The sequence below is a fragment of the Streptomyces sp. CA-288835 genome, assembly GCF_050936385.1.
Lineage (GTDB): Bacteria > Actinomycetota > Actinomycetes > Streptomycetales > Streptomycetaceae > Streptomyces.
The window spans coordinates 5,062,312-5,118,602 of the sequence record NZ_JBNJMW010000001.1 but is presented as its reverse complement, the minus strand read 5'-3'; the positions used below and the strand labels follow the sequence as shown (position 1 = coordinate 5,118,602).

The following is a 56,291-nucleotide window of genomic DNA, read 5'->3' as shown; positions in this document are numbered from 1 at the left end:
TGTCTGGTCGAACGTCTTCATGATCGCTCACCTCCGCCCCGGCGAGACCCTCCTCGTGCACGGCGGCGCGAGCGGCATCGGCACCATGGCTATCCAGCTGGCCAAGGCCGTCGGCGCGAAGGTCGCCGTCACGGCGGGCAGCAAGGAGAAGCTGGATCACTGCGCCGAACTGGGCGCGGACGTGCTGATCAACTACCGCGAGCAGGACTTCGTCGAGGAGATCAGGACCGCCACGGACGGTGCGGGCGCGGACGTCATCCTCGACATCATGGGCGCCAAGTACCTGGACCGGAACGTCAAGGCGCTCGCCACCAACGGCCGTCTCGCGATCATCGGCCTGCAGGGCGGCGTCAAGGGCGAACTGAACCTCGCCGCGCTCCTGGGCAAGCGGGCCGCCATCACCGCCACCTCGTTGCGCGGCCGGCCCGTCGCGGAGAAGGCGGCGATCGTCGCGGCCGTACGCGAGCACGTCTGGCCGCTGATCTCCGGCGGCCGTGTACGCCCGGTCGTCGACCGTGAGCTGCCGATGAGCGAGGCGGCCGCGGCGCACCGCGTGCTGGAGGAGAGCGGGCACATCGGAAAGGTGCTGCTGACGCTCCCGTAAGACGACTTCAGCGCCCTCCCGTACGGCGTCTCAGCCGCGCCGTACGCGCAGGCCGAGGAACGCGAGCCCCAGGCCGAGCCCCATAATCACCAGGCCGCTGCCCAGGGAGAAGACGCGCCACACGGGTTCCGTGGAGGAGGACGGCGGCGCGGCGTGCCGTGACGGCTCGGGGTTCACGTCGGGGCGTAGATCGGTGTCGGCGCCGGTCTCCGGGGCGACCGGGATGTCCGGCACGTCGGGGACGCCAGGGTCGAGTTCCGCGCGTATGGCCGGGGCTTCCTCCCCCGGCCTCGGCCGCCCGACGCCCGCACTGCTGCCGGCGCGCGACTCGGCGGGGCGGGGCTCGACGGCATACGAAGCGGTCGGCGGGGCGACGTGCAATGCGAGCGAGGCGGACGCGGCAGACGAGTGGGGCGGCGCCGGCGACGCGTACGAGAGAGGTGCGGGTGCCGTCGTCAGGACCAGCAGCAAGCCCGCTGTACTCAGGGTGCGAAGCCTCGGAGTCATGTCGGTGACCCCCTCCCGATGCTCGGGCGCCCAGACGCATCAAGCGTCACACGCGCCCCGCAATCCGGCATCTGGTCGCATTCGGTGATGGATCTCTTTCGCGAGGGGGCACCAGGGTGGTGAGGTGTACGCGTGCGAGAGAATGGCGGCATGGAGATGCCGAGGAACGAAAGGTCGCCGGAGAACCCACAGATCCTGGTCGTAGGCCAGGACGGCATGGCTCTCGGCGGCGGAGGAGACGACGACTCCCGCGAGGTCCCGGTGACGGAGATGGTGGAGCAGCCCGCCAAGGTCATGCGCATCGGGAGCATGATCAAGCAGTTGCTGGAGGAGGTGCGGGCGGCACCTCTGGACGAGGCGAGCCGGGTCCGCCTCAAAGAGATCCACGCCAGCTCGGTGAAGGAGCTGGAGGACGGTCTCGCTCCCGACCTCGTCGAGGAGCTGGAGCGGCTGTCCCTGCCGTTCACGGAACAGGCGGTCCCCTCCGACGCGGAGCTGCGTATCGCGCAGGCCCAGTTGGTGGGCTGGCTGGAGGGCCTGTTCCACGGAATCCAGACGACGCTGTTCGCCCAGCAGATGGCGGCCCGTGCCCAGCTGGAGCAGATGCGCCGCGCCCTGCCGCCGGGAGTCGTCGGCGAGGGCGACGAGGAGCCGCCCAAGGGAGGCCGCTCGGGCGGGCCGTACCTGTGAGCGCGGTACCTGTAAAGGCGTACTTCTAGATCCGTACGCGTAAAGCGCCAGCGCGCAGACGAAAGGGGCCCGGCACGGACGCCGGGCCCCTTCGCGTGGCCGTTCGCGAGTCAAGCCGACTGCGTGTCCGTCCGGCCTGGCCGTCCGGAGGATCAGGCTGTCCGGAGGATCAGGCGGGATTGCCCGTCGAGACCCCGAGTTCGATCTTGGGCATGTTGTTGGGGTCGACGTCCGTGTCCTTGGCAGGGAACTGGTTCATGATCGTGCCGTCGCCGTAGGTGTTCTCTTCGACCGGCTTCTCCGAGTACTGCCAGCCCGCCTGCTGCATGCACTTCTTCACCGAGTCGATGTTCTTGAAGGTGAAGTCGGGCAGCTTGATCTTGTTGGGGTCGTTGTACGACTCGTCCGGCTCCGTGCACTCCTCCGGATCGATCGTCTTCGACGGGTCCGGCCCCTTGTACCCGGCCTCCTGCTGCTGCGTCGGCGACGCGCTGGCGTCGCCGCCACCGCCGCCCTCCTCATCGCTGCCCATGTTCAACGCCACGATCAGGCTGACCACGGCGGCGAGCGCGACGACGGCCGAGCCGATGATCACCGGCAGGTTGCTCTTGCGGCCGCCGCCCGGGGAGGGGGCCGAGGGCTGCTGCGGGGAGATCGTGTACGGCGGCGGGGTCGACACGCCCTGCTGCGGGGAGTACGCCGCGGTCTGCGCAGGCGTCGGGTAGCCGCCCTGCTGCGGATAGCCGTACGCCGGGGACTGCGGCGCGGGCGAGGGGGTCGGCGGGCCGTACGGACCGGGCGTGTACGGCGTCTGGACGTTCCCCGATGCGCTCGGGCCCGTCTGCCCGACCGGCGGGAAGACCGCGGAGCCGACGCCGGCGCCGCTCGACGTCTGCGCGCCCGGGACGATGCTCGGCGCGGCCGCGTGCAGCGACTGGGCCACGCGATGGCACTCGTCGCGCATCGCCTCGGCGCTCGGAAAGCGCTCGTTCGGGTTCTTTTTCAGCGCGCGGGCGATCAGCGCGTCCACGGCCGGCGGCAGCGAGCGGTTGATCGAGGAGGGCGCGACGGGCTCCTCCTGGACGTGTGCGTACGCGATCGCCAGCGGCGAGTCCGCGTCGAACGGGAGCCGCCCGGTGACCAGTTGGAAGAGCATGATGCCGACGGAGTACAGGTCCGAGCGGGCGTCCACGCCCCGGCCGAGCGCCTGCTCAGGCGAGAGGTACTGCGGGGTGCCGACCACCATGCCGGTCTGGGTCATGGAGGTGACGCCGGACTGCATGGCGCGGGCGATGCCGAAGTCCATCACCTTGACGACGTTCCGCTTCGTCATCATCACGTTGCCCGGCTTGATGTCGCGGTGGACCAGGCCCATCTCGTGGCTGATCTCCAGCGCCGCCAGCACATCCGCGGTGATTTTCAGGGCCTTGTCGGAGGGCATCGCGCCGTACTGCGCGATGTCCGCCTCGAGGACGGAGCCGAGCGGCTTGCCCTCGATGTACTCCATGACGATGTACGGAGTGGTGGCACCGTCAAGATCGTCCTCGCCGGTGTCGAAGACCGAGACGATGTTCGTGTGAGTGAGTTTCGCCACTGCCTGGGCCTCGCGACGGAAGCGCTCACGGAAGGCTTGTTCGCGTCCCAGCTCTGTGTGAAGTGTCTTGATCGCTACTTGTCTGTCGAGCACCGCGTCGTATGCGAGATGGACCGAGGCCATGCCGCCCTCGCCGAGCAGATCACGCAGTTGATAGCGGCCGCCGGCGACCGCACGCCCCGCGTACCGGCCCTGTGCGCCGTCCTGGCTCATGTTCTGCGTCCCCCATTGGCGTGCGCCGTCGCGCGGGCGAAAGCTGCTGATGTGCTCCCGCGGTCGGTGATCCTTTGACTCATTCCCGGCCAAGTCTGCCGGAGGGCACTGACACGTCAAGCGCGGTGCCCGATCCGTGACCGTACGCGAAAGAAGCGTCGCGGAAGCGTTACAGGTGGCGTGCGGCCGGTACACAGAATTTGCACCCGGAGACCAGCTACGGGTTTCATGACCCGTCCATCTCGGACCGGCGCCTCGTGTGGAGGCTGTAGCGTGGCCCGTTGGAGACGGTAGCAACCACCGCGCGGACGCGGGTGAAACGACGGCGAGGACTGATGGCACAGCAGCAGCGCGCTCAGGGCCCGTCCGACCCCGAGGCGACTGGCGGCGGTATGTCAGATGCGCCGGACATGTGGGGTAACGGCGGGCTTGTCGGGGATGGCCGGTATCGGCTGACCCGCAGACTCGGCCGGGGTGGCATGGCCGAGGTGTTCGCGGCCGAGGACGTACGCCTGGGGCGGACGGTCGCGGTCAAGCTGCTCCGTTCCGACCTGGCCGAGGACCCGGTGTCCAAGGCCCGCTTCACGCGCGAGGCGCAGTCGGTGGCGGGCCTCAACCACCATGCGGTGGTGGCGGTCTACGACTCCGGCGAGGACACGTTCGCCGGCAACACCGTGCCGTACATCGTCATGGAGCTCGTCGAGGGCCGTACGATCCGCGATCTGCTGATCAACGCCGAGGCCCCAGGGCCCGAGCAGGCGCTGATCATCGTCTCCGGTGTCCTCGAGGCGCTGGCGTACTCGCACCAGCACGGCATCGTGCACCGCGACATCAAGCCCGCGAACGTGATCATCACCAACACCGGTGCGGTGAAGGTGATGGACTTCGGCATCGCGCGCGCCCTGCACGGCGCGCAGTCGACGATGACCCAGACCGGCATGGTCATGGGCACGCCCCAGTACCTCTCGCCCGAGCAGGCGCTCGGCAAGGCGGTCGACCACCGCAGCGACCTGTACGCGACGGGCTGTCTGCTGTACGAACTTCTCGCGCTGCGGCCGCCGTTCACGGGTGAGACCCCGTTGTCGGTGGTCTACCAGCACGTTCAGGACATTCCGGTGCCCCCGTCCGAGGCCTCGGACGCGGCGCCGCCGGAGCTGGACGGCCTGGTCATGCGCTCCCTCGCGAAGGAGCCGGACGACCGGTTCCAGACCGCCGAGGAGATGCGCGGCCTCGTCCAGTACGCGCTGCAGATGCTGTACGACCAGGGCGGCCACACCGGCACCTGGAACACCGGCCCCGTGATGCTGCACGAGACCGGCGGCACCCCGTCGATGGGCATGGCGGGCACGAACGTCATGCCGCACCAGAGCGACTCGGGCACCTCGCAGATCCCGGCACCGATTCTGCCGAACCGCGGGGGCGACGACGGGGGCTTCGACGGCAACGGCCACGGAAACCGGGGCGGCGGGCGCGGCAAGCTGTGGATCGTCGCCGTGCTCGCGGTGATCGCCATCATGGCGGGCGTCGCGTGGGCCCTCCAGAACCAAGGGGACGAAAGCGGTGGCGGGGGCGACGGCACCACGCAGTCGCCGACGACCTCGCAGACCGAGAAGGACCCGACGCCGAGCGAGACCCCCTCGTCCGAGGACGCGGAAACGCCTTCACAGGACGACGGCGCCGGCACGGGTGGTGACTCGGACTACACGCCGTCCAAGGACCCGGAGCCGACGGACGAGCCGACGGACGAGCCGACGGCGACGCCGAGCGAGCCCACGGCCGACCCCTCGACTCCGCAGCCCTCGGCGTCGGACCCGTCGGACGAGCCGTCGCCGGATCCGTCGGACGTGGATCCCTCGGTGCCGTCGCCGGATCCGTCGGACGAAGCCGTCGGCGGTGGTACCGGCGGCTAGGCGCTAGGTCCTGTCTCGCCGATCTTCGCGGATCAGCGCGCGGCGTCTGGTGCGGTGCATCGGCGTGCGGCCGCATCGCCCTCGTACTGGACGTACTTGGGTGATGCGGCCGTGCGGCGAGGTGCCGTGCCAGGCGTCGTGCGCCCGCGAAGATCGGGGAGACAGGGCCTAGGCCTGAGACCGGCCTCGAAGCACCCTCCACGCGCGCGTGGGGCCCGAAAACGGGCTCCACGCGCGCGTGCCGTTTCGGGAGGCTCCCCGGCACCCAGGTGGGGTGCGAGGGAGGGTGCGCGGCCAAACGTGCTCACTGCTCCACCAAGGCGAACTCTTCCCGTCCCCAGGGTGACCGGGATAACGTGCCGGTGTTCCGGCCCCCTGCAAGGCTGTGACCAGCGGCTGCTCCCGACCTGAGTGATCTGTTAGGAAATCCGACTAAAAACTACTTGGATATCCAAGCAAAAACGCAGGTCAGGAGGGGTTTCCCACGGGTGTGGGGCACTGGGTAACGTGCTAGTTGCAGGGCGCTCGCCGGGGCACCTGTCACGCCTGTTCCCGGCCGAGGGCACCTACCCGTGCACGGGTACCGGAACAGGCGAGCCGCACTGGTCACCCGGCAATCCCGGGGGGCCGGACCGACGGAGGAGCACACGTGACCGTGGAGAGCACTGCCGCGCGCAAGCCGCGACGCAGCGCCGGTACGAAACGGACCAGCGCCAAGAAGCCGGCGAGCAAAGGCACCGAACTGGTGCAGTTGCTGACGCCGGAGGGCAAGCGCGTCAAGCACGCCGAGTACGACCCGTACGTCGCCGACATCACCCCCGAAGAGCTTCGCGGTCTGTACCGCGACATGGTGCTCACCCGCCGCTTCGACGCCGAGGCGACCTCGCTGCAGCGCCAGGGCGAACTGGGTCTGTGGGCCTCGCTGCTCGGCCAGGAGGCCGCCCAGATCGGCTCCGGGCGGGCCCTGCGCGACGACGACTACGTCTTCCCGACCTACCGCGAGCACGGCGTCGCCTGGTGCCGCGGCGTCGACCCGACCAATCTGCTCGGCATGTTCCGCGGCGTGAACAACGGCGGCTGGGACCCGAACGGCAACAACTTCCACCTCTACACGATCGTCATCGGCTCGCAGACCCTGCACGCCACCGGCTACGCGATGGGCGTGGCCAAGGACGGCGCGGACTCGGCCGTGATCGCGTACTTCGGGGACGGCGCCTCCAGCCAGGGCGATGTTGCCGAATCGTTCACCTTCTCCGCGGTCTACAACGCCCCCGTGGTGTTCTTCTGCCAGAACAACCAGTGGGCGATCTCCGAGCCCACCGAGAAGCAGACCCGCGTCCCGCTCTACCAGCGCGCGCAGGGCTACGGCTTCCCGGGTGTGCGGGTCGACGGCAATGACGTACTGGCCTGCCTGGCCGTCACCAAGTGGGCCCTGGAGCGGGCCCGCCGGGGCGAGGGACCCACGCTCGTCGAGGCGTTCACGTACCGCATGGGCGCGCACACCACCTCCGACGACCCCAGCCGCTACCGGCACGACGACGAGCGGATTTCGTGGGAGGCGAAGGACCCGATCCAGCGCCTGCGCAGCTATCTCGCGTCCGAAACTGACACGAATGAGGGATTTTTCGGGGAACTCGAAGCCGAGAGCGAGGCGTTGGGCAGGCGAGTGCGCGAAGTGGTCCGTGCCATGCCGGACCCGGACCACTTCGCCATCTTCGAGAACGTGTACGCGGACGGGCACGCGCTCGTCGACGAGGAGCGGGCCCAGTTCGCCGCCTACCAGGCGTCGTTCGTAGCGGAAGGGGAGGGCGAGTAGCGATGGCGGCAGAAAAGATGGCGCTGGCCAAGGCGATCAACGAATCGCTGCGTACGGCCCTCGACGCCGACCCCAAGGTCCTGATCATGGGCGAGGACGTCGGCAAGCTCGGCGGTGTCTTCCGGGTCACCGACGGGCTGCAGAAGGACTTCGGCGAGGACCGGGTCATCGACACCCCGCTCGCCGAGTCGGGCATCGTCGGCACGGCGATCGGCCTCGCACTGCGCGGCTACCGCCCGGTGGTGGAGATCCAGTTCGACGGTTTCGTGTTCCCCGCGTACGACCAGATCGTCACGCAGCTCGCGAAGATGCACGCGCGGGCGCTCGGCAAGATCAAGCTGCCGGTCGTCATCCGCATTCCGTACGGCGGCGGAATCGGCGCCGTCGAGCACCACTCGGAGTCCCCGGAGGCGCTGTTCGCGCATGTGGCGGGCCTGAAGGTGGTCTCGCCGTCGAACGCGAGCGACGCCTACTGGATGATGCAGCAGGCCATCCACAGCGACGACCCGGTGATCTTCTTCGAGCCCAAGCGGCGCTACTGGGACAAGTCCGAGGTCGACCCCGAGGCGATCCCCGGGCCGCTGCACAGGGCCCGTGTCGTACGCGAGGGCGGCGACCTGACGCTGGCCGCGTACGGCCCGATGGTGAAGGTCTGCCAGGAGGTCGCGAACGCCGCCCAGGAGGAGGGAAAGTCGCTGGAGGTCCTGGACCTGCGCTCGGTCTCGCCGATCGACTTCGACACCGTCCAGGCCTCGGTCCAGAAGACCGGCCGGCTGGTCGTGGTCCACGAGGCGCCGGTGTTCTTCGGCTCCGGAGCGGAGATCGCCGCTCGCATCACGGAGCGGTGCTTCTACCACCTGGAGGCACCCGTTCTGCGGGTCGGCGGCTACCACGCCCCGTATCCGCCGGCACGCCTGGAGGACGAGTACCTGCCGGGCCTGGACCGGGTGCTCGATGCCGTCGACCGCTCGCTGGCGTACTGAGGAGAGGGTCGTGACGACGATGACGGAGGCGTCCGTGCGGGAGTTCAAGATGCCCGACGTGGGCGAGGGACTCACCGAGGCCGAGATCCTCAAGTGGTACGTGCAGCCCGGTGACACCGTCACAGACGGGCAGGTCGTCTGCGAGGTCGAGACGGCGAAGGCGGCCGTCGAGCTGCCGATTCCGTACAACGGGGTGGTGCGGGAGCTTCGCTTCCCCGAGGGGACGACGGTCGACGTGGGCACGGCGATCATCACGGTCGACGAGGGGGGTGGGGCTGCCGGGGCCGGTGGGGCTGCTCCGGCGGCCGAGTCCGAGACGCCTGCGGAGACTCCGGCTGCGACCCCGCCCGCTCAGGAGACGCCGAAGCCCGAGGGGCGCAAACCGGTCCTGGTCGGATACGGCGTGGCCGAGGCGTCGACGAAGCGGCGTCCCCGTAAGGGGGTTCCGGTTCAGCAGGCTCAGGTTCAGACCCGGGCAGGGGCTCAGCAGCCCGAGGCGGCGGCTGCGGCCGCGATCCAGGGCGAACTGAACGGCCACACGAGTCCTGCCGGGCGCCCGTCTCCGGTGGGCACTCCGCCCTCGGCCGGCAGTGCGACTCCGGCAGCGGGCCGCCCGCTGGCGAAGCCGCCCGTGCGCAAGCTGGCCAAGGACCTGGGCGTGGACCTGGCAACGGTCACCCCGTCCGGACCGGACGGGATCATCACGCGCGAGGACGTGTACGCGGCGTCGGCGCCTCCGGCTCCCGAGCCGGTGCAGACACCTGTCGCCGCTCCCGCACAGGCAGCGGCGGGGGTGTCGCACGAGGGCGCCCGGGAGACCCGTATCCCGATCAAGGGTGTACGCAAGGCCACGGCGACCGCTATGATCGACTCGGCGTTCACGGCGCCGCATGTCACGGAGTTCGTGACGGTCGACGTGACCCGCACGATGAAGCTCGTCGAGGAGCTCAAGCAGGACAAGGATCTCGCGGGCCTACGCGTGAACCCCCTCCTGCTCATCGCCAAGGCGCTCCTGGTGGCCATCAGGCGGCACCCCGAGGTGAACGCGTCCTGGGACGAGGAAAACCAGGAGATCGTGCTCAAGCACTACGTGAACCTGGGCATCGCGGCGGCCACCCCCCGCGGCCTGATCGTCCCGAACATCAAGGACGCCCACACCAAGACGCTGCCCGAACTGGCGCAGTCCCTGGGCGAGTTGGTGTCGACAGCCAGGGAGGGCAAGACGTCCCCGGCGGCGATGCAGGGCGGCACGGTCACGATCACAAACGTCGGCGTCTTCGGCGTCGACACAGGCACACCCCTGCTCAACCCGGGCGAGTCCGCGATCCTCGCCGTAGGCGCCATCAAGCTCCAGCCGTGGGTCCACAAGGGCAAGGTCAAGCCCCGCCAGGTCACCACACTGGCCCTCAGCTTCGACCACCGCCTGGTGGACGGGGAACTCGGCTCCAAGGTGCTGGCGGATGTGGCGGCGATCCTGGAGCAGCCGAAGCGGCTGATTACCTGGGCGTGAGGCCTTCGGCCGGACGGGTTCAACGATGAGAGGGGCGCCGCAATCTCGGATTGCGGCGCCCCTCTTTTTCTTCCGCTGAGCCGGGCGATGAGTTCCCGCACCCGATCGGGTCAGTAAAAGCGAGCGGTTCAGTGAGGGAATGGGAGGACCGGCGTGCAGTACATGGTGCAGATGTTGTCCAAGCGCGATGACTGGGACGCGATCATGGGGGCGCTGGCCGAGGAGGACGTGCAGCGGCTGGTGCGGTACAACGTTGAGCTTGACGAGGAGTTGCGCAAGCGGGGTGAGCTGCTGGAGGACCGTGGTCTTGCCGGTCCTCAGGCCGTCACGACGGTGCAGGCCGTTCCCGGCGGTGAGCCTCGGGTGACGCAGGGGCCGTACCGGCCGGACGAGCAGTTCCTGGTCGGCTACTGGGTGATCGAGGTGGACAGCATGGAGCGGGGCGGTGGAGATCGCTGCTCGGATCTCCGTGTCCCCTGGCCCGGGTGGCGAGCCCGTGAATATCCCGGTGGAGCTGCACGCCGTGCCGCCGCGTCCTGCGTGAGTGCCTGCGTTCAGGAACGGGTGGCCCCCGGCGCCGCCGGCCGGCGCCCGGGGTACGGAAAGGGCCCGCCGCATGCCGTGTAGGCGCTGGCGGGCCCTCTCCGTCGTACCTCTGGAGCCGACGCCCTGACGTCGACCTCCAGGAGCGCTCTACCTCCTGAACGCGTAATCCATCATCTTCTTCGCGTCCGATGCGCGGCTCGTCGACGAAGTCGACGCCAGGACCGTGCCGATGACCGTTTTGCCATTCCGCGTCGCGGCGAAGACCAGGCAGTACTTGGCCTCCGGGCCCGAGCCGGTCTTGACGCCGATGGCGCCGGTGTAGCTGCCGAGGAGGGGGTTCGTGTTCGTCCACGGCGCCATTGTGCGGGTGCCGCCGGACCTGGTGGTCGTCTTCGCCGTGTAACTCTTCGTCTTGACGATCGAGCGGAACGTGGGGCTCTTCATCGCGCTGCTGGCGAGCTTCGTCAGGTCGCGCGGCGTGGAGTAGTTCGCGCCCCTGCCGATGCCGTCGAACGAGTCGAAGTGGGTGTTCGTCAGGCCGAGGTCCCTGGCCTGCTTGTTCATCTTGCCGATGAACGACTTCACGCGGGCGGCCCGCGTCGAGCCGGAGCCGAACTTGTCGGCCAGCGCGTACGCGGCGTCGCAGCCGGACGGCAGCATCAGCCCGTACAGCAGCTGACGGACCGTGACCTTGTCGCCGACGATCAGCTTGGCGTTCGAGGCCCAGTTGTTCTGGACGATGTAGTCGCTGTACGCCTTCTGGACCGTGACCTTGGCGTCCAGGTTGAGGTTCGGCTGCGACAGCACGACCTTCGCGGTCATGATCTTCGTGGTGGAGCCGGTGGAGCGGCGGGTGTCCGCGGCCTTCGTGTAGAGCGTCCTGGCCGTGCCGTTGTTCATCACGTAGCCGCCCTTGGCGGCGATCGTGGGCGCGGCGGCGGCCGTCGCGGGCGCCGCGGTGAGGGCTCCGGTCGCGAACATGGCCCCGGTGGTGATGACCACGGCGGCAGTTCTGCGGGCCCGTGCGCTCCAAATGCCGGTTTTCAAGTTAAGTACCCCGATTACGTCGTATGCCCCAAATGCCCCTAGGGGGCCGTCACTTGGCGGCGCCTTGAGCGGATCGCCTGCCCCTGCGACACGTATGACACGTAAGTAGCACAGGTGGTTGCACTGTCCGTGAGGCGGGGTGCCCTTAGCGTCGTACGTCCCGAATCTTGGACAGCCCGCGACGATGCGTACGTGTTGTATCTATGCTGTGCGCATGTCTGCAGCACCCTCCCCGACCTCGACCGGGACCGCCTCGTCCGCGGCCCGCCCCGCCAAGCAGCCGCCCGCAAAGCAACCCCCCGCCGCCGAACGTGTCTACGCGCACGTCAAGCAGGGCGTCCTGGAGCGCCGTTACGAGGGCGGGACGCTGCTCACCGAGGGCGAGCTGGCCGAGGCGGTCGGGGTCTCGCGCACCCCCGTTCGCGAGGCGCTGCTGAAGCTCGAGGTCGAGGGGCTGATCAAGCTCTACCCGAAGAAGGGCGCGCTGGTCCTGCCTGTCTCCGCGCAGGAGATCGCCGACGTCGTGGAGACCCGGCAGCTCGTCGAGGAGCACGCGATCCGTAAGGCGGTGCCGGCCTCGCCCGCGCTCATCGAGCGCCTCACGCAACTCCTGGAGAAGCAGCGGCAGCAGGCTGAGGCAGGCGACCTGGCAGCGGCCGCCGTCACCGACCGCTGCTTCCACGCCGAGATCGTCCGCAGCGGCGGGAACGAGATCCTCTCGCGGCTCTACGACCAGCTCCGCGACCGGCAGTTGCGCATGGGCGTCGCCGTGATGCACGCCCACCCCGACCGCGTCACCAAAGCGCTCACCGAGCACCGCGAGATCCTCGAAGTGCTGCGTTCCGGTGACGCGGAGGCGGCCGTCGCCCTGGTCCACCGGCACGTCAGCTGGTTCTCCAGCCTGGCGCGCGGGGACATCCGATGACGGCCGGGGGACGCTCGAAGGCCCCGACCCTCCCCGGCGACCCGCCCGGCGGCCGTCGCGCCGTCCTCGTCTGGTCCGTCGGCGTCTCCGTCTACTTCGTCGCGGTCATCTTCCGTACGTCCCTGGGGGTGGCCGGACTTGACGCCGCCGACCGCTTCGACGTGGGCGCCTCCGCGCTGTCCACCTTCTCGATCCTCCAGCTCCTCGTGTACGCGGGCATGCAGATTCCTGTCGGCCTGCTGGTGGACCGGCTCGGCACCAAGAAGGTGCTGACCATCGGCGTACTGCTGTTCACGGCAGGTCAGCTGGGCTTCGCCTTCTCACCCTCGTACGGGATGGCGCTGGCCGCCCGCGCACTGCTCGGCCTCGGTGACGCGATGACGTTCATCAGCGTGCTGCGGCTCGGGGCGCGCTGGTTCCCGGCCCGGCGCGGCCCGATGGTCGCGCAGATGGCGGGCCTGGTGGGCATGGCGGGCAACCTCGTCTCGACGCTCGTCCTGGCCCGGCTGCTGCACGGCGTCGGCTGGACCGCGGCCTTCGCGGGCAGCTCGCTCGCGGGCGTCGTCGTCCTCGTACTGATGCTGCTGTTCCTCAAGGATCACCCCGAGGGGCATGAGCCGGAGCCGTTCCCGCACCAGGGCGGCGCGTATGTGCGGCGGCAGATCGTCGCGTCCTGGCGGGAGCCCGGGACGCGGCTCGGGCTGTGGGTGCACTTCACCACGCAGTTCCCGGCGATGGTGTTCCTGCTGCTGTGGGGCATGCCGTTCCTCGTCGAGGCACAGGGCCTGTCGAGGGCGACAGCCGGTGAGCTGCTGACGCTGGTGGTGCTCTCCAACATGGTCATCGGGCTGGTGTACGGGCAGATCGTCGCCCGGCACCATGCAGCGCGGCTTCCGCTGGCGCTCGGAACGGTGCTGTCGACGGCGGCGGTCTGGGCCGCCACGCTCGCGTACCCCGCCGACCGTGCGCCGATGTGGCTGCTGATCGTGCTCTGCACGGTGCTCGGCGCCTGCGGCCCCGCCTCGATGATCGGCTTCGACTTCGCCCGTCCCGCGAACCCGCCCGAGCGTCAGGGCACGGCCTCCGGAATCACCAACATGGGCGGTTTCGTGGCCTCGATGACGACGCTGTTCGCGATCGGCGCGCTGCTGGACGTGACCGGCGACGACTACGGCATCGCCTTCTCCGTGGTGTTCGTGCTCCAGGCGTTCGGCCTCGGCCAGATCCTGCGGCTGCGCCGCCAGGCGGCCCGCCGCGAGCGCGAACGCCTGGTCGCGAGCCGGGTGGAGACGGTGCACGTGCCCGCGTGACTGGCACCCGTGCCCGCGTGACCGGCACCCGTGTCCGCCTGGCACGGCGCACGGGTCGGCCAGATGCGGCCCGGTTGTCCGCCTGACACCAGGTGGTTGTCCGTAACCGCCCATCGCAGCCGAGATGTTGCTCTGTCATGGGCGCGTGACAACGGTGTCGTGAAGCGGGGACGAGCGTGACCTGCGGGGCTTTCGGGACCTCATAGTGATCACACAGCGGGGCACGGCGGAAGGCGCCGACGCCCCACCAGGTTCCGCGACTCCGCGCCCCAGGAAGGGTTTTCCATGATGAACCGCCACCTGCGCAAGGCCTTCGTCGTCACCGCCGCGATCACCACCGCCGGATTAATGATGACGGCGTGCCAGAACGACTCCTCGTCCGGCACGTCGAAGTCCTCCGGCAGCTCGTCGTCCAAGTCCTCCAAGGACTCCGGGACGTCCAAGTCGTCGACGGAACAGGACTCGCTGGACTCGTCACCGGTCGCGAACAACGGCTCGGGCTCCAAGTCCGGCGTCAGCGGGACGTTCAAGAACGGCACGGTCAGCTACCTCGCCCCGGGCAAGTTCACCGTGACGGTCCCGGGCAAGACGGAGCAGGCGTTCTTCGTCGCCGAGGACACGCTCGTATACGGCGCGGGCCAGGTGTGCGGCAGCCCGGGGTCCGAGGAGCGTCCGCAGTGCACGCTCGACGAGTTGGAGTCCGCCACCAAGAAGAAGGCCGTCGCCGCCGACGTGACGATGAAGGACGGCGTCGCCACCGTGGTCCGCGAACGGCACGACGCGCAGAACGGCACCCCCGGGGGCGTCAACGGTACCTGGTTCGGCAACGTCAGCTATCTCGCGCCGGGCAAGTTCACGGTGTCCGACATGAAGGGCGTCGAGCAGGCCTTCTTCATCGCCGACGACACCCTGATCTACGGCGCGGGCACCATCTGCGGGACCCCGAACTCCGCCGAGATGACCCAGTGCACCCCGGACGAACTGGAGGCCGCCGCCAAGAACGGCGTCTCCGCCGAGGTCAAGCTCACCGACGGCATCGCGACCACCATCACCGAGGACCACTGAGCCTGGCCGCTGGCCGCTGGCCGCTGAGCAGCGATCACCGAGCACCGAGCACCGACAGCGTCCGTACGGCGGCGGGCCTCCCACGGCGGGCCGCGAGGCGAACACCTCCGCGCCCGCCGGGGCCCGATCCCCGTTCAGGCGCCCGGCGCACCCGCGGCCCTCGCCGATACGTGAGCTACCGCGTGCCCTACTGCGTGACCACGAAATGCCGCAGGATCGCCGCCGCCAGCTCCGGATCGCCCTCCGTCTTGATGCGGTCCGCCACCGCTTCGACGGTGACCCGGCCGCAGGCCAGCCGGAAGTACGTCTCCCAGTCGAGCGTCAGGGTGGCCGCCGGACCGAGCGACGGGGCGCCGTCTATCGTGCCGTTGCCCTCGGCGTCGACGCGGACCGTGCGCAGGAAGTCGACCGGTCCGTGGACGTCGAAGACGACCGCGGAGTTGGCGGGCGCGCCCGCCTCCTTGGCGACGACCTTCGGCAGTACGGCGAGCAGTTCGTCGCGCACGATGTACGCACCCGGCGAGTCCAGATTGCCCGGCCGGCCGAGTGCGGTGCGCAGGTCCTGCTCATGCACCCAGACGTCGAACGCCCGGTAGCGCATGGACTGTTCGAGGGTGATCTCCGTACCCAGCGGACCGCGTACCTTGGCGTCCGGCTGGCGCGACTCGTTCCGCAGCTGCCGGTTGCGGCGGATGATCGTGTACTCCAGCTCGGACGTCATCTCCGGTGCCGTGTGGTGACGGCGTACGTCGACCTGCATCTCCATGTACCGCTGGTGCTCGTTCGTCACGTGGTACAGATCGCGCGGCAGCGTGTGGATCGGGCGCGGGTCGCCGAGCATCTCGCAGTCCATACCGATCACATGCGAGACGATGTCCCGGACGGACCAGCCCGGGCAGGGGGTCCGCCGGTTCCACTCACCCTCCACGAGCGGCTGCACCAGCTCGGATATCGCTTCCACTGAGTGGGTCCAGGCGTCGGCATAGTTCTGAAGGCTGGGATGGAGACTCACGGGACCCCTCGGGCGGTTCGTGCGCGGGCATGGGTGTCTTGGACCGCTAAGTTACGCTGCTGCAAGGCACCCCGGCAGTGCTTTCGTGTGACGATCGTAGGCCCGTTTCGCGGGTCGAATGCCAGGACGGTGGTAGTGTGCGCGCCTCCCTCATCCAGATCGGTGTATACGACGACGAAGGGGGCGAATCGATCGAAGCGCGCCGAGAGCGCGTGGCCGCCCTCGTCCGAGAGCAGTCCGGTGCCGATCTGGTGGTGCTGCCCGAACTGTGGACGACGGGCGCCTTCGCCTACGAGTCCTTCGGCACCGAGGCCGAGCCGCTGCACGGAGCGACGTACGAGGCGATGGCCAAAGCGGCGAGCGACGCGGGCGTATGGCTGCACGCGGGCTCCATTCCCGAACGGGACGCCGACGGCCTCCTCTACAACACCTCACTCGTCTTCTCCCCCTCCGGCGAACTGACCGCCTCGTACCGCAAGATCCACCGCTTCGGCTTCGACAAGGGCGAAGCGGTGCTGATGATTGCGGGCGCGGAAGCCGTCACCGTACGACTGCCGTCGACCACACTCGGCCTCGCGACCTGCTACGACCTCCGCTTCCCCGAACTCTTCCGCCGCCTCGTCGACGACGGCGCCGAAACCCTCGTCATCCCCGCCGGCTGGCCCGAACGCCGCCGCTCCCACTGGACGCTGCTGGCCCAGGCCCGCGCGGTCGAAAACCAGTCGTACGTCCTCGCGTGTGGAACGGCCGGTACGCATGCGGGAGTTCCGCAGGCCGGTCACTCGATCGTGGTGGATCCCTGGGGCGAGGTACTGGCCGAGGCGGGCCCGGACGAGGAGGTGCTCACGGTGGAGTTCGACCCGGGGAAGGTGGGCGTGACGAGGGATCAGTTCCCGGCGCTGAAGGACCGGATGCTGGGGCTGGACCCGCCGCGGCGCGGGCGCTGAACCGGACGTTCGCGGACGCTGAACCGGAAGACGGCCGACCGCTCCGGGTCGAAGCCGGGACCCGCCGCGGCGCCGGCGCTGAACCGGACGACGGCCGGCCGCTCCGGGTCGAAGCCGGGCCCCGCCCTCACTCTCCCAGCACCTGCTCCGTCCAGATCACCTTCCCGCCCCCCGTGTACCGCGTCCCCCACCTCTCCGCGAACTGCGACACCAGGAACAGGCCCCGGCCGCCCTCGTCCGTCGTGGCCGCCCGGCGCAGATGCGGGGCCGTGCTGCTGGCGTCCGAGACCTCGCAGATCAGGGCGCGGTCGCGGATCAGGCGGATGCGGATGGGGGCGGTGGCGTGGCGGAGGGCGTTGGTGACCAGTTCGCTGAGGATCAGCTCGGTTGTGAACGCCTCCTCCGACAGGCCCCATTCCTCAAGCGTCCGGGTGGCCGCCGCGCGGACCCGCGCCACCGCCGAGAGGTCGGCCGGTACCTCCCAGGCCGCCGTACGGTCGGCCCCGAGGGTGCGGGTGCGGGCGACGACCAGGGCGATGTCGTCGCGCGGCCGGTCGGGCAGCAGGGCCTCGAGGGCCGCGTCGCAGGTCTCCTCTGGCGTCCGGCCGGGCCCGGTCAGCGCGTGCCGTAGCAGCTCCAAGCCCTCGTCGATGTCCCGGCGCCGGCCCTCGACGAGCCCGTCCGTGTACAGCACGAGACGGCTGTCCTCGGACAGTCGTACCGTCGTCGCCTCGAAGGGAAGCCCGCTGCCGAGGCCCAGCGGAGGCCCGCCGGGGACGGAGAGAAACTCCACGCTGCCGTCCGGGCGGACCACCGCGGGTTCCACATGACCGGCGCGGGAGACGGTGCAGACCCCGGACGCGGGGTCGTACACGGCGTACAGGCAGGTCGCCCCGGTGACCGGCGCGCCCTCCTCCGCATCCCCGTCCTCGCTCTCGTCCTGGTCGATGCGCGTCACCAACTCGTCCATGTGCCACAGGAGTTCGTCGGGCGGAAGGTCCAGGGTCGAGAAGTTGTGGACCGCGGTCCGCAGCCGGCCCATCGTGGCCGCCGCGTGCAGACCGTGCCCGACCACGTCCCCCACGACCAGCGCCACCCGCGCGCCCGGCAGCGGGATGACGTCGAACCAGTCCCCGCCGACTCCGCCGCGTGCGGCCTGCGCGGGCAGATAGCGGTACGCCACCTCCAGGGCGCTCTGGTCGGGCAGGGCCCGCGGCAGCAGGCTGCGCTGAAGCGTTACGGCCATGTCGTGCTCGCGGGTGTAGCGGCGGGCGTTGTCGATGCTGACGGCGGCGCGGGCCACCAGTTCCTCGGCGAAGGAGAGGTCCTCCTGGTCGAACGGCTCCGGCCGGTCCGCGCGCCAGAACGAGGCCACGCCCATGACGACGCCGCGGGCGCGCAGCGGCACGGTGAGCATCGAGTGCATCCCGAACTCCACCAGCACCCGGGAGTGTTCCGGGTCCTGCACCTGCCAGCCGGAGAACGCGGTCAGATCCGCCTCGACCACGGCCTCACCGGCGAGGAACCCGGCGGCCTGCGGAGTGTCCCGGACGAAGTGGATCAGCTTGCCGAGCCGGTAGAGCGGGCTGCCCTCCTTGACGCCGTGGAACGCGACGCGCCGCATGTCCGTGTCGCCCTCCTTCGGCTCCCCGCCCCGCAGCACGGGATCCGCCAGGTCGACGGTGACGTAGTCGGCGAACCGTGGGACCGCGAAGTGCGCCAGTTCCTGCGAAGTGCGCGTCACGTCGAGGCTGGTGCCGATCTCCAGGCCGGCGTCGTAGAGCAGCCGCAGCCGCTCCTGGGCCGCCTCCGCCCGGCCGGTGACGGCCTGCAGTTCAGTGGTGTCGCGCAGGGTGACCACGGTGCCGGGCGGCCCGCCGTCCCGCCCGGTCGACCGCTGGCTGACCGCCAGCAGCCGGTCCCGTGTCAGATGCACCTCGTCGGTGGCGTCCCGCCCGGAGGCCAGCAGCCGGGCCAGATCGCGGCCGAGGCCTAGGTCGAGCGCGGCCCGGCCCTCCGCGTCCGGCCCCAGCTCGAGCAGCCGCCGCGCCTCGTCGTTGGCCAGCGCCAGCCGCCCTTCGCCGTCCACGATCAGCACACCTTCCCGTACGGCATGCAGAACCGCGTCGTGATGCTCGTACATCCGGGTCATCTCGGCGGGCTCCAGCCCGTGCGTCTGGCGCCGCAGCCGCCTGCTGACCAGGGCGGTCCCGGTGGTGGCGACGACCAGGGCCACGGCGGCCGAGCCGAACAGCACGGGCAGCTGGTGCTCGACCGCCCCGCCCACGCTGGCCAGGGTCACACCGGCGGCGACCAGACCGACGATCTCGTCGTCCGCGTTCCTGACCGGGACGACGGCGCGTACAGAGGGCCCCAGCGTGCCGGTGAAGGTCTCCCGTACGACTTCGCCCGCGACGGCGCGATCGATATTGCCGATGTAGTGCTTGCCGATCTGCTCGGGGTTGGGGTGGGTGTAGCGGATCCCTTCCGTGGTCATCGCCACGATGAAGTCCACGTCGGACGCCTTGCGGGCGGCTTCCGCGCGCGGCTGGAGCACGGCGGTCGGATCCGGGCCTTCGAGGGCCGCGGCGACACCGGGCGCGTTCGCGAACGACCCGGCCACGGCGAGCGAACGGTTCCGCGCCTCGCGCTCGCTGTCGCTGCGGACCTGAAGCAACACGGCTGTCACCGCGGCGACGACGAGGAGCACCACGATCGCCACCTGAAGCACGAAGACCTGCCGGGCGACGGTGCGGACGCTCAGCACCGAACGCAGGCGGCCGATAAATCCGGCCATGCCTCATTTGTCTCACACGCGTCCAGGCGCGGATACCGATGCGCTCCGGTTCAGGGCTTCATGGGCGGACTCTCAGACGCCGTAACCGTCGGTGTATCCGTCCCGGTGCCGATGGTGGTGTCCGTCGTCCTCGACGACCGGTGTCGAAGGTGGCACCACCACGCGCCTGCGCTTGGCGACGCTGCTGAACGTCGCGACGCCGATCAGGCCGACGACGATCAGGATGATCCCGACCAGGTCGAGGTTGACTCCCTGCATGTCCCAGTCGGTCGCGAACGTGAGAATGGCTCCTACCGCGATCAGAATGATGCATCCACCCAGACCCATGAGTCTGGCCTCCCTGTCCTGTCCGTGTTCTGACGCCGTTCGCACGGCTGTTGCGGACCCGGGCCGGGTACCCTCCGCCGGACCGGCCATGCGGAGGCAACTCACTTGAGGAGACAGGTTCTGGACTCGGCGCCTAACCCTCCAGGAACGCCACCATCGCGTTCGCCAGCAGGAACGGGTCCTCGGCGCCGCACAGTTCGCGGGCGCTGTGCATGGAGAGGATGGCCACGCCGATGTCGACCGTCTTGATGCCGTGGCGGGCGGCGGTGATGGGGCCGATGGTCGTGCCGCAGGGCATCGAGTTGTTGGAGACGAAGGACTGGAAGGGGACGGCGGCCTTCTCGCAGGCGGCGGCGAAGACCGCGCGGCCCGAACCGTCCGTGGCGTAGCGGTTGTTGACGTTGACTTTGAGGATGGGGCCGCCGCCCGCGCGCGGGTGGTGCGTCGGGTCGTGCCGCTCGGCGTAGTTCGGGTGGACCGCGTGGCCCGTGTCGGAGGAGAGGCAGACCGTGCCGGCGAAGGCGCGCGCCCTGTCCTCGTACGTACCGCCGCGGGCGAACACCGAACGCTCCAGCACACTGCCGAGCAGCGGACCGTCCGCCCCCGTGTCCGACTGCGAGCCGTTCTCCTCGTGGTCGAACGCCGCCAGCACCGGGATGAACGGGAGGTCCACGTCGCCGGTCGCGACGGACGCCAACGCGGCCGTACCGGCGTGCACGGACACGAGGTTGTCCATACGCGGGCCTGCGACCAGCTCCTTGTCCCGGCCCAGGTACGACGGCGGCTCGATGGAGTGCGTCATCAGGTCCCAGCCGGTGACCTCGCCCTCGGCCAGCCCGGATTCCTGCTCCAGGAAACGGATCAGATCCCCGTCGCGTACGTCGTTGCCGAGCCCCCAGATCGGTTGCAGATGCCGCTGCTTGTCGAGCTTGAGGCCCTCGGAGGTGACCGATCGGTCCAGGTGGATGGCGAGTTGGGGGACTCGCAGCAGGGCGCGGTCGATGTTCACCAGGCGGGTCGTGCCGTCGCGCAGTGAGAGCCGGCCGGCGAGGCCCAGGTCGCGGTCCAGCCAGGAGTTGAGCAGCGGGCCGCCGTAGATCTCGACCGCGACCTGGCGCCAGCCGTGCGCACCGCTGTCCGGTTGCGGCTTCACGCGCAGATTGGGGGAGTCCGTGTGCGCCCCGACGATCCGGAAGGGCGTGTGCGGATCGGCGCCCTCGGGCACGTACCAGGCCACGAGTGCGCCGCCGCGCACCACGTACTTGCCGCCGTGCGCCCCCTCCCACGCGTCCGTCTCGGCGACCTGCCGGAAGCCGGCCTTCTCCAGCCGCTCGGCCGCGTTCGCCACCGCGTGATACGGCGACGGGCTGGCCGTCAGAAAGGACATGAGGTCGTCGGTATGGCCGCGATCGAAGCGTGGGGGTGTGCGCATGGGTTCACCTTAACGACGTACGAGGGCCCGCTCCCGGCGATGGGGAACGGGCCCTCGTAAGGGGTATGTGGAGGGGGCTGCCGACCGGAAGGTGACTTTCCGGTACGTAAGCGCTCCGCTGGAAGGCAGGTGATGAATCCGCGGGCCGGTGGGGGCTGGTCGCGCCCGCGCGGCGGAGCCGCACAGTGTCACGCCCCGCGCCCCTTACGGGGCGCGAAATGCACCGGACTTCATTTAGAAGGCCGCTTCGTCCAGCTCCATCAGCTCCAGGTCGGTGCCCTCGGCGAGCTTGCGCGCACCGGTGACGCCCGGCAGGACGTTCGCCGCGAAGAACTTCGCCGCGGCGATCTTGCCGGTGTAGAACGCCTTGTCCTTGGCCGGCGCCGTCTCCAGCTTCTCGGCGGCGACCGCGGCACCCTTCAGCAGCAGGTAGCCGACGACCACGTCACCGGAGGCCATCAGCAGGCGGGTGGTGTTGAGCCCGACCTTGTAGATGTTCTTGACGTCCTTTTCGGTCGCCGCGAGGTCCGTGAGCATCAGGCCGACGATGGCCTCCAGCTCGACGGCCGCCTTGGCGAGCTGCTCGCGGGCGGCCGACAGCTCGTCGCCGCCCGTACCGATCGCCAGGAACTTCTTGATGTCCTCGGCGAGCGAGTTCAGCGCAGCGCCCTGGTTGCGGACGATCTTCCGGAAGAAGAAGTCCTGGCCCTGGATCGCGGTGGTGCCCTCGTAGAGGGTGTCGATCTTGGCGTCCCGGATGTACTGCTCGACCGGGTACTCCTGCAGATAGCCGGAGCCACCGAACGTCTGCAGCGACTGCGACAGCTGCTCGTACGCCTTCTCGGAGCCGTAGCCCTTCACGATCGGCAGGAGCAGGTCGTTCAGGGCCTCGAGGGCGGCGGTGTCCTCGCCCGCGGCCTCCTTGACCATGATCTCGTCCTGGATCGACGCGGTGTACATGACGAGGGAGCGCATGCCCTCCGCGTACGCCTTCTGCGTCATCAGCGAGCGGCGCACGTCCGGGTGGTGCGTGATGGTGACCTTGGGGGCGGTCTTGTCCATGAAGTTCGCGAGGTCCGGGCCCTGGACGCGCTCCTTGGCGTACTCAAGGGCGTTCAGGTACCCCGTCGACAGCGTCGAGATCGCCTTCGTGCCGACCATCATCCGGGCGAACTCGATGATCCGGAACATCTGGCGGATGCCGTCGTGCTTGTCACCGATCAGCCAGCCCTTGGCGGGGTGACGGTCGCCGAAGGTCATCTCGCACGTGTTGGAGGCCTTGAGCCCCATCTTGTGCTCGACGTTGGTGGCGTACACGCCGTTGCGCTCGCCCAGCTCGCCGGTCTCGAAGTCGAAGAGGTACTTCGGTACGAGGAACAGCGACAGGCCCTTGGTGCCGGGACCGGCGCCCTCGGGACGGGCCAGCACGTAGTGAAGGATGTTCTCCTCCATGTCGTGCTCGCCGGACGTGATGAACCGCTTCACGCCCTCGATGTGCCAGGAGCCGTCCTCCTGCTGAACCGCCTTGGTGCGGCCTGCGCCCACGTCCGAGCCCGCGTCCGGCTCGGTGAGCACCATGGTCGAACCCCAGGTCCGGTCCACGGCTATCTGGGCGATGTGCTTCTGCTGCTCCGTGCCCTCGTCGAAGAGGATGCGGGCGAACGCCGGGCCGGAGGAGTACATCCAGACCGCCGGGTTGGCGCCCAGAACCAGCTCCGCGTACGCCCAGATCAGGGACGGCGGGGCGGTCGTGCCACCGATCTCCTCCGGCAGGCCGAGCCGCCAGTACTCGGAGTCCATGAAGGCCTTGTAGCTCTTCTTGAAGCTGGCCGGTACGGGTGCGGTGTTGGTCTCCGGGTCGAAGACAGGCGGGTTGCGGTCCGCGTCCGCGAAGGACTCCGCCAACTCGTTCTCCGAAAGTCGGGTCAGCTCTTCGAGGATGCTCTTGGCGGTCTCGGCGTCCATCTCCGCGAACGGGCCGCTGCCGTACAGCTTGTCGCGCCCGAGCACCTCGAAGAGGTTGAACTCGATGTCGCGGAGATTCGACTTGTAGTGCCCCATGGCGACGGCTCCGTTAAGGGATCGGGTGAGGTGGTGAATCCTCGGACCTAGGTTCGTGTACCAACAAGTAGCCACGATGATGCTACCCGTCGGTAATAAGAATCAACCCCTAGCGGCTCAAGTGTGAGCTAACCCTCCGTGTGGGGTGGGGTGGGTTTGTGGGGGTTGGAAACCGCCACAGGCGAAGGGCGGTTACTCTGACCCCCATGTACGGCTACGACCAGACCGCGGGCCCCGGCCAGCAGCAGTATGCGCAGCCTCAGCCGCCGCCCCAGCCCGGAGGGTACGGGCAGCAGAGCGGCCCGCTCTACCCCGAGCCGTCGCCGCCCTCGCTCGCGGACGCGGTGCGCGCGTTCACCACGGGGGCGATCTCCGCCGAGGACTTTCAGCAGGTCTTCGCCACGTCCAAGGTCTACTGCCCGCGCGGTGACAACCCCGGCTTCCTCGCGCTGCACAACACCCAGCAGCCGGTGATCCCGATGTTCACCTCGCTCAAGGAGCTGCGCCGGTACGCCGGCAAGGAGTCCAAGTACTTCGTGATCACCGGTGCCGAGGTGATCGACCTGCTCCCCACTGGCTATGGCTTCGTTCTCGACATGGAGGGCGAGCACCGCATGGTCTTCGACGCGAAGGCGGTCGAGCAGATGGTCGACTTCGCCATGCGCCGAATGTACGGCTGACGTGCCCCGACACCACGAGGCGCCCGGAGGGAATTCCCTCCGGGCGTTCTCTGTTCCGGGTGGCAGGAAGTTCAATAGTCAACTAAACTCGGAGCACAAGGAGGTACCGACATGCCTGCAGTGACCGTCGAGAACCCGCTGACCCTGCCCCGTGTGGTGGCGTCGGCCGAGGCCGTGGCCCGCCCGGTGCTGGCGGTGACCAGCGCGCCAAGTGGGTTCGAGGGCGAGGGCTTCCCCGTCCGCCGGGCCTTCGCGGGGATCAATTACAAGTACCTCGACCCGTTCATCATGATGGACCAGATGGGCGAGGTGGAGTACGCACCAGGGGAGCCGAAGGGCACGCCTTGGCATCCGCACCGCGGCTTCGAGACCGTCACGTACATCATCGACGGGATCTTCGACCACCAGGACAGCCAGGGCGGCGGTGGCACCATCACCAACGGTGACACCCAGTGGATGACGGCCGGTTCAGGCCTGCTCCACATCGAGGCGCCCCCGGAGTCGCTCGTCATGTCCGGCGGTCTCTTCCACGGCCTCCAGCTGTGGGTGAACCTCCCGGCCAAGGACAAGATGATGGCCCCGCGGTACCAGGACATCCGTGGTGGTCAGGTGCAGCTCCTCAGCACCCCCGACGGCGGCGCGCTGCTGCGTGTCATCGCCGGTGAGCTGGACGGTCACCAGGGCCCCGGCATCACGCACACGCCGATCACGATGGTGCACGCGACGCTGGCGCCGGGCGCCGAGATCACCCTGCCCTGGCGCGAGGACTTCAACGGCCTCGCGTACGTACTGGCCGGCAAGGGTGCCGTGGGCGCGGAGCGCCGCCCGATCCACCTGGGCCAGACCGCCGTGTTCGGCGCGGGCTCCTCGCTGACGGTCCGCGCGGACGAGAAGCAGGACTCGCACACGCCTGACCTGGAGGTCGTCCTCCTGGGTGGCCAGCCGATCCGTGAGCCGATGGCGCACTACGGGCCGTTCGTGATGAACACCCGCGAGGAGCTGCAGCAGGCTTTCGAGGACTTCCAGAAGGGACGACTGGGTACGATTCCGGCCGTGCACGGGATGTCCGAGGGCGGTCTCTAACGCACAGGACGCGGAACGCGACTCCGTCGATGGGACGCGGAGCGGAAGGACGGCGGGTATGGCGCAGGAGAATCCGGAAATCCACCTCGTGTTCCATCCCGTCGTCGGGGAGCCGCTGGCCGTCAGAAGCCGGGACTTCGAGTCGCTGGAGGCGGCGGAGGACAGCGTCACCGAGGCGTTGGAGCAGGAGCGCACCTTGCGCTTCGAGCTGAACGGCCGTGACGGCGGCGACAGTGGGACCCTGCTGGTCAACTGTTCCAACGTCGTCGCGGTCAAGGTGCGGTCGGCGTCGGAAAAGGGAGCCGACGACGGCCAGTACCTCTGATCACAGCTCTCCGGAACCGTCCGGTTCGGCGCCGTCCGGTTCGTAGAGCTCGAACCAGATGCTCTTGCCCTCGCCCCGCGGGTCCACTCCCCAGGCGTCCGAGAGCAGTTCCATGAGCATCAAGCCCCGCCCGGAGGACGCCAGTTCTCCGGGCTGACGCTTGTGTGGCAGGGCGTCGCTGCAGTCGGTGACCTCGACCCGGATCCGGCGGGAGCCTGCCTCGCCCGTCATCTCGGCGACGAGCAGCGCTTCGGCGTCCGTGTGGACGAGTACGTTCGTGACCATCTCCGAGACCAGGAGCACCGCAGAGTCGATCTGGTCCTCGGACGACCAGTCGTGCAGCAGCTCCTTCAGTTGGCGGCGTGCGTCCGCGACCCGCTCGGGTTCGGCCTGGGCCACGGTCAGCACGGTGCGGCGTACGGACGTCCGTGCCGCCGGCTGGTCGCCGCAGCCGCAGCCCTCCCCCTGCCGGCACAGCAGCAGAACCGCGATGTCGTCCTCCCGGCGGTCCACCAGCGGTCCGGTCATGTGGTGCGAGGAGGGTCCGTGCACAGCCTGGACCAGCGCGTCGGCCAGGGCCTCCAGGTCGCTTGTCTCGCCGTCGTGGCTCTCCAGGATCTTGCGGATCCTGAGCCAGCCGGTGTCGAGGTCGTGCCCGCCGGTCTCGATGAGCCCGTCGGTGCAGATCAGCATGGTCTCGCCGGGTTCCAGGGCAAGCCGCGTCGTCGGATAGTCCGCGTCCGGGTCGATGCCGAGCGGCAGTCCGCCCGCGGTGGGCCGGGTCAGCACGGTCCCGTCGGCCATCCGTATCGCCGGGTCCGGGTGCCCGGCGCGGGCGATGTCCAGTACGCCGGTCTCGGGGTCGACCTCCACGTACAGGCAGGTCGCGAAGCGCAGGTCGGCGGACTCCTCCTCGGACGTCATCCCGTACAGGAACCGGGAGGCGCGCGACAGTACGGCGTCCGGGCGGTGCCCTTCGGAGGCGTACGCCCTGAGCGCGATCCGCAGCTGGCCCATCAGTCCGGCGGCGCGTACGTCATGGCCCTGGACGTCGCCGATGACCAGGGCGAATCTGCCGCCGCCGGGCTGCGTCCGGGAGGTGCCCCCGGGGAGGGGGATCATGTCGTACCAGTCGCCGCCGACCTGGAGTCCGCCGCCGGTGGGTACGTACCGCGCGGCCACGGTCATGCCCGGGATCTGCGGCCCCAGGTTGGGCAGCATCGAGCGCTGGAGGCCGTCGGTCAGTTCGCGTTCGGACTCGGCGGCACCGGCGCGGGAGAGGGCCTGCGCGAGCATGCGGGCCACGGTGGTGAGGACGGAGCGTTCGTCGGGTGTGAAGGAGACGCGGTAGGTGAAGGCCGCCATCCACGCGCCTATCGTGCGGCCCGCGACGACGAGCGGCAGAAACGCCCACGACTGCCTGCCGAAACCCTGGGCGAGCGGCCACCAGGCCGGGAAGCGTTTCCGGTAGTCCTTCGGGGAGGAGAGATAGACGGCACGGCCGGTGCGTACGACCTCCGCGGCCGGATGGTCCGTGTCCACGGACATCGCGGAGGACGGTCCCTCGTCGTCGGACTGGTGCCCGTGGTGGCCGATGAGGGTCAGCCGGTCGCCCTGAGTGCCGTAGACGGCCAGGCCGTCCGGTGAGAAGCCGGGCATCGACAGGCCGGCCGCCACCCGCAGCACCTCCGCCGTGGACCGGGCCTCGGCCAGTGCGCGCCCCGCGTCCAGCAGGAACGCCTCGCGGGAGCGGCGCCAGTCACCGGTGACGGGGGTGCGCGCGGCGGCGCCCGGCGGTGGCTCGGAGACCTCCTGGAGGGTGCCGACCAGCTGGTAGGAGTGCGATTCGGTGTCGTACGACGGCTTGGAGCGGCTGCGCACCGTACGTAGTACGCGTCCCTGCTCGTCCATGACCCGCATCCGGAGTTCGGCGATGGTGCCCTCGGAAGCGGCGAGCTGGACGACCGGTTTGACCTCGTTCCAGTCGACCGGGTGGAAGCGGGCGCGGGCGCCGGCCTCTGTCAGCGTGACCGCCTCGGTGGGCAGTCCGAGCAGCCGTGCGGCCTCGGCATCCAGAGTGACCAGCTCGGCCGCGTTGTCCCAACGCCACAGGCCGGTCGCGAGGGCGGCCAGGACGTCCCCCACGGCGGGCAGGGGCTCACCAGTGCGCATTGGGCCACTGTAGGAAGAGGTGATCGTGAGAAGCCACCAAAGGGAGAAAGGCCACCCTTCAGAGGGTCGGACCGTGACCGGCCCGTGATGGTCGTGACCCGGCCGTAATGGTGGGGAGGCCGGTGGTGGCTCCCCGGTACGCTTGGGTCTGTGTTTCACACGGTCTGTGTTTCACGTGAAACACAGACCGTGACGCCCAGGCCGGCATTCAGGCTGTGGCACACAGATTGCGACACCAAGACCCCGATCCGCGAAGGCTGGATGAACGACGATGCATCGGTACAGGTCCCACACCTGCGGCGAGCTCCGCGCCTCTGACGTCGGCAGCGACGTCCGGCTGAGCGGCTGGCTGCACAATCGGCGCGACCTGGGCGGCATCCTCTTCATCGATCTGCGCGATCACTACGGCATCACGCAGCTGGTCGCCCGTCCCGGCACGGCCGCGTACGAGGCGCTGGACAAGCTCTCCAAGGAGTCGACCGTCCGCGTCGACGGCCAGGTCGTCTCGCGCGGAGCCGAGAACATCAACCCGGACCTGCCGACCGGCGAGGTCGAGGTCGAGGTCAGCGAGGTCGAACTGCTCGGCGCCGCCGCCCCGTTGCCCTTCACCATCAACACCGAGGACGGTGTGAATGAGGAGCGGCGCCTGGAGTACCGCTTCCTGGACCTGCGCCGCGAGCGCATGCACCGCAACATCATGCTGCGTACGGCGGTCATCTCCGCGATCCGCAGCAAGATGACGGCGCTCGGCTTCAACGAGCTGGCGACCCCGATCCTCACCGCCACCTCGCCCGAGGGCGCCCGCGACTTCGTCGTCCCGTCCCGTCTGCACCCGGGCAGGTTCTACGCCCTTCCGCAGGCCCCGCAGCAGTTCAAGCAGCTGCTGATGATCTCCGGCTTCGACCGCTACTTCCAGATCGCGCCCTGTTTCCGTGACGAGGACGCGCGCGCGGACCGTTCGCCGGGCGAGTTCTACCAGCTCGACGTCGAGATGTCCTTCGTCGAGCAGGAGGACGTCTTCCAGCCGATCGAGCAGCTGATGACGGAGCTGTTCGAGGAGTTCGGCAACGGCCGTCATGTCACCTCTCCCTTCCCGCGGATCCCGTTCCGCGAGGCGATGCTGAAGTACGGCTCCGACAAGCCGGACCTGCGGGCCCAGCTGGAGCTGGCCGACATCACCGACATCTTCGAGGGCTCGGAGTTCAAGGCCTTCGCGGGCAAGCACGTACGGGCGCTGCCGGTACCGGACGTTGCCTCGCAGCCCCGGAAGTTCTTCGACCAGCTCGGTGACTACGCCGTCTCGCAGGGCGCGAAGGGCCTGGCGTGGGTGCGGGTCGGTGAGGATGGCTCGCTGTCCGGCCCGATCGCGAAGTTCCTGACGGAGGAGAACGTCGCGGAGCTGACCAAGCGGCTGTCTCTTGCCGCCGGTCACGCGGTGTTCTTCGGCGCGGGCGAGTTCGACGAGGTCTCGAAGATCATGGGCGCGGTGCGGGTCGAGGCCGCCCGTCGCTCGGGCCACTTCGAGGAGGACGTCTTCCGCTTCTGCTGGGTCGTGGACTTCCCCATGTTCGAGAAGGACGAGGAGACGGGGAAGATCGACTTCTCCCACAACCCCTTCTCGATGCCGCAGGGCGGTATGGAGGCCCTGGAGACCCAGGACCCGCTGGACGTCCTGGCCTGGCAGTACGACATCGTCTGCAACGGCGTCGAGCTGTCCTCCGGCGCGATCCGGAACCACGAGCCGGACATCATGCTCAAGGCCTTCGGTATCGCGGGCTACGAGGCGGAGACGGTCGAGCGTGAGTTTGCGGGCATGCTGCGCGCGTTCCGCTTCGGCGCTCCTCCGCACGGCGGCATCGCGCCGGGCGTCGACCGGATCGTGATGCTCCTGGCCGACGAGCCCAACATCCGCGAAACGATCGCCTTCCCGCTCAACGGCAACGCGCAGGATCTGATGATGGGGGCGCCGACGGAGCTGGAGCCTGCGCGGCTGCGGGAGCTGCACCTTTCGGTGCAGAAGCCGCAGCCGAAGTAGCTCCGCTGGAGGTGCAGTTATTCGGCTGCGGGTATGTCGTGGCTGGTCGCTCCCCCACTCTCGGCTGCGCTCGAGCGGGGGGACCCCCATCGCGGCGGAGCCGCAAATTGACACAGCCCCGCGCCCCTATCGGGGCCTGCGGCCCCTCAAGTGGGCGCGGTATCGCACCGGACTTCACCAAGGCCGCTTAGTGGCCCGGAACCGACCTTGGTTCCGGGCCACCTGCGGCGGAATGTGCTGCGAAAGAAGGGCGCCGATCTCGATCTGTACGCCCTGTTCGTACCGGCTTCGAAGGCGATACGTGGCGAGAAGGCACCCGGCACCCTTGTCCAGACCGGGCCTGCGGCTGCGAAGGGCGCGGCGAAGGAGGGGACGGACAAGGCCGCCGACGTCGTGTACTACAAGCGCCTCGGATCGGTGAAGAACCGGCCCTTCATATGCCTGGACGGCGACGCACGCGTACCCGGCCGCGAGACCATCCGCATCGTCCGCCCCGACGAACAGGGCTACGTCCTGCTCTGCGCATACTCCGCGGTCAGTAACGGATTCGGTTCCTTCCGCAGCTTCGGCGCGAAGGTCGTCGTCACGGACGGCCGCGGCTCCACCGTCACCGTGCCCCTCTTCGAGAACACCAAGACCCGCTACTGGGTGGCCATCGCGCTGGTCGACTTCACCGACGCCGACGGAGCGGCCATCCGCCATATCGAGGCCTACAGCGGCCGTATGACGGAACGCCGCCCGGTCCTCCACCCGGACGGCACCATCGAGATGAACGGCGGCCCGGTGGAGTTCAAGAGGCGCTGATCCGTCGGCCACAAGCCGACGTCGGCTACGGGCTCGCGTCACGCCAGGCTCACGTAACGCCCAGGCTCACGTCACGCTCCAAAGAAGCCGGTAGTACTCCGTCCTCTCCGCATCCGGAGTGATGCCGTACCCGTCCAGGAGGGTGTCGTCCCAGCCCGGGCCGTAGTTCCACTCCGTGCTCCAGGTGGCGACGGCCAGGTCGGCCCAGCGGTCGGCGAGGCCGAGGGCGCCCATGTCGACGTGGGCGGACCATGAACCGTCGTCGTGCAGCAGGGTGTTGGGCGCGCAAGCGTCGCCGTGGCAGACGACGAGGCGGTCGATCGGCGGGGGGTCGGGCAGGTCGGACGGTACGGCGAGGCCTGACCGGCGGGCGCGTTCCAGGCGGTGTTCCACCGACCAGCTGAACGGGCAGGCGGCGACGGGCAGTTGGTCGTGCAGGGCGCGCAGCCCCGCCCCCAAGGCTCGTACGGCCGTGGCGGGATCCGCCTGCCACCGGGGGCTGACGGCGCTCTCGCCGGCCAGTGCGTCCGTGATGAGCCAGGCTCCGTCCGCATCGGCTCCGTATTCACGGACGCGAGGTACGGGCGTGAAGTCCCCGGCCCAGCGCAGCCGTTCCACCTCGGCGGGCAGGTCCAGGCCGGAGTCCGTCGGCGCCCACTTGGCGAACAGCCGCCCCTGATCGTGGTCGTCGCCGATGCGGAAGGTCAGGCCGCCCAAGTGGTTCAGCCAGACGGGCAACAGCGGCCGGTCTCCGGCCAGTTCGGCGATCGGTGCGGGCACGCGTACGGCTGAGGTCGGCGGTCCGGCGTGGGGCATGGGCGCATGGTCTCCTGCGGTACGGGCGACGGGCGAGCGATTTTCCACCCGGTCCATGCGGGCACCCGCCGATTGCGAGTAGTTCACCTCACATCCGCCTCGCGTACTTCTCAAGCCTCCTTAAGGAAACCAAAAGGCACCTCACAGCCAGCCCACCGATCGTGTGGTCATGAGCGCATCCATCGCAGATGACCAGAGACCCGGGAAGAGGCAACGGCCATGAAACAGCTGGTACTTGTCGGGGCCGACCTGCTTGCCATCGCCGTCCTCACCTTCGCCGTGTACTTCCCGCGCCACCATCGGCGCGACCTGATCGCCGCCTTCCTCGGTGTGAACGTCGGGGTGCTCGCCGTGGCGATGACGCTCAGTTCCGCCTCGGTGGGGATCGGCCTCGGGATGGGGCTGTTCGGGGTGCTGTCGATCATCCGGCTGCGGTCGTACGAGATCGCGCAGCACGAGATCGCGTACTACTTCTCCGCGCTGGCCATCGGCCTCCTCGCCGGGCTCCCGCACACCGTGACCCTGCTGAACACCGGGCTGATGGCGCTCATCGTCATCACCCTGTACGTCGGCGATCACCCCCGCCTGTTCCCGCGGCACCGGCAGCAGAGCCTGCGCCTCGACTCCGCGTACACCGATGAGGACGCCCTCCGCTCGCACCTCGAAGTGCTGCTGGGCGGGCGGGTGGTGAACCTGTCGGTGCAGGACATCGACCTGGTCAATGACATGACGCGCGTCGAGGTGCGGTACGTCGTGTCTGGCACCGGTGCGCGGGTTCCCGAGGAGCTCAAGTCGCCCTCCCCGCAAGGCGTTCGGCCATGACGGCCGCCATCGATCGCTTCGTGGCCGCGCTGCCGCCGATCGGGCTGGACGAACTCGTCGAGCGGGCCGAACTGCTCACCCGCCTGGACCGCAAGTACATGCTCCCGGTCGTCGATCTGCCCTTCGTGCTCGGCGGACTGGACGGTGACGTCCGGGTGCTCGAAATGGGCCGGGGGGAGAGGGAGTTCGGGTATCGGTCCATCTACTTCGACACCCCTGGGATGGACGGGTATCTGGCGGCCGCGCGCCGCCGCAGGCGACGGTTCAAGCTGCGCATCCGTACGTATCTGGATTCCGGTCTGGATTCCGGCCGGCACTTCTTCGAGATCAAGACGCGTGGGCCGCGCGGCACCACCGTCAAGCAACGCATCCCGTACGACGGGGACTTCCGGCGGCTCGGGGGCGAGGCGCGGGCGTACGCCGACACGGTGCTCGCCGAGGCCGGGATCAACTCCGCGGGGCTCCGCTTCGTCCCCACGCTCACCACGTTCTACCGGCGTACGACGCTGTTCTTCCCGGCCACCGGGAGCCGGCTCACCGTAGACACCGGGCTGACCTGGACCCTGCCCGACGGCACCGCCCTGCGGACCGACGACCGGGCCATCGTCGAGACCAAGTCGGGCCGGGCGGGCTCGGATGCCGACCGGCTGCTCTGGTCGCTGGGGCACCGGCCGTGTCCCGTGTCGAAGTACGGCACCGGGCTCGCCGCCCTGCGCCCCGAACTCCCCGCCAACCGATGGCTGCCCGTCCTGCGGCGCCACTTTCCGACCGCACTCCACGAGAGCCTCGCATGAGCAAGAAAACGATCAGCCGGAGCGGGCGTACGGTCCGTCGAAGCGGGCGTACGGGCATGAGATCGGTACGGCAGTTGCGTACGAAAGTGGCGGGCGCCCTCGCCTCGATGGCGCTGGCCACGGCGGTGCTGGCCGGGTGCTCGTCCGGTGACAGCGACTCCTCGTCCGGCTCGGGGTCGAGCTCGAGTTCGAGCTCGTCGGGCGGTGTCGCGGACGGTACGCAGACCGCCGCCGCCGTCCTCGCCGACAACCAGGCGGATCATGCCGAGGACGGTGACGCGGAATGGGACGAGTCCGAGGCCGTGGACATCGAGCTGGACGGCGAGTCCGCCTCCGCCGAGGGGGACGGGGTCACGGTCGACGGGGCCACGGTGACCATCACCGCAGGTGGCACGTACCGGCTGAGCGGGAGTCTCAGCGACGGTCAGGTCGTCGTCAACGCACCTGACGCGACGGTGAAGTTGGTACTGGACGGGGTCGACATATCCAGTTCCTCCGGCGCGGCGATCGCCGCCAGCGAGGCGGAGAAGCTCGTGGTCGTGCTGGCGGACGGCAGCGAGAACACGCTCGCCGACACCGACTCGTACGCCGAGGACGCTGGCGCCAACGCCGCCCTGTACAGCGCCGGCGACCTCACCGTCGCGGGCGGCGGAACGCTCACCGTGCACGGCAACGGCAACGACGGGATCGCGAGTACGGACGGCCTGGTCATCGCCTCCGGGACGGTCAAGGTCGACGCCGTGGACGACGGGATCCGGGGCAAGAACTACCTCGTCGTGAACGGCGGCAAGGTCACCGTCACCGCGAAGGGCGACGGGCTCAAGGCCGACAACTCCGAGGACGCGGACGCCGGTTATGTCGCCGTCGACGGCGGAACGGTGGCGGTGACGGCGGAGGGTGACGGGGTCGACGCGGTCACCGATCTCGTGGTGACGGGCGGATCGCTGTCCGCCGCCAGCGAGGCCGCCGATGACTCCTCCGCGCACGGGCTGAAGTCGGGGGTCATCGCGGTTCTCGAGGGCGGCACCGTCAGCGTGGAGTCGTCCGCCGACGCCGTCCACAGTGAGGCGGCCGTGCACGTCAGCGGCGCCGATGTCACCGTCTCGGCGGGGGACGACGGCGTCCACGCGGAGGGCGAACTGGTCGTCAGTAAGGGAGAGTTGCAGGTCAAGGCGTCGACCGAGGGACTCGAAGGCAAGGACATCACCGTCAGCAGCGGCAGGGCGACCATCACGTCCAGCGACGACGGCATCAACGCGTCCGGCGGTACGACGACCTCGGACAGCGGCGGCGGGCAGGGCGGCGGCCCCGGAGGCGGAGGTGGCAGTGAGACCGGCGACTACACCGCGAACGTCACCGGCGGCACCCTCGTCATCAACGCCGACGGCGACGGTTTCGACTCCAACGGCACCGCCGAGATCACCGGCGGCACGGTCGTCGTCAACGGCCCGGAACAGGGCGGCAACGGAGCCCTCGACGTCAACGGCTCCTTCACCGTCAGCGGCGGCACCCTCCTCGCCGCCGGCAGCGCGGGCATGGCCGTCGCCCCCGACACCGAGTCCGAACAGGGCTGGGTCTCGGCCACACTCGATTCGCCTGTGCAGGCGGGCACGACCCTCCACGTCGTGGACGCGGACGGCGAGGTCGTGGCCTCGTACGTCACCTCGAAGTCGATCGAGAACCTCGTGTACTCCGGTGACGGGATCGAGAGCAGGGAGGAGTACACGGTGTACGCGGGCGGCGAGACCTCGGGCGGCAGTACGGGGGGCCTGGCGGCCGGCGGCGAACTGGGCTCGGCGGAGGAGATCGCGACGGTGACGGCGGGCGAGGCACCGGAGGGCGGCTTCGGCCGGAGGTGAGGAACCGGAAGGGGCGCTTCGGCTGGGCGAGCTCCTGCAGCTCAACACCCGCTCTGTCTCGCCTACTTGGCGGCAACCTTTCTTGTGCCCGCGACCACAGATGAGTCAGGAGCCTCGTTCACGCGGGGCTCCGCGAACCTCGTGCACGTTCCGCTTTACGTGCACCTGAACCCCGTAAGGACTCATCCGTGGCATCCACTTCCCACCGCCGGTCCCATCGCAGACGGCGCACCGCGCTGGTGTCGGCCGCCGCCGTGGCGGCCGCCGGGCTCGGCGCGGTCCCCTTTGTGATGAACGCGAACGCCACCCCGCCCGCCGTCGAGCCGGCCCGCCAGTCGCTGCCCGCGAAGGACGGCTGGGCGGCGAGCGGTTCCGGTACGACGGGCGGCTCGAAGGCCGACTCCAAGCACGTCTACACCGTCAGCACCCGCGCCCAGCTGGCGAAGGCGCTCGGCAACGGCACCGACTCCACGCCGAAGATCATCAAGATCAAGGGCACGATCGACGCGAACGGCGGCAAGAGCTGCGCCGACTACGCCGCCGGTACGGGTTACTCGCTGGCCGCCTACCTCAAGGCGTACGACCCGAAGACGTACGGCAAGAAGATGCCGTCCGGCAGCCAGGAGAACGCCCGCGAAGCCGCCGAGGCCAAGCAGAAGAAGAACATCGTCTTCAAGGTGCCCGCCAACACCACCATCGTGGGCGTTCCCGGCACGAAGGCCGGCATCAAGGGCGGCAGCCTTCAGGTGCAGGACGTGAAGAACGTCATCATCCGCAATCTCACCTTCTCCGCCACCGAGGACTGCTTCCCGCAGTGGGACCCGACGGACGGCTCGTCGGGCGAGTGGAACTCGAACTACGACTCGGTGACCCTGCGCGGCGCGACGAATGTCTGGGCCGACCACAACACGTTCACGGACGCGCCGAACTTCGACAAGTCGCTGAAAACGTACTTCGGCCGCAAGTACCAGATCCACGACGGTGCCCTGGACATCACCAATGGCTCCGACCTGGTGACCGTGGAGCGGAACCAGTTCACGAACCACGACAAGACGATGCTGATCGGCAGCAGCGACTCCGACACCAAGGGCAAGCTGCGCGTCACCATCCACCACAACGTGTGGAAGGGCATCACCCAGCGCGCCCCACTGGCCCGCATCGGCCAGATCCACCTCTACAACAACTTCTACGACACGACGACCGTCAACGGTTACGCCCCCAAGTACAGCCTCGACTCCCGCGCCAAGGCCCAGGTCGTCGCCGAGCACAACGCCTGGACGGTGCCCTCCGGAGGCAAGATCGCCAAGCTGCTGAGCGGCGACGGCACGGGTTCGGTCGCGGGTAGCGGCAACCTGGTCAACGGCAAGGCGTGCGACATCGTCGCGGCGTACAACTCCGCGTCGTCGAAGAAGATCAAGACGGCGGTGAACTGGAAGCCGACGCTGACGGCGGGTCTGCAGACGTCGGCCAAGAGCCTGCCGGCGGAGCTGGTGAAGACGGCGGGGGCGGGGGTTCTTCGCTGAGGAGTACCTGTTGCGAAAAGCGTGAACACTCTCCCCGAGAGTGTTCACGCTTTTCACGTTGGCCTTCTGCTGGCCTTCTGCGGTGAGGGCCGAAGGCCGAGGGCCGGGAACCGTGAGCCGTGAGCCGTGAGCCGTGAACGGGGAACGCCCCGCCCGTTCTGGGCGTTGTTCTCTGTGTTGACTCGTTGAGTCCCGGCTACCGGTCCTGAGTGCTATGTCCCGTTCCCGAGCTTTCTCCGTCGCGCTCACCGGCGCTGTCGTCGCCGTGCTCGTCGGCTGCTCCACGGGCGGCGCGGATGCGGACGCGGGCGCCGAGGCACGCGCGCCGAGCACATCCTCCACCACGACCGAGCCGACGACGCCCCCCGCCGAGCCCTCACCCGAGAGCCCTTCCCCCACCCCGACTCCGTCCAAGCCCAGCACCCGGACCCAACCGGCCTCGCTGACGATCCCGGAGATCGGCCTCAAGGACCTACGCGTCGTCCCGTACGAGGGCACAACCGACGACTGGCCCGGCACACGCATCCAGAACGAGGGCGTCGCAGCCAGCCCGTACGGCAGCCGCGGCGGCGTGGGCCCCGGCGAGATCGGAAACTACCTGGTCACAGCCCACCGCCTCTCCGCAGGCGGCCCCCTACGCGAGCTCCCGTCCCTAGACAAGGGCGACACGGTGACCGTCACGGCAGCCGGCAAGATCTACGAGTACGAGATCACCACCACCAGAAGCACATCCTTCCGCTCCGACCGCTCCCTGGCCGAACAACGAGCAGCCGTCCCCGGCCACCCCGGCCGCCAGCCCACCGAAGCCATGATCACCATCTCCACCTGCGCGACTCCCGAGGACAACGCAGCCGGCAACTTCTGGCGCGACGACAAGGGCAACCCCGAACACCGCATAGACAAGATCGGCGTCCTGACTGCTACGACGCCAGCCACGACGTAGCCCGGGACCGGTCCCGAGGTCCGTCGCTACCGTTGGCGGCCCGAGGCCCTCATGGCCTCGTCCAGCACGGCGCTCAGCTCCCGCAGGGCCTCCTGTGCGACGACGGGATCCTCGTGCTCCAGGTCGCGTTTCGCACGCGCATGGCGTGCGGACAGGTCGGCGCGGCGGGCGATCTCGATGTCTCTGGCCCACGCGAGGACCCAGCTCCGTACGGGAGTTAGGGACTGCCACTCGACGGACTTGGCGAAGGCTTCGTCCTTCGTGCGCTGCATCTCCTTCAGGCGACCGGGGTCGACGACAGCGAGGGCGGCGCGCAAGGCACCAGGGGTCTGCTCGGGACGCGGGACCAGCTCATGTCCGTGAACGGCCTGGCTGCTCATGATGTCCTCCAGAGAGGCCCTTTTCCGTAGCGTGCCGTGCCCAGAACCCGTCCTCGTCCCACTGCTGGGCCCTCTCCAGGTGGCGAAGCCGGGCCTCGGCACGCCGTGGACACTCGGCGTACTCCCGGGGTGCCACGGTGACCATTTCCTTCTGCTGGCTGCCGGGGACCCGGGCCTGCCCGACCGCGAGTGCCGCCGTCGGGCAGGGGCTCCGCTGGCCTCCGTGGCTACTCGTCCGTGAAGATCTCGTCAGCTGAGAGAGCGGTGAGGGCTCGGTCGAGCCAGTGGCGCAGGATATCGAGGTCGTCGCAGGCGGTGATGCGTGCGCGTGCCTCGTCCGGGACGTCGATGCCGCGTCGCTCCAAAATGAACAGGATGTCCTCGGCCCGGCCCTGGGCCTGGCCTTGTGCCTGACCCTCGGCCCGGCCCTGTGCTCGGCCTTCGTCGCGGGCTTCTTCAAAGATGGGCGACTTGTAGAAAGAAAGGTCCACGGCCACTAGTTTCCTCCACAGTGCTGCGGCGGGCAGCTTGCCCAGGCCCTGAAAGATGAATTCGATGACGGGGTTCTTGACGGCGTCCGGAGTCTCCTGCAGAACGGCCGTCATTGCTTTGAGTATGGCCTCGATGTCCGGGCTCTTGGCGTGGGTGATGGCCGACAGTGTGGCGAGGGCGAGGTCTCTGTGGACCTCGTCAGGGTCGGTGATCACCGGCATGTTGTGCGGGCCCGCGACCAGTGGGCGCAGGGTGAGCAAGGGCCACCGGGGAGGCCCGAAGGTGACCGTACGCGCTGCCCACTCGGCGGTCGCCCGGTCCTGGCAGACGACCAGCAGCATCGGCTGCAGCCGGTATTTCGTGAGCAGGTGCGAGACGTAGTACGCCCAGCTCGCGGGCTTGTGCGGGTCCTTGTTGCCCTGGGCCTCAACGGCGAGGAGAAGTGGCTCCTCGCCCTCCGCCTCCAGCCGCAACAACGTGTCGACGCGGCGTTCGAGCGGTTCGGTCTCCGTGAGGTCGGTCGGCAGGACGGTGACCGCGGTGGGAGGGGCGAAGGGCACGCCGAGCACCTCGGACACCCCGGAGAAGAGGCGTGGGTGATCTTGGAAGATGCGGTGCATCGCCTCGTGGGGCGAGCTGACCATGAGGGTTCCTGTGGGAGGAGTTCGGACGACAGTTGATCGAAGCTGCTTCGGCACATGCCTTTGGCAAGTGCTGTCGCGAGCGTAAGGCAGCAACATGCCCCAGATTGGGCCCAGTTGGTGATATTCACCCTCAGGGGTGAGCCTGCGGCGCTCCGTCAGACGGCCGTGAGGGCAGGTGGGCGGAGTTCGTGGCAGTCGCGGCCGCGTGCGCCCGGATCGGGTGAGCGGAAGGCGGGGGCGCAGTCGTCGCAGTTGCGGACGGTCCACCGGAGAACGGGGTGCCGGGTTCCGGTGAGTGCGGTGCTGGTGTCAGGTCGAGTTCGGCCCATACGGTTTTTCGGGGGACGGGTCCCAGTTCGACGCCCCAGCGGTTTGCGAGGGTTTCGACGAGGAGTAGGCCGCGGCCGGACTCGGTTTCGGGGGACGGGGGTTGGAGGCGTGGGAGGTCGTCGCCTCGGGTGTCGGTCACCTCGATGCGGAGGGTCTTGGCGTGGGCCAGGAGTGCGAGGCGGAAGTCTCGGCCCGTGACGCGGCCGTGGGTGGCGGCGTTCGCGGCGAGTTCGGCGACCAGGTGCGCGGCGGTCTCGGTGATGCCGTACGGCAGGTCCCAGGTGCGTAGCCACTCGGTGGCGAGGAGCCGGGCGAGGCGGGCGCCGCGTGGGGTGGGGGATAGCAGGACGCTGAAGTGGCGGGCTGGGGCGTCGAGTTGGGGGGACTTTTTCTTGTTCACGTCACTGAGCGTGGCGGTGCATGTTTACCGTGAACAGTGACGACGCCGGTGCGTACGGTGACTGTCCGGGCCTTGTCCGCTGTTGTCCGGGCTGTCGGAACGGGCCGTAGGGGTACGGGCGTTGCGGCACGGAGGTACGACGGAGGGGTGCGGTATGTCGGTGGACGGCGAGGTACGACGGCTCAAGAGCGAGGCGGATGAGCCGGGTTGGGAGGTTGACCCGGACGACGACTGGGGTCTGGCGGTCATCGCGACCGTGGGGCGGCAGCTCAGGCTGCGGCGGGAAGCGGTGGGGATGCGGGCGGCCGAGTTCGGGGCGGCCGTGGGGTACGGGGAAGACCTTGTCTACAAGATCGAGGCGGGGAAGAGGATTCCTCGCGGCGAGTATCTGGACAAGGCGGACGAGGTGTTGGACGCGGGTGGGCTGATCTCGGCGATGAAGGAGGATGTGGCCAAGGTCCGGTATCCGAAGAAGGTTCGGGACCTCGCACAGTTGGAGGCCAAGGCGGTCGAGATCGGGGTGTACGAGTGCAACATCATCGCCGGCCTGTTGCAGACGCCGGAGCATGCCCGGACGCTGATCGAGGCCAGGCAACCGCCGTATTCCCCCGATGATGTGGAACGGATGGTGGCCGCTCGATTGGACCGACAGTCGGTCTTCGACCGGGACCCGGCACCCTCGCTCAGCTTTGTGCTGGAGGAGGCACCGCTGCGGCGGGAAGTCGGAGGCACAATGGTGTGGCGGGAGCAGCTCGAACGTCTGCTGGAGGTGGGCCGGTTGCGTAACGTCACGCTTCAGGTGATGCCGACAAAGAGCGACGCCCACCCAGGCCTGGACGGCAGGATCGAGCTGCTGAAGTTCGCAGACGGTACGGCCGTAGCGCGCTCCGACGGTGCATTCAACGGTCGCCCTGTCTCCGATCTGAAGCAGCTGCGCATCCTTGAGTTGCGGTATGGCACCATCCGGGCACAGGCGCTCCCGATGCGGGAGTCGCTTGCCTTCATCGAGCAACTGCTGGGAGAAACATGATCCGCAAGGCTTCCGCCGGGGGCGTCTCCGAACTGGTGTGGTTCAAGAGCAGCTACAGCGGCGGCACCGATGGCGAATCCTGCGTCGAACTCGCCACCACCCCCGGCACCGTCCACGTCCGCGACTCCAAGAACATAGGCGGCCCCCAACTCGCGCTGACGCCCGAGGCCTGGGCGGACTTCGTCACGTACGCCTCTGGAAGCTGATCTTTCAAACGCAAGGGCCCGGTTACGTCGTACGACGTAACCGGGCCCATTTGCGCTACGCGTTCGGCTTCTCCTCCAGGCGGGGGAAGAGGACCGCGCCCTTGGTCACCGTTGAGCCGGCCGGGAGTTTGCCCCACTCGGCTGCCTCCTGGACCTTCTGGTCCGCGAGGGCGCCGAGGGAGGCGTCCGCGCCCAGGGAGTCCCAGAGCTTCTGGGAGGTGTCCGGCATGATCGGGTTCATGAGGACCGCCACCGCGCGCAGGGACTCCGCGGCCGTGTAGAGGATCGTGGCGAGGCGAGCCCGGCCTTCCTCCGACTGGTCCTTGGCCACCTTCCACGGTTCCTCGTCCGAGATGTAGCCGTTGACCTGTTTGACGAAGTCGAACGCCGCCAGGATGCCGCCCTGGAAGTCCAGCTCGTCGCCGATCTTCCGGTCGGCCTCCGTGACCGCCTTGGCGAGGCCGTCGCGGATCGCCGCCTCCGCCTCGCCCGGCGCCGTCGCCTCGGGCAGGGTGCCGCCGAAGTACTTGCCGACCATCGCCGCGACACGGGACGCCAGGTTGCCGTAGTCGTTCGCCAGCTCGCTCGTGTAACGAGCCGTGAAGTCCTCCCACGAGAAGGAGCCGTCCTGGCCGAAGGCGATGGCCCGCAGGAAGTACCAGCGGTACGCGTCCACGCCGAAGTGCGAGGTCAGGTCTTGCGGCTTGATGCCCGTCAGGTTCGACTTGCTCATCTTCTCGCCGCCGACCATCAACCAGCCGTTGGCGGCGATCTTGCCGGGCAGCGGCAGGCCGTTCGCCATCAGCATCGCCGGCCAGATGATCGCGTGGAAGCGGAGGATGTCCTTGCCGACGAGGTGGACGTCGGCCGGGAACGTCGACTCGAACTTCTCCGGGTTCTCGTTGTAGCCGACCGCCGTGGCGTAGTTGAGCAGCGCGTCGATCCATACGTAGATCACGTGCTTGGTGTCCCACGGGACGGGGATGCCCCAGTCGAACGTCGAGCGGGAGATCGACAGGTCCTGCAGGCCCTGGCGTACGAAGTTCACGACCTCGTTGCGCGCGGACTCGGGCTGGATGAAGCCCGGGTTGGCCTCGTAGTGGGCGAGCAGCTTGTCGCCGTATTCGCTCAGCTTGAAGAAGTAGTTGTCCTCCTTGAGGAGTTCCACCGGCTTCTTGTGGACGGGGCAGAGCTTCTGGCCCGCGTACTCACCCTCGCCGTCGAGCAGCTCGCCGGGGAGCTTGTACTCCTCGCAGCCCACGCAGTACGGGCCCTCGTAGCCGCCCTTGTAGATCTCGCCCTTGTCGTGGAGATCCTGGACGAACTCCTGCACACGGTCCGTGTGCCGCTTCTGCGTGGTGCGGATGAAGTCGTCGTTCGCGATCTCCAGGTGCTCCCAGATGGGCTTCCAGGCCTCCTCGACGAGCTTGTCGCACCACTCCTGCGGGGAGACGCCGTTCGCCTCGGCGGTGCGCATGATCTTCTGACCGTGCTCGTCCGTGCCGGTGAGGTACCACACCTTCTCACCGCGCTGGCGGTGCCAGCGCGAGAGCACGTCGCCTGCGACGGTCGTATAGGCGTGGCCCAGGTGAGGAGCGTCGTTGACGTAGTAAATGGGGGTGGAGACGTAGTACGCCTTCTCACCCTGCTTCTCGGATCCAGTGGCCGCCATGGTCGAAATCCTACTGGCCTGATGGAGATCGACTCACACGCGTTTCGGGGGGCGGACAGGATGCCGGGTTCCCGGTCCTGTCCGCCCCCCGGCGGTTGTGCCACGTGTGTGCGGCGCGTGTACTGCTACGGGCGCCAGTTCGCGAGTACGCCCTCGTAGAGCTCCTGGTCGGTCAGTTCGCGTGGGGTTTCGCCGGCCAGGAAGTGGGCTGTGTTGTCCGTCTTGAGTTTGCGGAGGTAGTCGAAGGCCTTGTTCTCCGGGTCGCCGAAGGCGATGAAGGAGAAGAAGACTCCGGGGTGCTTCTTCGCCGCGTCCGTGAGGGACTGGGTGGCGGGGGTACGGGCGTCCGGGGCGCCGTCCGTCTGGAAGATCACGAGGGCCGGGTCCTTGGCGCCGGACTTCTCGTAGTGGCCTACGACCTCTTCGACGGCTGCGTGGTAGCTGGTGCGGCCCATGCGGCCCAGCCCTGCATGCAGGTCGTCGATCTTGTTTTCGTGGTCGGTGAGGGTGAGTTCGCCTGTGCCGTCTAGTTCTGTGGAGAAGAAGACGACGTGGACCGTTGCCTCGGGGTCGAGGTGGGCGGCGAGGGCCAGGGCCTGCTCGCCGAGGGCCTGGGCGGAGCCGTCCTTGTAGTACGGGCGCATGGACGCGGAGCGGTCCAGGACGAGGTAGACCTTGGCGGTTGCGCCGGTGAGGTTGAGGTTCTTGAGGGTGGCGCCGGCTGACTTATAGGCCGTGAGGAGTGTGGCGGGTACCGGTTCGCCTCCGGTTGCGGCGGGCTCCGGCTGGGGTGCGGGTTCCGGTGTCGCCTCAGCGGCGACCGGCTCCGCCTCCGGCGCGGGGTCGCCTCCGGCTGCGGGTTCGCTGGGCTTGACGGCCTCGGCTTCGCCTTCGGCCTTGCTGTTCCCGCCCGCACCGCCCGTGACGGTTTCGTTGTCGGGTGCGGGTGGCCCCTGTGGGGCCTGGTCGCCGTCGGCGGCTGCGGGTTCGTCTGCCTGGGCAGTGATGGTGGTCGGCTCGGCAGCGGCGGGCTCCGGCTCCGGGCCGGCGTCTGCGGCGACCGCCGCCTCCGGCTCGGGCGTCGGCACGGCTTCTGGTGCCGCCTCAGCGACGACCGGCTCGGGCTCGGCAGCGGGTGCCGGGATCGCCTCGGCGACGGGCGCCTCGTCGGCCTCGGTTTCCGGAGCCGCCTCCGCCACGACGGGCGGCTCGGCGACCGGCTCCGGCGCGACGGGCTCGGGCTCCGCGGCGACGACCGGCTCGGCCTCAGCCGCCGCAGGCGTCTGCTCCGGAGCCTCCTCGACCACCGGCTCCTCGGCGGCAGCCTCAACCTCGGGCTCCGCCTCTGCCACCGTGGCCTTCTCCGCAGCAGGCTCCGGCTCAGCTACCGCAGCCGTCTGCTCGGGCTCCACCTCAGGCTTGGCTGCCGCAGCTCCCTGCTCGGCCTCCACCTCAGCCGCCGCAGGCTGGGCCTCCGTCTTCGCCTCGGGCTCAGCTGCCGCAGGCTGGGCCTCTGCCTCAGCTGCACTCTCCCGTGCCGCAGGCCGGGCCTCCGCCGCAGCCGACCCCTCCCCCTCCCGAGCCCCAGGCACCGGCACCGTAACGTTGTCGAACGCCGCCGACACCAGGTCATCCACAGCGGAGCCCTTAGCGGAGCCCTTCGGCTCACTCGCCGACGTGGGCGCCGAAGCCTCCGCACCGGAGGGCGCCCCTTCAGCCCCCCGAGGCGCCGCCTCGGAAGCCGTCCGCTCAGCCGCCGGAGTCACCCGTTCAGCCGCCGGAGGCGCGGGCTCGGCTGCCGGTGCCGGCTCTGCAGCCGGAGCCGGGACCGAAGCCGGCGCCCCCCGCTCAGCTGCCGCAGGCACATCGGCACCCTCGGACGTACGCCCCTTGCGTGACTTTCCGAATGCGTTTCGCAGGAGGTTGAGAATGCCCATGAGCGCAACCCTTCGCATGAGTTGTTTCCGTCAATCCCTGGCCAGGACGGACACGTAAGGTTAGCCGCCAGATTTGGAGATCTTCTTCAGGGCTGGAACTCGATCCGAACTCGATCGGGTATCGGCTCAGACTGCCGACGTCAGCACATCAGCAGCGTCACATCAGCAGCGTCCCGCCAACTCCCCCACATTCACCCCGTGTTCACCTTGCGGCAGCCTTGCCGAACGCGCGTGCCCCTAGCGTCACGCCCGACCCAGGAAATATTGGGAGGGACCGTGCGCAACCTGCTGCCACTGATCGGCTCCACCGGATCGCACCCCGGTGGCCGTTCTGCGATGACTTGTAGATTCCGGTGTGGTGACGCCTGCTTCCACGAGGTGCCCAACACCACCACCAATGAGTACGTCGGCGATGTCATCGCCGGTGCGCTCAGCCGCCGTTCCATGATGCGGGCCGCCGCCGTGGTGACGGTCGCGTCGGCAGCCGGGGGTGCGGTCATCGGCGCCGGTGCCCCGGAGGCCGCCGCGCAGACCGGCGAAGGCGCGGCCCCCGCCGCGTACAACAAGGGCGGTAAGGGAGCGCGCGGCCTGCGGTTCACGCCCGTCGCGCCGAACACCGCCGACACCGTGACCATCCCCGAGGGCTACGCCCAGAACGTGGTCATCCGCTGGGGTGAACCCATTCTCCGTGGCGCCCCCGCCTTCGATCCGGACAAGCAGAGCGCCAAGGCGCAGGCGGGCCAGTTCGGCTACAACTGCGACTACCTCGGCCTGCTCCCGCTGCCGGGCGAGCGCGGCCGTCAGGTGCTCGTGGCGAACCACGAGTACACCGACGAGATCCTGATGTTCAAGGGCTACGACGCCGCCAAGCCCACCCGTGAGCAGGTCGAGACCGCCTGGGCTGCGCACGGACTGTCCGTCGTGGTCGTGGAGGAGGAGTGGAAGAGCGGCAAGCTCACCCCCGTTCCCCGGCACCCGCTCAACCGGCGCGTCACCGCGACCACCGAGTTCAAGGTGACCGGTCCGGCCGCCGGGTCCGACCTCCTCAAGACCTCCGCCGACCCGACCGGCACCAAGGTCCTCGGCACGCTCAACAACTGCGCCGGCGGCGAGACCCCCTGGGGCACGACGCTGCACGGCGAGGAGAACTTCAACCAGTACTTCGCCAACAGCAGCCGGGCGACGGACAAGCGGTACGGCATCGGCACCGCCGCCTCCGAGCGCAAGTGGGAGCTGTTCGACAAGCGGTTCGACGTGGCCAAGGAGCCGAACGAGGTCCACCGCTTCGGCTACGTCGTCGAGCTCGACCCGTACGACCCCACCTCCACGCCCCGCAAGCGCACCGCGCTCGGCCGCTTCAAGCACGAGGGCGCCACCGTCCGCCTCACGCACGACGGCCGCCCGGTCGTCTACACCGGCGACGACGAGCGCTTCGACTACTTCTACAAGTTCGTCGGCAGCAAGCGGATGAAGCATGGTCACAGCCGGTCCGCCCGCGAGCACAACCTGACGCTCCTCGACGAGGGCACGCTGTACGTCGCCAAGCTCACCGGCGACTCCCCGGCGATCGAGATCGACGGCACGGGCAAGCTGCCGAAGGACGGCGAGTTCGACGGCAGCGGTACGTGGATCCCGCTGGCCACCGCCACGGCGAAGGGTGCCGTCTCGCACGTCGAGGGCATGACCGCCGAGGAGGTCTTCGTCTTCACGCGCCTCGCCGGTGACAAGGTCGGCGCCACGAAGATGGACCGTCCCGAGGACATCGAGCCGAACCCGCACACCGGCAAGGTGTACGTCGCGCTGACGAACAACACCAACCGCGGTGTCGGTACGAACGCCAAGGCGGACGAGGCCAACCCGCGCAACGCCAACAAGCACGGCCACGTCCTCGAGCTCACCGAGCGCTGGAACAAGGCCGACAGCACGAAGTTCGCCTGGTCGCTGTTCCTCGTCGCCGGTGACCCGAAGGACCCGGCGACCTACTTCGCCGGCTTCCCGAAGGAGAAGGTCAGCCCGATCTCCTGCCCGGACAACGTGGCCTTCGACCGGTACGGCAACCTGTGGATCTCCACCGACGGCGCCCAACTCGGCTACCACGACGGTCTGTTCGGCGTAGCTACGCGCGGTGACCGGCGCGGTGAGCTGAAGCAGTTCCTCACCATGCCGAAGGGCGCCGAGACCTGCGGCCCGATCGTCCAGGAACGCCGCGTCCTGGTCGCCGTCCAGCACCCGGGCGAGATCGACGGCGCCACCGTCGAGAAGCCCGCGAGCACCTGGCCCGACGGCCCGGGCACGTACGTCCGCCCGTCCGTGGTCGCGGTGTACCGCAAGGACGGCCGCGACATCGGCGCCTGAGCAGCGCATATGGGTATAGGCGTACGTCAGGTTGCGACGCGTACGTGCATGGGGCGTCCCTCTTCGGAGGGGCGCCCCCCTTTATTCGGGGCGTTCCCGGTCCTTTCCAGCCACTCCCGATACCCGGGCGCCTGCAGGGCGACCTCCTCGTACGCCTCCTCCAGTTCCGGATAGACGGCGTCCAGCTCCTCCTGCGTACGGGCCGCGAGGAGCAGTCGTACGCCGAGGGGGTCGCCCTGGATGCGCCGTACCGCCATCGTGGGGCCGTCGACGTGGGTCGGCTGGCAGACGGCGACCACCTCGCCCGTGGCGACCAGCGCGTCCGTCGTGTAGTAATCGCCGTGCAGGACATGCGGGTTGACGCCGGCCGCGCGGAACATCCGCTGCACCGCGTCCCACTCCCCGTCGACCGTCGGGTCGACCATCCAGCGGTCGTCGGCCAGGTCATGCAGGCTGACCTCGGGCTTTGCCGCGGCCGGATGGTCCGGTGGCAGCGACACGAACTGCGGCTCGCGTTCCATCAACACGCGTAGCTCGAGCTCAGGAGGAATGCGGAGCGGGCTGCCCTCGACCTCGTGCACGAAGGCGACGTCGAGCTGTCCGTCGGCGAGCATGCGCAGCAACGCGTTCGGGGAGACGTCCATCTGCAGGACGGGTTCCAGGTTGCGGGCGCGCAGCCGGCGTAGCCAGCCCGCGAGGGCCCGGCTCGCGGTGGAGCCGATCCGCAACTGGGGTCCGTCCACGGTGGCGGCGGCGGTACGGGCCTCCGCGACGAGGGCGCGCATTTCGGCCACCAGAGGGCGGGCGCGGCCCAGGACCACGTGGCCGAGTGGCGTCGGGCGGCAGCCGGTACGTTCGCGGGTGAACAGGGCGCCGCCGAGCTCGTGTTCGATCCGGCGCAACTGGGTGCTCAACGAGGGCTGGGCGACGCCGAGTTGGCGGGCGGCGCGGTGCAGGCTGCCGGTGTCGGCGATGGCGCACAGCGCACGGAGGTGCCTGACCTCAAGCTCCATGGGGCGAGCGTAGGGCGCACTTCTCGGTCACACCAGACGCACAAATGGCACCCTAAGTGGGCGAGTTGGTGATTGATAGCGCCGTGATAGGGGCGTGCTATCGCCACTTGCCATCATCACAGCGGGCGCACAGGCGTCGACACTCACCGATGACGACGACTCACCCCCCACTCAAGGAGTCATCATCGTGCGCCTCTCCCTGCCCTCCGTCAGGACGACCAAGTCCAGAGCTGTGCTGTCCGCCGCGGTCGGACTCGGCCTCGCGGCCGGTGCGTTCGGCGCGGTTCCGGCCTCGGCGGCGACCCCGGCCGCCGCCCCTGCGACCTCCGTCACGGGCTATCACGGCTCGTCCGAAGAGGCCAAGGCCAACAAGGCGTTCTTCGAGGCCGTACTGAAATCCGTGGCCGAGAAGCGGGCCGCGAACCCGGGCGCCGCCGCGGTCACCGTCACCTACGACGCGTCCGACGCGCCCAAGTTCAAGGCCCAGATAGACCGTTCCACCTCCATCTGGAACAGCTCGGTCGCGAACGTCCAGCTCCAGGAGGGCTCCAACGCCGACTTCGAGTACCGCGAAGGCAACGACCCGCGCGGCTCGTACGCCTCCACGGACGGCCACGGCGGCGGCTACATCTTCCTCGACTACGCGCAGAACGAGGAGTACGACTCCACCCGCGTGACCGCCCACGAAACCGGCCACGTCCTCGGCCTGCCGGACCACTACCAAGGCCCCTGCAGCGAACTCATGTCGGGCGGCGGCCCCGGCCCGTCCTGCACCAACGCCAACCCCGACGCGAACGAGCGCACCGAGGTGGAGCGCCTGTGGGCCAACGGCTTGGCGAAGGCCCTGCACAAGGTGAACCAGGGCCGGTAGCGCGTTTCGGCCCCTTCAGTCTCGTACCGCTGCACCCATAGACCGCATGTCGCCACCCCCCACTGGTGTGGGCCGCCCCTCCTGCACAGGGGCGGCCCACACCGCGTTTAAGGCTCAGCCGCGAGGCGATTCGCGCTCGTGGAGGGTTACGTCGAGGAGGAGCGAGCGGTGGTCCGTGTTCTTCAGGTCCAGGAAGCGGGCCTTGTTCGCCGCGAAGTCCTTGGAGACCAGGATGTGGTCGATCTGGGTGCCGAAGGCCGGGACGGTGCGGGCCGGCCAGGTCGGCGTGCGGGCGTCGCCCGTGAGGCGGGCGCCGTCGCGCAGGCCCGTGTCCAGGATGCGGCGGAACGCGGCGTGGTCCTGGGAGGCGTTGAAGTCGCCCGCGAGGATGGTGGGGCGGGTCTTGTCCGCGGCGGCGTAGTCGCGGAGGGCACGCAGTTCCCGCTGCCAGTCGTCCACGTGGGCCGGGAGCGGGGGCATGGGGTGGGCGAGCTGGACCCGCACCTCGCGGCCCTTCACGTCGGCGATCGCGCCGGGCATGCCCATGGTGCCCTTGACGCCGGGGGCCGGCTTGAGGGGGTACCGGCTGAGGATGACGGAGCCGTCCGATCCGTACCCTTCCACGGCCTGCCGGTAGGGGTACGTTCCTCTGGCCCCCTCCGCTTGCTTGCCGCCGAAGGCCCGCCGCAGCTTTTCGTCGCAGGTGGTCTCGCACTCCTCGACGAACACGAGGTCCGGCTTTTCGCTCCGTACGATCTCGATCAGTTCGTCGGTGGCCTGGCCGTACTCGACGTTCGACGTCAGCACGCGCAGCTCGGCGACCGGGGTGCCCTTCGGGTCGCTCGTCTTCCCGTACGGCTCGATGAACCAGGCGACCGCCGCTGCCGCGAGCACGCCCCATACGAGGCCTACGCGCCAGCGGGCGAGGGCGGCGAGGAGGAGGGCGAGGCCGGTGGGGGCGAGTAGCCACGGCAGGAACGCGATGACTTGGGGGACGGGGGTGATGCCGTCTGTGTCGGCGATGCGGCACCCTACGACGGTGCTCACGCCGAGGAGCAGCAGGGCGGCGATCCAGGCGCCGGCCGTGCGCCCGGGGCGCCGGGCCGCCGGCGCGTCGGCCCACTCGTCCGCCTCAGCTGTAGCAGTACTCAAGTCCGCACCTTCCGTTCTGCCTGAATCCTCCCTCAAAGACGGGGTGGGTGGGCGGAGGGTTCATTTCCCCAGCCCCGCCCCTTCCCGGCTGTAACAATTTGCGGCTCCGCCGCGTGGGGGGGCTGCGCCCCCAGGCCCCGCTGCCTCCGGCGGGGTGGGTGGGGCGCCTACGGCGGGTGGGTGGGTTCTTGGGGCGGGTGGGGAGCCTGTCGCGGGTGGGTGTGGTGCCTACCGAGGTGGGGGGTGACAGTCGTGTCGCGGCTGTGGGTGCGTTGTGGCTGGTTGCTCCCCCACTCTCGGCTGCGCTCGAGCGGGGGGACCCCCATCGCGGCGGAGCCGCAAATTGACACAGCCCCGCGCCCCTTACGGGGCGCACCCACGTGTACGAGTCGCTTACGCCTAGCCTCTGGTTCTGCTCAGAAGGCATGAAAGTCCTTTGTCGCGGCTCAATGCCCTGTCATGATCGCGGCATTGCGGGCGAATACTTGGGGGAACGCATTACTACGACTCGACGCTGTACACGTCTCGGCGTGTCCCAGCGCGCTCTTGCCGGTCTGAGCCTTGCGGCTGCGCTCATTTCTGTGGCGGCCTGCTCGGCGGAGGACTCCGCGGCAAAGCCCAAGCAGCCCACCCAGCCGTCCAGGCCCAGCGCGGATGCGGCCATTGAGAGCCCGTCCGTCGACTCTGAGCAGGCCTCGGTGGAGCAGCCTCCGGAGTTGGACGAGACCGAGACTGTTGCTGCCGAGCAGGGTGGGACGCACGGGAGTCACAGTTTCGAGTTCGACAAGGGGAAGAAGGGCGACGCGCTGATTGTCGCGGTGCGGTGTCAGGGCAAGGGGACGATCGACGTCGTCGTGCGACCTGCTGAGGTTTCGTTCACGATGGACTGCCTCGACGACGAGGTGAGCACCGCCTACAACCAGGTCGGCGTCTCCGGAGTCGAGAACGAGGGCACCGTCTCCGTTGAAGCGCCCTCGACCGTGCGCTGGTCCATGACCATCGGCCGAGGCGAGGCCGCGGCCGATGACGATCTTGCTCAAGCGGAGTCGTCGACGTAGCTCAAGAAGCGTTCCAGTGCCTCGTTGAACTCCTCCGGACGTTCCAGGTTCGGCATGTGGGCCGCTCGCGGGATGACCTGGAGCGTGGCGTCGGGGAGGGCCTCGGCCATTGTTTTCGCGTCGGAGACCGGGGTGTACTCGTCGTCCTCGCCGACCACCACCAGGGACGGGACCGTGACCCGGGTCAACAGGTCGCGGTAGTCGGGGCGTTCCGCCCGGCCTCGTAGGGCTGCTGCCGCGCCTGCCGGGGGCGTGGCGGTCATCATGTTGTGGACGTGGGTGGCCACGGACCCGTCGGCGTAGGGGGCGACCATCTTGTGGAGGACCTCGTCCGCGTAGCCGTGCATGCCTTCCTTGAGGAGGCGGTCGGCCATGTCGTTGCGGGACTTCTTGCCAGCCGGAGTCTCCGGGGAGGCGAAGGTGTCGGCCAGGATCAGGCCCCGGATGCGGTGCGGGAACTGGGCGTAGCACTCCATGGCGATCTGGCCGCCCATCGACAGGCCGGCCAGGACGAAGTGCTTGACGTGCAGTTCGTCCAGGAGGGCCGCTATGTCCTCCGCGAACGTGGAGAGTTGAGTGACGCCGGGTACTACCGGCGAGGCGCCGTAACCGCGTAGGTCCGGGGCGATCACCCGGCGGGTCGGGGAGAAGGCCTGCACCTGGGGCGTCCACATCGTGCGGTCGAAGGGGTGGCCGTGGATCAGGACAAGGGGCAGGGGGGTTGAGAGTTTCGCGCCTTTGTCCTCGTATGCGAGGTAGGGAGCCATGAGTGGACCCTAGGTGGCATCGACTACTCGGTGCAATGAGAGCTTTGCCCTCGGTGCAATCCTGAGGGTGAGGGGAGATGAGCGCTCGTGGAGGACTACCGGCGGATCGCCGACCGGCTGGCCGAGGAGATCCTCACCGGGCGGCTCAAGCCCGGTGAACGGCTGCCGCCGCAACGGGTGTTCGCGCGGCGGCGACGTATCGCCGGGTCCACGGCCGGGCGCGTGTACGCGGAGTTGGTGCGGAGAGGGCTCGTGGTCGGCGAAGTGGGGCGCGGGACCTTCGTACGGGCGGGGCCGCTGCCTTCGGGGCGGGCGCTGGCCGAGGAGGGGGAGGGGGAGGGCGAGGTCGCCGGGCCCCGGTTCAATCTGGAGCTCAACTACCCGTTCGCGGAAGGGCAGTCGGAGCTGCTTGCCGTCGGGCTCGCGCCGCTGCTGCGGGCCGATGTGCTCGCGGAGGCGACGCGTACGGCGTCCGCCACCGGCACGCCCGCCGCACGCGAGGCCGCCGCCGGGCTGCTGGGCGGTCCGGGCTGGCGGCCCGCCCAGGAGAGGGTCCTCTTCGCCGGGAACGCCCGGCAGGCCATCGCGGGCGTCCTCGCCTCCCTCGTACGTCCCGGAGGCCGCGTCGGCGTGGAGGCGCTGACGTATCCGCTGGTCAAGGAGATCGCGGCACGGCTCGGCATCACACTCGTACCGCTCGCGATGGATGAGGAGGGGCTACGGGCCGATGGCCTCGCCGCCGCCCATCGCGCCGCGCCACTGTCCGCCCTCTACGTCCAGCCGACGCTCCACAATCCCACCTCCGTGACGATGGGGGACGGGAGGCGGCGTCAACTGGCCAACGCTCTGCGAGAGTTGGACCTTCCGGTGGTGGAGGACCGGATCTGGTCGTTCCTCCGGGACGGCCAGGTGGGCCCCACTCCCCTGGCCTCGTATGCCCCTGAGCGCACGTACCTCGTCGACGGGCTGTCCAAGCGGGTCGCGCCCGGGCTCACGGTCGGTTTCCTGGTCGTGCCGCGGGGGCGGGTGGACGCGGTCGCGGAGGCGTTGAGGTCGGGCGGGTGGACGGCGGGGCGGTTCGCGTTGGAGGCCGCGGTGCGGTGGATCGGCGACGGGACGGTCGAGCGGCTCGTCGCGGCCAAGCGGGCGGACGCGCGGGCGCGGCAGCGGGTCGTCGGGGAGTGGCTGGGGGAGTTCGCCGTACGGGCCGATCCGTACGCGTACTACACCTGGTGGGAGCTGCCGCCGCCCTGGCGCGCGGACACGTTCACGGCCGCGGCGGCGGCGCACGGGGTGGCGCTCACGCCGGGGCGGGCGTTCGCAGTGGAGCCTCAGCGCACGCAGGCCCAGCGCAGACAGGCCGAGCGCATGCAGGCCGCACCCGCACAGGCCGCACGCACGCAGGCCGCCGCGCCGCCCGCCACGCCCGTCTCCCCGGCGGACGCCGTCAGGCTCGGGCTCGCCTCTCTTCCCGTGCCGGAGCTGGAGGAGGCTCTGCGGATCGTGCGCGATGTCGCGCGACACGGCCCGTGAGCCAGGCCGTCGCGGCCACCGTGAGGCCGAGGGCGAGGATCGTCCACGTCGCCGTACGGAGGGTGGACGTGAGGGCGTCGTAGACCGCGGCCGCCGCGGCGCGGGAGACGTGGGGCGGCAGGTCGGCGAGCGTCAGGGTGCGGACCACTGCCGTGGCCAGGGCGAGGAGCCCGGCGCCCAGCGCCGCGCCCAGGGCCGTCGCGATGATCGCGCGGCGGCGGCGTACCGCGAGGAGGATGCCGCCGGCGGCCAGCGCCAGCGCCGCGATCGGGAGCCAGAAACCCGCGAACTCCAGCATGCGGAAACCCTTCCGGAGCGCGGCCACTTCCCGGCCCTCGAGAACCGTGATCTCGGTGTGCGTCACGGGGATACGGTGCGCCAGCGGCACCCGGTCCTCGGCCAGCCGGTCCCTGAGCTGCTGCGTGACGGGCGCGAGGTCGAGCGTGACCGCGTCGTCGCGCTCGCCGCGCAGGGCCCGTAGGACGGCGTCGTGAGCGGCCCGGTTCGCGGTGTCCCAGGCGGTGCGGAAGGCCGGCGTACTGGTGAAGGACCGCGCGGCCTCGCGTACGAACTGCCGGAGCTCGCCCTCGAGTTGCCCTGCCTGGACCTTGGTCATGATCCCGTCGGTCAGGGTGTCGGCGACCGCTCCGCGCACCTCGGGCCCGGTGGCGAGCGGCCCCATCGTGGCGACGTACCGCCGGGTGTCGCCGATCTCGTACTTCGCCCACACCGAGAGCCCGCCGAGCGGCACGAGAAGACAGCCGAGGACGATCAGTACCGCCGAGAGGACTTTCCGGACACCGACTTTCCGGACACCGGCATTCCGACCAGCGAGTTTCCCAACACCGACTCTGTGCACAGCTCAAGAAAGAACCCCGGTCGTGCCCCGAATTCATCGGGGCACGACCGGGGTGACTGCATCCGGACGCGGATTGCGTTCTTCCGGGGGACGCCCGCCCCCAGGACCTGACTGGGAACTACTTCCGGTTGTACAGCCGCATCGTCACCGGCCCCAGCACCGCCACGAACAGCGCCGACCAGCCCAGCGTCCACGCGATCTCCTCGGTCGGCCAGGAGCCGGCCATCAGATCGCGGACCGCGGAGGCGACGTGGGTGATCGGGTTGTTGTTGACGAAGGCCTGGAGCCAGCCCGGCATCGTCTCGGGCTTGACGAAGATGTCGCTCAGGAACGTCAGCGGGAACAGCACCATCATGCTGACGCTCATCACGCCCTTCTCCGTGCGCATCAGCAGACCGACCATCGTCCACACCCACGAGAAGGCGAAGCAGAAGACGATCAGCAGCACCACGCCCGCCACCACGCCGGGGAAGCCGCCGTCCGGGCGGAAGCCCATGATCAGGCCGACGGTCAGCATCACGATCGACGCGAGCGTGTAGCGCAAGGCGTCACCGAGCAGATAGCCGACCATCGTCGACGGCCGCCAGATCGGCAGAGACCGGAAGCGGTCGAAGACGCCCTTCTCGATGTCGATGTTGATCGCGAGACCCGTATACATCGTGATCATGGACACGGACATCACGAGGATGCCGGGCAGCAGATACTGGATGTACTCGCTGGGTGAGCCGGCCAGGGCGCCACCGAACAGGTACGTGTACATCAGGATCATCATGATCGGGAACGCCGTCACATCGAACAGCTGCTCCGGTACGTGTTTGATCTTGAGCATCGCCCGCCAGCCGAACGTCAGCGACGTCTGCAGCGCGTTCGGCCGCGGCGGCCGCTCCTTGGCGACGAGCAGTTCGGCCAGGCTTTCGGTGCGGACCGGGGCGAGTTCCGTGCTCTCGGTGGTCTGGGTCGCGGTGCTCATGCCGTGGCCTCCTTGGTCTGTGCCTCGGTCGTCCGGTCGTGGTCGGTCGGGCTGCCGGTGAGGGCCAGGAACACCTCGTCCAGGCTCGGCTGTCCCAGCGAGAAGTTGTCGACGATGATGCCCGCGCGGGCGAGTTCGGCGAGTGCGCGGGAGGCCTTCTCGGAGGGCCCGCAGCCGTTCATGTCGCCGTTGCTGCCGACCCGGGCGGTGAGGGCCACGGGGTCGGGTTCCAGTTGTACGTCCGCGTCTAGGGCCTGCCTGAGCAGGAGCTCGGCGTCGGGGCGCTTCTCCGCGTCCCGCAGCCGTACGTGCACGGCGCCCGCGCCGACCGAGGCCTTCAGCTCGCCCTTGGTGCCCTCGGCGATGACCTTGCCCTTGTCGATGACGGCGATCCGGGACGCGAGCTGGTCGGCCTCGTCGAGGTACTGGGTCGTGAGGAGGACCGTCGTACCTTGAGCGACGACCGCTCGTACGATCTCCCAGACCTGGTTGCGGCTGCGCGGGTCCAGGCCCGTCGTCGGCTCGTCCAGGAACAGCAGGTCCGGGGTGTTGAGGATCGACGCGGCGATGTCGATACGGCGCCGCATGCCGCCGGAGTAGTTCTTCACCTGGCGGCCGGCCGCCTCCGACAGGCCGAAGGCGGCGAGGAGTTGGGCCGCGCGGTCGTACGAGGCCTTCTTGCTGTGGCCCGTCAGACGGCCCAGGAGTACGAGGTTCTCGGTGCCGGTGAGGTCCTCGTCGACGGAGGCGTACTGTCCGGTGAGGCTGACCCGGCTGCGGACCGCGTCGGCCTCCCGTACGACGTCGTGGCCGAAGACGTGGGCCTCGCCGCCGTCGGGACGGAGCAGGGTCGCCAGCATCCGTACCGTGGTCGTCTTGCCCGCGCCGTTCGGACCGAGCAGGCCGTACACCGTGCCCCTCTCGATGCGCAGGTCGACGCCGTCCACGGCGCGGTTGTCGCCGAAGGTCTTCACCAGGCCGGCGGTCTCGATGGCCGGCCCTCCGGCTAGGTGATCGCTTTTCATGTCCGCCCCATCCAGTCCTCTACGAGTGCTGAGCTGTCGTTGAGATGTAGACCCCCACCGGGCAGCAAACTCATCGTAGATTTCGGCACTGGATTCGTCGTGGGCTTTTTGTCCTAAGTCCTGCGGCCGCCCGGAGGCCTAAGTCCTCCGCCGCGCGGACGTCAGTCCTCCGTCAGGCCTCCGTCGTGTAGAACCGGTAGAACACGACCGCGAAGACGCCCGCCGCCACTGCGAACGCCACGGCCGCCGACCTCAGGATGCTCGAGCCGGTGAGGCCGTGCAGGAACCCGACCGAGGCACCGCCGAAGCCCGCCCACGCGGCGGCGCGCAGCTCGCGCGGCAGATGCGTACCGAGCAGACGCAGCCCGAGGTACGCGACCACGAAGGCGACCGCGGCGACGACGCCCAGCAGGACGTTCCAGCCGGTGATCGGCCCCGCGTCCCG

At 69.3% G+C, this 56,291-nt stretch carries 49 protein-coding genes (2 of these 49 only partly in view); 27 read left to right on the top strand and 22 right to left on the bottom strand.

Translation table 11 applies throughout. From position 1 onward, the window contains the following. Nucleotides 1-604, top strand: partial view of an NAD(P)H-quinone oxidoreductase gene (locus ACQEVY_RS22995; protein ID WP_432951372.1) — the 3' portion only. Its footprint begins 377 nt before the window's first position; 604 of the gene's 981 nt are visible here — the last part of the coding sequence; the start codon falls outside the window, past its left edge; it ends in the stop codon at nucleotides 602-604. Nucleotides 605-634: 30 nt separating this feature from the next. On the opposite strand, the gene ACQEVY_RS22990 is transcribed toward ACQEVY_RS22995, so the two are convergent. Continuing rightward, a complete protein-coding gene (locus tag ACQEVY_RS22990; RefSeq protein ID WP_432951370.1) occupies nucleotides 635-1,111 on the bottom strand; it encodes a hypothetical protein in 477 nt (158 codons plus the stop codon). A 150-nt stretch (nucleotides 1,112-1,261) separates the two neighbouring features. On the opposite strand from ACQEVY_RS22990, the gene ACQEVY_RS22985 reads away from it, so the two are divergent. Then, the gene (locus tag ACQEVY_RS22985) at nucleotides 1,262-1,801 is read left to right on the top strand and encodes a bacterial proteasome activator family protein (RefSeq protein WP_432955360.1); all 540 of its coding nucleotides are present in this window, start codon (nucleotides 1,262-1,264) and stop codon (nucleotides 1,799-1,801) included. 169 nt (nucleotides 1,802-1,970) lie between these two features. Here ACQEVY_RS22985 and ACQEVY_RS22980 read toward each other — a convergent pair whose 3' ends face one another. Further along, nucleotides 1,971-3,608, bottom strand: coding sequence for a protein kinase domain-containing protein (locus tag ACQEVY_RS22980; protein WP_432951368.1), 1,638 nt, complete (start codon nucleotides 3,606-3,608; stop codon nucleotides 1,971-1,973). A 335-nt stretch (nucleotides 3,609-3,943) separates the two neighbouring features. Here ACQEVY_RS22980 and ACQEVY_RS22975 point away from each other — a divergent pair, with 335 nt between their 5' ends. The 5 genes from ACQEVY_RS22975 to ACQEVY_RS22955 all read left to right on the top strand — a co-directional run bounded on the left by ACQEVY_RS22975 (nucleotide 3,944) and on the right by ACQEVY_RS22955 (nucleotide 10,454). Next, the gene (locus ACQEVY_RS22975) at nucleotides 3,944-5,518 is read left to right on the top strand and encodes a protein kinase domain-containing protein (RefSeq protein ID WP_432951366.1); all 1,575 of its coding nucleotides are present in this window, start codon (nucleotides 3,944-3,946) and stop codon (nucleotides 5,516-5,518) included. 649 nt (nucleotides 5,519-6,167) lie between these two features. Continuing rightward, a complete protein-coding gene (pdhA, locus tag ACQEVY_RS22970; protein WP_432951365.1) occupies nucleotides 6,168-7,334 on the top strand; it encodes a pyruvate dehydrogenase (acetyl-transferring) E1 component subunit alpha in 1,167 nt (388 codons plus the stop codon). Between the two features lie 2 nt (nucleotides 7,335-7,336). Beyond that, nucleotides 7,337-8,317 carry an alpha-ketoacid dehydrogenase subunit beta gene (locus tag ACQEVY_RS22965; RefSeq protein ID WP_432951363.1) on the top strand — a complete coding sequence of 327 codons (981 nt, stop codon included), beginning with the start codon at nucleotides 7,337-7,339 and terminating at the stop codon, nucleotides 8,315-8,317. A gap of 10 nt (nucleotides 8,318-8,327) precedes the next feature. Then, on the top strand, nucleotides 8,328-9,827 hold the full coding sequence (locus tag ACQEVY_RS22960; RefSeq protein WP_432951361.1) for a dihydrolipoamide acetyltransferase family protein: 1,500 nt from the start codon (nucleotides 8,328-8,330) through the stop codon (nucleotides 9,825-9,827). A gap of 153 nt (nucleotides 9,828-9,980) precedes the next feature. Next, the gene (locus tag ACQEVY_RS22955) at nucleotides 9,981-10,454 is read left to right on the top strand and encodes a YciI family protein (protein WP_432951359.1); all 474 of its coding nucleotides are present in this window, start codon (nucleotides 9,981-9,983) and stop codon (nucleotides 10,452-10,454) included. 66 nt (nucleotides 10,455-10,520) lie between these two features. Here the strand turns inward: ACQEVY_RS22955 and ACQEVY_RS22950 are convergent, their stop codons facing one another. Then, a complete protein-coding gene (locus ACQEVY_RS22950) occupies nucleotides 10,521-11,354 on the bottom strand; it encodes a D-alanyl-D-alanine carboxypeptidase family protein (RefSeq protein WP_432955358.1) in 834 nt (277 codons plus the stop codon). A 280-nt stretch (nucleotides 11,355-11,634) separates the two neighbouring features. Between ACQEVY_RS22950 and ACQEVY_RS22945 the strand changes: the two genes are divergently transcribed. From ACQEVY_RS22945 to ACQEVY_RS22935, 3 genes are all read left to right on the top strand, one after another. Further along, a complete protein-coding gene (locus tag ACQEVY_RS22945; protein WP_432951357.1) occupies nucleotides 11,635-12,345 on the top strand; it encodes a GntR family transcriptional regulator in 711 nt (236 codons plus the stop codon). Beyond that, on the top strand, nucleotides 12,342-13,655 hold the full coding sequence (locus ACQEVY_RS22940; protein WP_432951355.1) for an MFS transporter: 1,314 nt from the start codon (nucleotides 12,342-12,344) through the stop codon (nucleotides 13,653-13,655). The genes ACQEVY_RS22945 and ACQEVY_RS22940 overlap by 4 nt, the downstream gene beginning before the upstream one ends. A gap of 285 nt (nucleotides 13,656-13,940) precedes the next feature. After that, on the top strand, nucleotides 13,941-14,720 hold the full coding sequence (locus ACQEVY_RS22935; RefSeq protein WP_432951353.1) for a hypothetical protein: 780 nt from the start codon (nucleotides 13,941-13,943) through the stop codon (nucleotides 14,718-14,720). A 187-nt stretch (nucleotides 14,721-14,907) separates the two neighbouring features. Here the strand turns inward: ACQEVY_RS22935 and ACQEVY_RS22930 are convergent, their stop codons facing one another. After that, a complete protein-coding gene (locus ACQEVY_RS22930) occupies nucleotides 14,908-15,732 on the bottom strand; it encodes a maleylpyruvate isomerase family mycothiol-dependent enzyme (RefSeq protein ID WP_432951351.1) in 825 nt (274 codons plus the stop codon). 137 nt (nucleotides 15,733-15,869) lie between these two features. Here ACQEVY_RS22930 and ACQEVY_RS22925 point away from each other — a divergent pair, with 137 nt between their 5' ends. After that, nucleotides 15,870-16,679 carry a carbon-nitrogen family hydrolase gene (locus ACQEVY_RS22925; protein WP_432951349.1) on the top strand — a complete coding sequence of 270 codons (810 nt, stop codon included), beginning with the start codon at nucleotides 15,870-15,872 and terminating at the stop codon, nucleotides 16,677-16,679. 127 nt (nucleotides 16,680-16,806) lie between these two features. Here the strand turns inward: ACQEVY_RS22925 and ACQEVY_RS22920 are convergent, their stop codons facing one another. The 4 genes from ACQEVY_RS22920 to ACQEVY_RS22905 form a co-directional block, all read right to left on the bottom strand. Continuing rightward, nucleotides 16,807-19,476 carry a SpoIIE family protein phosphatase gene (locus ACQEVY_RS22920; protein ID WP_432951347.1) on the bottom strand — a complete coding sequence of 890 codons (2,670 nt, stop codon included), beginning with the start codon at nucleotides 19,474-19,476 and terminating at the stop codon, nucleotides 16,807-16,809. 72 nt (nucleotides 19,477-19,548) lie between these two features. After that, nucleotides 19,549-19,803: a DUF6458 family protein gene (locus ACQEVY_RS22915; protein WP_328770262.1), complete on the bottom strand. Its 255-nt coding sequence runs from the start codon at nucleotides 19,801-19,803 to the stop codon at nucleotides 19,549-19,551. Nucleotides 19,804-19,936: 133 nt separating this feature from the next. Then, a complete protein-coding gene (locus tag ACQEVY_RS22910) occupies nucleotides 19,937-21,235 on the bottom strand; it encodes a M18 family aminopeptidase (protein ID WP_432951344.1) in 1,299 nt (432 codons plus the stop codon). A gap of 234 nt (nucleotides 21,236-21,469) precedes the next feature. Further along, entirely contained in the window at nucleotides 21,470-23,296 is a 1,827-nt protein-coding gene (locus ACQEVY_RS22905) for an acyl-CoA dehydrogenase (protein WP_432951342.1), read from the bottom strand. Between the two features lie 206 nt (nucleotides 23,297-23,502). Here ACQEVY_RS22905 and ACQEVY_RS22900 point away from each other — a divergent pair, with 206 nt between their 5' ends. From ACQEVY_RS22900 to ACQEVY_RS22890, 3 genes are all read left to right on the top strand, one after another. After that, the gene (locus ACQEVY_RS22900) at nucleotides 23,503-23,976 is read left to right on the top strand and encodes an SseB family protein (protein ID WP_033320399.1); all 474 of its coding nucleotides are present in this window, start codon (nucleotides 23,503-23,505) and stop codon (nucleotides 23,974-23,976) included. Nucleotides 23,977-24,087: 111 nt separating this feature from the next. Next, a complete protein-coding gene (locus ACQEVY_RS22895; RefSeq protein ID WP_328770258.1) occupies nucleotides 24,088-25,059 on the top strand; it encodes a pirin family protein in 972 nt (323 codons plus the stop codon). 58 nt (nucleotides 25,060-25,117) lie between these two features. Further along, nucleotides 25,118-25,384, top strand: a complete 267-nt coding sequence (locus ACQEVY_RS22890) for a hypothetical protein (RefSeq protein ID WP_432951339.1) — start codon at nucleotides 25,118-25,120, stop codon at nucleotides 25,382-25,384. Here ACQEVY_RS22890 and ACQEVY_RS22885 read toward each other — a convergent pair whose 3' ends face one another. Next, nucleotides 25,385-27,556, bottom strand: coding sequence for a SpoIIE family protein phosphatase (locus tag ACQEVY_RS22885; RefSeq protein ID WP_432951337.1), 2,172 nt, complete (start codon nucleotides 27,554-27,556; stop codon nucleotides 25,385-25,387). Nucleotides 27,557-27,827: 271 nt separating this feature from the next. Here ACQEVY_RS22885 and aspS point away from each other — a divergent pair, with 271 nt between their 5' ends. Together aspS and ACQEVY_RS22875 are read left to right on the top strand one after the other, a co-directional pair. Further along, nucleotides 27,828-29,591 (top strand): aspartate--tRNA ligase, encoded by a 1,764-nt coding sequence (aspS, locus tag ACQEVY_RS22880; protein WP_432951335.1) that lies wholly within the window; start codon nucleotides 27,828-27,830, stop codon nucleotides 29,589-29,591. Between the two features lie 234 nt (nucleotides 29,592-29,825). Further along, nucleotides 29,826-30,395, top strand: coding sequence for a hypothetical protein (locus tag ACQEVY_RS22875; RefSeq protein WP_432951333.1), 570 nt, complete (start codon nucleotides 29,826-29,828; stop codon nucleotides 30,393-30,395). Nucleotides 30,396-30,461: 66 nt separating this feature from the next. Here the strand turns inward: ACQEVY_RS22875 and ACQEVY_RS22870 are convergent, their stop codons facing one another. Beyond that, on the bottom strand, nucleotides 30,462-31,211 hold the full coding sequence (locus tag ACQEVY_RS22870; RefSeq protein ID WP_432951331.1) for an aminoglycoside 3'-phosphotransferase: 750 nt from the start codon (nucleotides 31,209-31,211) through the stop codon (nucleotides 30,462-30,464). Nucleotides 31,212-31,430: 219 nt separating this feature from the next. Between ACQEVY_RS22870 and ACQEVY_RS22865 the strand changes: the two genes are divergently transcribed. The 5 genes from ACQEVY_RS22865 (at nucleotide 31,431) to ACQEVY_RS22845 (ending at nucleotide 37,152) form a co-directional block, all read left to right on the top strand. After that, entirely contained in the window at nucleotides 31,431-32,033 is a 603-nt protein-coding gene (locus tag ACQEVY_RS22865; protein WP_432951329.1) for a DUF4956 domain-containing protein, read from the top strand. Then, a complete protein-coding gene (locus ACQEVY_RS22860) occupies nucleotides 32,030-32,827 on the top strand; it encodes a polyphosphate polymerase domain-containing protein (RefSeq protein ID WP_432951327.1) in 798 nt (265 codons plus the stop codon). The genes ACQEVY_RS22865 and ACQEVY_RS22860 overlap by 4 nt, the downstream gene beginning before the upstream one ends. Next, nucleotides 32,824-34,686, top strand: a complete 1,863-nt coding sequence (locus ACQEVY_RS22855) for a carbohydrate-binding domain-containing protein (RefSeq protein WP_432951325.1) — start codon at nucleotides 32,824-32,826, stop codon at nucleotides 34,684-34,686. Before ACQEVY_RS22860 ends, ACQEVY_RS22855 begins: the two co-directional genes overlap by 4 nt. A gap of 188 nt (nucleotides 34,687-34,874) precedes the next feature. Next, a complete protein-coding gene (locus ACQEVY_RS22850; RefSeq protein WP_432951323.1) occupies nucleotides 34,875-36,209 on the top strand; it encodes a pectate lyase family protein in 1,335 nt (444 codons plus the stop codon). Between the two features lie 214 nt (nucleotides 36,210-36,423). Next, entirely contained in the window at nucleotides 36,424-37,152 is a 729-nt protein-coding gene (locus ACQEVY_RS22845; protein WP_432951321.1) for a class E sortase, read from the top strand. Nucleotides 37,153-37,178: 26 nt separating this feature from the next. Here the strand turns inward: ACQEVY_RS22845 and ACQEVY_RS22840 are convergent, their stop codons facing one another. From ACQEVY_RS22840 to ACQEVY_RS22830, 3 genes are all read right to left on the bottom strand, one after another. After that, nucleotides 37,179-37,532: a hypothetical protein gene (locus tag ACQEVY_RS22840; protein ID WP_432951319.1), complete on the bottom strand. Its 354-nt coding sequence runs from the start codon at nucleotides 37,530-37,532 to the stop codon at nucleotides 37,179-37,181. Between the two features lie 227 nt (nucleotides 37,533-37,759). Next, complete coding sequence (locus tag ACQEVY_RS22835; protein WP_432951317.1) at nucleotides 37,760-38,668, bottom strand: hypothetical protein; 909 nt, start codon at nucleotides 38,666-38,668, stop codon at nucleotides 37,760-37,762. A gap of 130 nt (nucleotides 38,669-38,798) precedes the next feature. Further along, nucleotides 38,799-39,398: an ATP-binding protein gene (locus ACQEVY_RS22830; protein ID WP_432951315.1), complete on the bottom strand. Its 600-nt coding sequence runs from the start codon at nucleotides 39,396-39,398 to the stop codon at nucleotides 38,799-38,801. A gap of 154 nt (nucleotides 39,399-39,552) precedes the next feature. On the opposite strand from ACQEVY_RS22830, the gene ACQEVY_RS22825 reads away from it, so the two are divergent. Both ACQEVY_RS22825 and ACQEVY_RS22820 read left to right on the top strand, forming a co-directional pair. Then, nucleotides 39,553-40,428, top strand: coding sequence for a helix-turn-helix domain-containing protein (locus ACQEVY_RS22825; protein WP_432951313.1), 876 nt, complete (start codon nucleotides 39,553-39,555; stop codon nucleotides 40,426-40,428). Then, the gene (locus ACQEVY_RS22820) at nucleotides 40,425-40,634 is read left to right on the top strand and encodes a DUF397 domain-containing protein (protein WP_432951311.1); all 210 of its coding nucleotides are present in this window, start codon (nucleotides 40,425-40,427) and stop codon (nucleotides 40,632-40,634) included. The genes ACQEVY_RS22825 and ACQEVY_RS22820 overlap by 4 nt, the downstream gene beginning before the upstream one ends. A gap of 55 nt (nucleotides 40,635-40,689) precedes the next feature. On the opposite strand, the gene metG is transcribed toward ACQEVY_RS22820, so the two are convergent. Then, nucleotides 40,690-42,306, bottom strand: coding sequence for a methionine--tRNA ligase (metG, locus tag ACQEVY_RS22815; RefSeq protein WP_432951309.1), 1,617 nt, complete (start codon nucleotides 42,304-42,306; stop codon nucleotides 40,690-40,692). A 125-nt stretch (nucleotides 42,307-42,431) separates the two neighbouring features. Then, nucleotides 42,432-44,243: a VWA domain-containing protein gene (locus ACQEVY_RS22810; protein WP_432951307.1), complete on the bottom strand. Its 1,812-nt coding sequence runs from the start codon at nucleotides 44,241-44,243 to the stop codon at nucleotides 42,432-42,434. 276 nt (nucleotides 44,244-44,519) lie between these two features. Here ACQEVY_RS22810 and ACQEVY_RS22805 point away from each other — a divergent pair, with 276 nt between their 5' ends. Next, nucleotides 44,520-46,598 carry a PhoX family protein gene (locus ACQEVY_RS22805; protein ID WP_432951305.1) on the top strand — a complete coding sequence of 693 codons (2,079 nt, stop codon included), beginning with the start codon at nucleotides 44,520-44,522 and terminating at the stop codon, nucleotides 46,596-46,598. 26 nt (nucleotides 46,599-46,624) lie between these two features. Here ACQEVY_RS22805 and ACQEVY_RS22800 read toward each other — a convergent pair whose 3' ends face one another. Beyond that, nucleotides 46,625-47,611 (bottom strand): LysR family transcriptional regulator, encoded by a 987-nt coding sequence (locus tag ACQEVY_RS22800; protein WP_432951303.1) that lies wholly within the window; start codon nucleotides 47,609-47,611, stop codon nucleotides 46,625-46,627. 187 nt (nucleotides 47,612-47,798) lie between these two features. Between ACQEVY_RS22800 and snpA the strand changes: the two genes are divergently transcribed. Next, a complete protein-coding gene (snpA, locus tag ACQEVY_RS22795; protein WP_432951301.1) occupies nucleotides 47,799-48,482 on the top strand; it encodes a snapalysin in 684 nt (227 codons plus the stop codon). 114 nt (nucleotides 48,483-48,596) lie between these two features. Here snpA and ACQEVY_RS22790 read toward each other — a convergent pair whose 3' ends face one another. Further along, nucleotides 48,597-49,634, bottom strand: coding sequence for an endonuclease/exonuclease/phosphatase family protein (locus ACQEVY_RS22790; RefSeq protein ID WP_432951299.1), 1,038 nt, complete (start codon nucleotides 49,632-49,634; stop codon nucleotides 48,597-48,599). Between the two features lie 530 nt (nucleotides 49,635-50,164). Here ACQEVY_RS22790 and ACQEVY_RS22785 point away from each other — a divergent pair. Further along, nucleotides 50,165-50,692 (top strand): hypothetical protein, encoded by a 528-nt coding sequence (locus ACQEVY_RS22785; RefSeq protein ID WP_432951297.1) that lies wholly within the window; start codon nucleotides 50,165-50,167, stop codon nucleotides 50,690-50,692. On the opposite strand, the gene ACQEVY_RS22780 is transcribed toward ACQEVY_RS22785, so the two are convergent. After that, nucleotides 50,671-51,459: an alpha/beta fold hydrolase gene (locus tag ACQEVY_RS22780; protein ID WP_432951295.1), complete on the bottom strand. Its 789-nt coding sequence runs from the start codon at nucleotides 51,457-51,459 to the stop codon at nucleotides 50,671-50,673. The two genes, ACQEVY_RS22785 and ACQEVY_RS22780, sit on opposite strands and share 22 nt — an antisense overlap. 87 nt (nucleotides 51,460-51,546) lie before the next feature. Between ACQEVY_RS22780 and ACQEVY_RS22775 the strand changes: the two genes are divergently transcribed. Further along, nucleotides 51,547-52,992 carry a PLP-dependent aminotransferase family protein gene (locus ACQEVY_RS22775; protein ID WP_432951293.1) on the top strand — a complete coding sequence of 482 codons (1,446 nt, stop codon included), beginning with the start codon at nucleotides 51,547-51,549 and terminating at the stop codon, nucleotides 52,990-52,992. Here the strand turns inward: ACQEVY_RS22775 and ACQEVY_RS22770 are convergent. The 4 genes from ACQEVY_RS22770 to ACQEVY_RS22755 form a co-directional block, all read right to left on the bottom strand. Beyond that, a complete protein-coding gene (locus tag ACQEVY_RS22770; RefSeq protein ID WP_432951290.1) occupies nucleotides 52,907-53,743 on the bottom strand; it encodes a hypothetical protein in 837 nt (278 codons plus the stop codon). The genes ACQEVY_RS22775 and ACQEVY_RS22770 overlap by 86 nt on opposite strands. A 226-nt stretch (nucleotides 53,744-53,969) precedes the next feature. After that, on the bottom strand, nucleotides 53,970-54,821 hold the full coding sequence (locus ACQEVY_RS22765; RefSeq protein ID WP_432951288.1) for an ABC transporter permease: 852 nt from the start codon (nucleotides 54,819-54,821) through the stop codon (nucleotides 53,970-53,972). Then, the gene (locus tag ACQEVY_RS22760; protein ID WP_432951286.1) at nucleotides 54,818-55,846 is read right to left on the bottom strand and encodes an ATP-binding cassette domain-containing protein; all 1,029 of its coding nucleotides are present in this window, start codon (nucleotides 55,844-55,846) and stop codon (nucleotides 54,818-54,820) included. The genes ACQEVY_RS22765 and ACQEVY_RS22760 overlap by 4 nt, the downstream gene beginning before the upstream one ends. 172 nt (nucleotides 55,847-56,018) lie before the next feature. After that, nucleotides 56,019-56,291: the 3' portion of a hypothetical protein gene (locus tag ACQEVY_RS22755; protein WP_432951284.1), read on the bottom strand. It continues 120 nt past the right edge of the window; 273 of the gene's 393 nt are visible here — the last part of the coding sequence; its start codon lies off the right edge, out of view; it ends in the stop codon at nucleotides 56,019-56,021.

What these genes read in the sequence shown, in the direction of transcription:
- ACQEVY_RS22990 (WP_432951370.1), bottom strand. Translation starts at nt 1,111, where the DNA reads ATGACTCCGAGGCTTCGCACCCTGAGTACAGCGGGCTTGCTGCTGGTC.
- ACQEVY_RS22985 (WP_432955360.1), top strand. Translation starts at nt 1,262, where the DNA reads ATGGAGATGCCGAGGAACGAAAGGTCGCCGGAGAACCCACAGATCCTG.
- ACQEVY_RS22980 (WP_432951368.1), bottom strand. Translation starts at nt 3,608, where the DNA reads ATGAGCCAGGACGGCGCACAGGGCCGGTACGCGGGGCGTGCGGTCGCC.
- ACQEVY_RS22975 (WP_432951366.1), top strand. Translation starts at nt 3,944, where the DNA reads ATGGCACAGCAGCAGCGCGCTCAGGGCCCGTCCGACCCCGAGGCGACT.
- ACQEVY_RS22965 (WP_432951363.1), top strand. Translation starts at nt 7,337, where the DNA reads ATGGCGGCAGAAAAGATGGCGCTGGCCAAGGCGATCAACGAATCGCTG.
- ACQEVY_RS22950 (WP_432955358.1), bottom strand. Translation starts at nt 11,354, where the DNA reads ATGTTCGCGACCGGAGCCCTCACCGCGGCGCCCGCGACGGCCGCCGCC.
- ACQEVY_RS22945 (WP_432951357.1), top strand. Translation starts at nt 11,635, where the DNA reads ATGTCTGCAGCACCCTCCCCGACCTCGACCGGGACCGCCTCGTCCGCG.
- ACQEVY_RS22940 (WP_432951355.1), top strand. Translation starts at nt 12,342, where the DNA reads ATGACGGCCGGGGGACGCTCGAAGGCCCCGACCCTCCCCGGCGACCCG.
- ACQEVY_RS22935 (WP_432951353.1), top strand. Translation starts at nt 13,941, where the DNA reads ATGATGAACCGCCACCTGCGCAAGGCCTTCGTCGTCACCGCCGCGATC.
- ACQEVY_RS22920 (WP_432951347.1), bottom strand. Translation starts at nt 19,476, where the DNA reads ATGGCCGGATTTATCGGCCGCCTGCGTTCGGTGCTGAGCGTCCGCACC.
- ACQEVY_RS22915 (WP_328770262.1), bottom strand. Translation starts at nt 19,803, where the DNA reads ATGGGTCTGGGTGGATGCATCATTCTGATCGCGGTAGGAGCCATTCTC.
- ACQEVY_RS22910 (WP_432951344.1), bottom strand. Translation starts at nt 21,235, where the DNA reads ATGCGCACACCCCCACGCTTCGATCGCGGCCATACCGACGACCTCATG.
- ACQEVY_RS22905 (WP_432951342.1), bottom strand. Translation starts at nt 23,296, where the DNA reads ATGGGGCACTACAAGTCGAATCTCCGCGACATCGAGTTCAACCTCTTC.
- ACQEVY_RS22900 (WP_033320399.1), top strand. Translation starts at nt 23,503, where the DNA reads ATGTACGGCTACGACCAGACCGCGGGCCCCGGCCAGCAGCAGTATGCG.
- ACQEVY_RS22895 (WP_328770258.1), top strand. Translation starts at nt 24,088, where the DNA reads ATGCCTGCAGTGACCGTCGAGAACCCGCTGACCCTGCCCCGTGTGGTG.
- ACQEVY_RS22890 (WP_432951339.1), top strand. Translation starts at nt 25,118, where the DNA reads ATGGCGCAGGAGAATCCGGAAATCCACCTCGTGTTCCATCCCGTCGTC.
- ACQEVY_RS22885 (WP_432951337.1), bottom strand. Translation starts at nt 27,556, where the DNA reads ATGCGCACTGGTGAGCCCCTGCCCGCCGTGGGGGACGTCCTGGCCGCC.
- aspS (WP_432951335.1), top strand. Translation starts at nt 27,828, where the DNA reads ATGCATCGGTACAGGTCCCACACCTGCGGCGAGCTCCGCGCCTCTGAC.
- ACQEVY_RS22870 (WP_432951331.1), bottom strand. Translation starts at nt 31,211, where the DNA reads ATGCCCCACGCCGGACCGCCGACCTCAGCCGTACGCGTGCCCGCACCG.
- ACQEVY_RS22865 (WP_432951329.1), top strand. Translation starts at nt 31,431, where the DNA reads ATGAAACAGCTGGTACTTGTCGGGGCCGACCTGCTTGCCATCGCCGTC.
- ACQEVY_RS22860 (WP_432951327.1), top strand. Translation starts at nt 32,030, where the DNA reads ATGACGGCCGCCATCGATCGCTTCGTGGCCGCGCTGCCGCCGATCGGG.
- ACQEVY_RS22855 (WP_432951325.1), top strand. Translation starts at nt 32,824, where the DNA reads ATGAGCAAGAAAACGATCAGCCGGAGCGGGCGTACGGTCCGTCGAAGC.
- ACQEVY_RS22845 (WP_432951321.1), top strand. Translation starts at nt 36,424, where the DNA reads ATGTCCCGTTCCCGAGCTTTCTCCGTCGCGCTCACCGGCGCTGTCGTC.
- ACQEVY_RS22840 (WP_432951319.1), bottom strand. Translation starts at nt 37,532, where the DNA reads ATGAGCAGCCAGGCCGTTCACGGACATGAGCTGGTCCCGCGTCCCGAG.
- ACQEVY_RS22835 (WP_432951317.1), bottom strand. Translation starts at nt 38,668, where the DNA reads ATGGTCAGCTCGCCCCACGAGGCGATGCACCGCATCTTCCAAGATCAC.
- ACQEVY_RS22825 (WP_432951313.1), top strand. Translation starts at nt 39,553, where the DNA reads ATGTCGGTGGACGGCGAGGTACGACGGCTCAAGAGCGAGGCGGATGAG.
- ACQEVY_RS22820 (WP_432951311.1), top strand. Translation starts at nt 40,425, where the DNA reads ATGATCCGCAAGGCTTCCGCCGGGGGCGTCTCCGAACTGGTGTGGTTC.
- metG (WP_432951309.1), bottom strand. Translation starts at nt 42,306, where the DNA reads ATGGCGGCCACTGGATCCGAGAAGCAGGGTGAGAAGGCGTACTACGTC.
- ACQEVY_RS22810 (WP_432951307.1), bottom strand. Translation starts at nt 44,243, where the DNA reads ATGGGCATTCTCAACCTCCTGCGAAACGCATTCGGAAAGTCACGCAAG.
- ACQEVY_RS22800 (WP_432951303.1), bottom strand. Translation starts at nt 47,611, where the DNA reads ATGGAGCTTGAGGTCAGGCACCTCCGTGCGCTGTGCGCCATCGCCGAC.
- ACQEVY_RS22780 (WP_432951295.1), bottom strand. Translation starts at nt 51,459, where the DNA reads ATGGCTCCCTACCTCGCATACGAGGACAAAGGCGCGAAACTCTCAACC.
- ACQEVY_RS22765 (WP_432951288.1), bottom strand. Translation starts at nt 54,821, where the DNA reads ATGAGCACCGCGACCCAGACCACCGAGAGCACGGAACTCGCCCCGGTC.
- ACQEVY_RS22760 (WP_432951286.1), bottom strand. Translation starts at nt 55,846, where the DNA reads ATGAAAAGCGATCACCTAGCCGGAGGGCCGGCCATCGAGACCGCCGGC.